Origin of the sequence: Aphanothece sacrum FPU1, assembly GCF_003864295.1 — a bacterium.
Taxonomy (GTDB): Bacteria; Cyanobacteriota; Cyanobacteriia; order Cyanobacteriales; family Microcystaceae; genus Aphanothece_B; species Aphanothece_B sacrum.
On sequence record NZ_BDQK01000005.1, the window covers coordinates 115344 to 170047 of the forward strand.

Genomic DNA, 54704 nt, shown 5'->3' on the forward strand with positions numbered 1-54704 from the left:
GATGAGAAGAAGGAGTTGTAGGATATTTGTTTAAGGAAGTAGTAGGGGCGGGTTTTTTCCATGATTTTTGCTGCTCATAAATAAGTTAAATAAACCCACCGTGCCTTATCATTAAAGAGTAATAATTAAACCTATAATGTCATTGTAAATTGGAATTTAACCCATGAGTCAAGAACCTATTAGCGTCATCTACTCCCTTGATGAAATTTTCACTAGGTTAGAACAAAAAATAGACAAACTAGACAACAAATTAGAACAGAAAATCGACGGACTAGAAAACAAAATCGACAAACTAGAAGACAAAATCGACAGACAATCAGAGGAAATGGCTGGGATAAAAGCTACTTTGCAAGCACAACAGCCATTAATTCAAAAAATCCCTGATTTAGCCGAAAAAGTAGGGGAACTGAAGAACTGGAGACAAATCGTTATTATAGTGCTAACAACAATTATCAGTGGTTCGATCACTTGGGTTATTCGAGGGGGAACCTTTAAACCTTAACCTGATGATAGTATCGTTGGAAAAATTATAACTCCGAACTCTGAAAACCGAACTCAGGTGTATAGTTACATTTATTTTGGATATAATAAAAAACAGAGTTTTGAAGTTACTTTTATTAAAATAATGAAACAAACAATTATTTATTTGCCGGAAGAAACCGAAGCTAATTTACAAGAATTAGTCAATAAAAAAGGTCAATCTATTTCCGAATTAGTCCAAGAACTAATCAACAATTATTTAAGTCAATTTCCCCAAAAAATTCCTAAATCAGTAGGAATGGGTGCTAGTGGGAGAAATGATTTATCCTCTAAAGTAGATGAATTATTAACGTTTGTTTACATTAGAAAGAATTGGGAGGAATAGCAGTTAAAACAAATCGTCCAACTGTTCCTAATAAAGCAGTTCCTAAAATTCCAATTAAAGCGCAAATCTTATTTTTTTGAGAGTTTTCTATTTTTTCAATTCGTTTATCTAAAGTAGTTACTTTCTCATCTAACGATTTAAGATTGCCCCTAACTTCTCCTTGCAAAGTTGCTATTTCAATCTTGATATCAGTGACATCTTTCTGAAGATTATCTAACTTTTGGTTAATGCTGGTTAATACTTCTTTTAAATCTTGTTCTATGGTGATACTCATCTTGTTTCTTAGTTTTTTATCTATTATACAATTTATTTGTGTTTGGGCATGGCAAATATCGAGTTTTCTGGAATTATTAATAGTTTTTTAAGGCCATGCCCCTACAATTTTTATTTGTGGTTTGGGCATGGCAAATATGAGTTTTTCTGGAATTATCAATAGTTTTCTGATGCCATGCCCCTACAATTTTTGATACAATCTATAAAGACTGTAAATAAGTTAAAAATTCTGTCAATTCTGTAGATGTTAATTGAGAACGCGATCGCTTATTATATTTATTAATTAAATATTCTCTACCTTGATCAATTGTCCATTGTAAGCGTTGCATTTCAGCTAAAATTTGGTCATTTTCTGTTAATTCAATAACTCCTGCTATCAACTTCCAACAGGGATCACCTCCTTCCCAACCTGGTGGTATACGGGGCATACTTAAACTAATAGTTACTAAACAAGCACCTTGAATATTTTCGCCTTGATCTAATCTTTCTGTCAACTTAGGATCAGTAATTGAAACATTCTCCAAAATCTGTCCGTTAACAGTTATTACACTGCCTTTCCAATTAGTAATACCCGTCGATCTGGGAATTCCTATAACTTGAAAATCTCTTGTATAAACTAACTGTAAAGTGCGTCTTTCTGCTTTAGGTAAATGTTGTAAAAAAGGAACCGTTACATACTTATTATTATTATGTAGAATGTTCCAATAATATCCACAACAGCAAACAATATCAGACACTTTAGCTTGTCCAACTTTGCGCCATTTTCCCTCACCTATCCAATAATTTTCTGCCTCAAAACCGAAATCATTACCCTCATTTTCTAAAGGTATTTCTATAATATCTAATAAAGCTGGTTCTTGCTCATTTATTAATCTAATGGTGGCAGGAACTCGACCATCTTCAGGATAATCTTTACATATTGGACGTATCCATTGATGTGTAGTAACATCAACACCAGCAAGACACCGTTCCCCTTTTTTCCAAGAGTTCGCTAAACAAATTAATTGAGTTAATTTTGCCATAGAACTTGATCTGATTGATATCTCTTAGTATTCCCAAAATTTTATAAAATATCACACTAAATGCTTACAGACAGACCTTATGTCTGATACTATAAAAACTAAGCCTCCCGAAAGGAGGCTAAATTAAACCCGCGTAGGTGGGTTTTGTCTTTATAGCTGAACCCTTTAAGGTTGAAGTAGTCGATAAAAACTAAGCCTCCCGAAAGGAGGCTAAATTAAACCCGCGCAGGCGGGTTTTGTCTTTATAGCTGAACCCTTTAGGGTTTAAGCCTATAATTCCTAGCTTTAATAACTTATTAATAACACAGGAATCTTGCCTGTAACAAGTCCCGATTCTTATGCTACATAACTCATTGTACTGATAACTCAAACTAAGTGATGTACTTTAATATTACCCCAATGTTGGTTTAAATAGTCTGCAACCAGACGACGATGACAATTATGCGGTTTTGCTTCACTACATAATAAACATCCATCCTCAAGAATATCAGGAGAAATTGTTTTTTCTATTTGGCGATCGCTGATTAATTTGATAAACTTAGTTTCGTATATATTCCAATCTCCTTTTTTCTTTTTATAATCATCTAAAATATCTTGAGTAGGGGCTAATTCTATTAAGTGAATGTAATCAATATTAGCAATTTTACTCAAAAAGTATATGAGATCTTTTTTCTTAGCAAAACCCGCTAATTGAGATACATTATTCAATCTGACATCAATAATTTTTTTGACCCCTGAATTAATTAAAGATTCAAAAAAAGTTTCAGCAGTTTTCTGAGTAAAACCAATCGTATAAAGATTAATCAGATTATTTTGATTGTTCTTCTTTAGGTTGGACATAAGCAATAATTTCACCTTGTTTTTGATATGCTTGTTGCAGACATTGTTCTTTATCTAGAGAAGATGAGGAAGTATTAATAATATCAAATAAAGATAATTGTAACTGACTAAATCCTTGTTTGTCTAATAATCTATTTTCTAAGTCTTCATGAGATTCTAATTTTCCCGTCGGTAAAATATGCTTAATCTCTAAATTATAAGAGTTTAACTGCTGACAAACCAAAATAGTACGATGACAAGTTAAGGGATCTTTTTCCGCACACATTAAAGCTACTCGATACTTTTTAACTCCTTTGAGAACCCGTTGAATTCCTTCTTGAAATAAAGCAGTATTAGCAATTTTTTCATAAACAGCTTTACCATTAATATAACAATTTTCATTATTAGGTCTAGCCCCTAATTCTTGTCCCAAAAAAACATAAGTAATGTTTTCTTTTTCTAACGAAGCTTGTAATTCTGACTTATTAAAATGAGATAAATAACGACTATAAGGATGCGATCGTACATCAGCTACAGCAGTAATATGATGTTGTTTTAATAACTTAATAAAGTCTTCAAGACTATGATCAGAATGTCCAATAGTATAAAGTTCCATTATTCATCAATTATGACTTAACACTAAACTTATTTTAACCTAAATTAACCCCCTTGTAATATACTTTATTAATTTTCTTTAATGTAATGTCCGACAATCTGTTATAATTTTTACTAATAGATGATAAAAAATGTAATCAACCTGCTCATATTTCCATTCCCTATGACAACCCATTCTCTTATTCTTTTTCGACAAATTCGTCTTTTAGATCCAGTCAATGATACTGATATAATCAGAGATATTTTAATAAATAATAATATTATTCAAGCCATTGAACCTCAGATTGATAATATTACTCCAGAAACTCAAATTTTTGAAGCAGAAAATTTAATTATTGGCCCTGGTTTAATGGATTTATATAGTTATAGTGGAGAACCAGGATATGAAGATAGAGAAACCCTAATTTCTTTGACTAATGCTGCTGCTGCTGGAGGATTTACTGATCTTGTTATTCTCCCCCAAACTGTTCCCCCTATTGATAATTGTGCAACGTTAGCATTTTTACAACAACAATCTAAAAGCTTAGATTCTCAAGTAAATCTTCACTTTTGGGGACACCTTACTCATAAAGGAGAAGGAGAAAAAATGACTGAATTAGTTGAATTATCAACCGCAGGAGTTGTCGGATTTACTGATAATAAAAGTATTGAAAATTTAGGATTATTAAGAAGATTTTTAGAGTATATTAACCCCCTTAATAAACCTATTGCTTTAGTTCCTGAAGCTATTTCTCTTAAAGGAAATGGAGTCATGAGAGAAGGAATTTGTTCTATTAATTATGGACTTCCTGGCAACCCAGAAATGACAGAAACAACCGCCATAGCGACAATTTTAGAAATGGTTGCTGTTACCCAAACTCCAGTTCATTTAATGCGAATTTCCACCAGTCGTGGTGTAGAATTAATTGCTACAGGGAAAGCAAGAGGACTTCCTATTACTGCTAGTACCACTTGGTTACATTTATTATTAGATACTGAAAATCTCGCCAATTATGATTCTAATTTAAAAGTAAATCCTCCATTAGGAAATAAAGAAGATCGTCAAGCATTAATTGAGGGAATAAACCAAGGAGTTATTGATGCGATCGCGGTTGATCATCAAGCTTATACTTATGAAGAAAAAACCGTTCCTTTTGCAGAAGCACCTCCTGGAGTAATTGGGTTAGAATTAGCTTTACCTTTATTGTGGCAAGAATTTGTTGTTAGTGGTCAATGGTCTGCGCTACAATTATGGAAGGTTTTAAGTGTTAATTCTCGACAATGTTTAGGACACACTTTAAATCTTATTCAAGTAGGAGAATCATCTAATTTTATTGTATTTGATCCAGAAAAAGTATGGAAAGTTACCCCATCTACGCTAAATTCTTTAGGTAGTAATACATCTTGGTTAGGACAAGAAATAAAAGGAAAAGTCTTGAAAATAAAATAAGCTTAATTCATGGGAGTGTATCAAATTTATGACACTACAGACTGACTTATCAACTCAAATGTTATTGGTTTCCAGAAATCGAATCTTATTGAGTAACTAAAACTTAGTTAAGTTACTTAATTCTTCGATATTAATTTGTTCATACTTTTCAAATGGTTGATAAATCCAAGGATTATCAGATAAATATTCTACATAATAATCCGGTTTAACCACCGAACAACTTTTATACCATAAAACAGCAGTCCGAATTTCTTGAATATCTGCCCCATAATTAGAGTATAACCACTGACTAATCTGTTGTATACTAATACCAGAATCTACTAAATCGTCTACTAATAAAACATGACTGCCTAATTTTGATCCAATCATAGATAGATGTTCATTGATTTTAATTTCTCCTTGAATCTTATTGTCTTTTCCCCCATAAGAAGCAGCAGTAATAATTGCTAAAGGTTGATGATATAGACGACTGAGAATATCCCCAATTCTGAGTCCCCCTTTAGCGATACAAACAATTTGATTAAATTGCCACTGGGAACGATAAATTTGAACCGCTAAAGTTTCAATATGTTGATGATATTGTTCCCAGGAAATATACAAATCTGACATAATTTTTTTAATTATGAATTATGAATTATGAATTATGAATTATGAATTATGAATTATGAATTATGAATTATGAATTATGAATTACGAATTATGAATTACGAATTATGAATTACGAATTATGAATTATGAATTATGAATTATGAATTATGAATTATGAATTATGAATTATGAATTATGAATTATGAATTACGAATTACAAATTATGAATTATAATTCAATAAAAAATTATAACTTATCCAAAAAGGTATCGCTTCAAAAGGCGAGGTTTCAGACCCCATTACTTAATTTTATAATTTATAATTCATAATTCATAATTCATAATTCTTTATGACGTAATTGACCCATTAAACTCGCCATTTCTAAGGCATTCAGACCATAATTCCAACCCAAATTACTCTTAATTCCTGCCCGTTCTAAAGCTTGTTGTAGAGTATCTGTAGTCAAAATACCAAACACCACTGGAACCCCTGTCTGAAAACCAACCGCCGCTATTCCTTTAGCTGCTTCAGCGGCCACATAATCAAAATGGGGAGTTTGTCCACGAATAATAGCCCCAAGACAAATAATTGCATCATAACCCCCTCCTAAAGCTAATTGACGGGCAACTAAGGGAACCTCAAAGCTTCCGGGAACCCATACATAATCAACTTGAGTTCCGTTAGGGTCAACATTAACACCGTGACGCTTGAGACAGTCTTGACACCCAGACAAAAGTTTATCGGTGACTAAATCGTTAAAACGACCGATGACAATGGCAAAACGAAAGGAAGACGGGTCTTGAGTAAAAGTTCCCTCAAAAATTGTCATGATTTTTAGTTAATAAGTATTAGCCAATTCTGTCTATATTCGGGCAAAATCCCCACCTACAGCTTAACCGAAGGCGGGGGATTTTTCAGACCCAACTTAAATCACAAAGAAGTTCAATATGGCCACCACCACGACTAAAATAGCCCAGATAGCAGAACCTAGATAGAGTAAGGGTTTAGACTGATTCCAGTTTTGGGGGGATGCATAAGCAACCGGGACACCGACCACCATAACAAAGGAAAATAAAACAAGGGCCGCTAAAAAAAATTGAAAGATGATAGACATGATACGGTTCTCCTACAGTTCTTCTAAAATAAGGGTGAGCAATAGAGCTAGTTTCTAACTCGAATAAAAGCTTCCTGAATATTGACGCTCCCCGCCGTAAAACGGACGGGGATTCTTGGTTCAACGAGTCCACTTAACCTAGATTCCTTGCGTTATCGTTCGCCAGAGGTGGTTCTCTCCCCAAGCTTTAACTTTGGGTGCGCCCCACCCTAGTTGTATTTCTACAAAATTTGCTTGAATTGAAGTGTTTAACTCCAAATACTGCTTTGTCTAGTTCCTGCAAAAATTTTACCTACCCACAGGTAGAAACTAGCACAATTAGGTAGAACCCCATATCTTCGATTGTCAAGGTAAAGCGTATGCCTCTCGGCTACTGGGTTTTTAAACAGGTTGATTACCCTTGCCTGTTATATTGAGTATAGCAAGAGGGAAGACACCAAAGCGAGCTAATCAGAGAGTTTATTCGAGGGCTTAAATCTCAAATAAAAAGCCGTCCTTCGCTCTGCGTTCATGACGGGACTTTAAACCTAAATTTTCGGTAATCATTCCCCCCGAAGCAATCTCATTAAATTGTAATTTAGATTTATTAGTCAAAAATGCCAAACAATGCCTTTATTTTGCTTATAAGTGGTTTATTTGCTGGATTGTTGGCCGGACTGTTGGGCATTGGTGGGGGAACAGTATTAGTACCTTTATTGGTAGCCCTCAAATATACTCCCTTACAAGCGGTGGCCACCAGTAGTTTAGCCATTGTCATTACTTCTGTCTCAGGAAGTATACAGAATTGGCGTATGGGCTATTTAGATTTTAATCGGGTTATTTTTTTAGCTATTCCTGCTTTAATTACAGCACAATTAGGGGTATTTTTATCAAATCACTTACCTAATTATATCTTATTATTGTCTTTTGGAATATTTCTAATTATTAATATTTTATTAGGAAATTTACGTCAATATCTTATTAGTAGTGATAATTTAACCAATGGGGTCAATATTTCTCCGATTTTGGCTCGTTTAATTACTGGAGGACTGGCAGGAGTTTTAGCCGGTTTATTTGGTATTGGTGGAGGAGTGATTATGGTTCCTCTACAAATGTTATTTTTAGGAGAATCAATTAAAGTAGCAATTCAAACCAGTTTAGGGGTGATTGTTATTACTGCTATTTCTGCTTGTGTGGGTCATGCTTTACATGGGAATGTGTTATTTTCTGTAGGAATAATATTAGGAACTGGAGGATTAATTGGGGCGCAAATTAGTACCCGTTTTTTACCTAAGTTACCTGATAGAATTGTTCGCTTATGTTTCTATGGATTATTAGCAATTTTAGCGGTTTATACTTTTTATCAAGCTTGGGAAAGTTATCAATAAATATGTAGGATGTGTTCCCAACGCATCTCACTATCTATAGCGTATTTAACTATTTTTTGCGTAAGTCCTATTTATTAAGTACCTGCTTGAAAAATCTGGTTAGCTGTTAAAATTAATTCGGGAAAAGTTGGCGATACTATTACTTCATCACCTCTAAACTGTGTAATTTGATATTCTTCATCTATCAGTTCATGAATTAAGATAGTTGGTTGTTTAGGACTACCGATAAATCTTCTACCACCTAATCCTAAATAATCGACAATCCAATATTCAACAATACCTATTTCTTCATAATCTTTTACTTTTGTTAAGTAATCAACTCGCCAATTAGTGCTAACAACTTCAATAACTAAAGGAATAGATACACCTTGAGTTACTGTAGATGATTTTTTCCATAAAGGTTCATTAACTAAGTTGGGACGATTTAATATTAAAATATCTGGTAAATAAGCTGATTCACCATCAGGTACTTTAACAAATGCTTGATTAGGTAGGAAATAAGGCAAATTTAATCGTCTGTATTCAAAAGCTAATTCATTGATTAAAAATCCTTTAACTTCTTCATGTTCTCCTACTGGTTGTGGCATTTCAATAATTACTCCATCATGCAATTCATAGAGTCCCCCTTCTAGTTTCCACTGGGCAAATTCTTCAAAGGTTACTGGTTTAGTTTTAGCGATAACTTGAACCATTTGTTTACCTACTTTATACTGATATTACCTAATTATAACTCAATACTATTAAATCGGGGCTATTTCATTCTCTAAAATACCCTAACCCTAAAGGGTTGGGCTATAGGAACAAAGCCCGCCTGCGCGGGCTATCCTATTAATATTTGAGCCTGCGTAGGCAGGCTTCGTTCCTATAGCTTCAGGCTTCAGCCTGTCGCGAGTATTTCTGCTATTAAATCGGGTCATTATTGAGGTTGACAAAATTATTTAAGTATTCATAAAATTCTCGAAATAAAGGACATCTTTGTTGAACAATATTGGGATGTAAATTTAATAATAATAATGGTGTATGTTCTTTCTTAGAAAAACGATTTTGATCTATATTACTGCTTTACCACCAGGTTTCTGTCGAATAGGTGTTTTTCTGTCAAAGGTATAGTTAGGAAAATTCTTTTTTAAGAAGTTAATAAGTCCTCCATTTTCAAGCATAGAATGATGTCTATTTCGTCGTTTAATTATAATTCAATAAGTGACTAAAAAATCAATTGTGTGTATCTATTTACTATTAAAAATTAATAATTACATTTTAATTTATTTCTTGCTATAATAAGTTCTTGGACATAAATAAACATAACCATCGCAAGATTGCTTCGGGGTGGTGTTAAACCAGTGAACAGTAAACAGTAAACAGTTATCAAAACTTTTAACTGATAACTGATAACTGATAACTGATAACTGAATAACCCCCCTCGCAATGACATTATTTATTTTTGTCCAGCTACTTAGTTGAGTTAGAGTAATATAGTGAAGCAGGAAAAGTTGTTTCCGTTGAAGATGTAAAAGCTAAATTTAGATTACAAAAATGAAAATTCTTTAGACAGAAACAGCGATTAATCATTTGTCTTCTATCTACAATTATATAATTACATAAAATTTGTAGGGGCGGGTTTTTTACATAAATCAATGATTCTAAAAAAAAGTTAAATAAACCCGCCTCCACCTTTGCTAATAAACCATTCCGACTATATCAAAACCCGCCTTTGCTGTGTAATTAATTTTGCGCGCGCTACTTATCATTAATTGTAAACATTGTAACCTGTGACAGCCTAGAATAGTGTGTTACTTTAAAACAAAAAGTAACGCTGTGCCATCGGTAATTTTGCCATAGCTTCAGCCGTTAATAATTTACCATCGGCCCTCACTTCATAAGTTTCTGGATTTACTTCAATATGAGGAGTTGCATTATTATGAATCAGATTTGCTTTCCCAATATTACGAGTATTAGAAACAGCAACAACCCTCGAAGTTAACCCCAAATTTTGCGGAATTTCTAACTCTAAACTTGCTTGAGACATAAAGGTTAAAGAAGTGGCCCCAATAGCCCCCCCAAACGCCCCAAACATCGGACGCATATACACAGGTTCAGGAGTAGGAATACTGGCATTAGGATCACCCATTTGCGCCCAAACTATCATCCCTCCTTTGATAACAACTTCCGGTTTTACCCCAAAAAAAGCAGGTTTCCATAAACATACATCCGCTAATTTTCCAGGTTCAATAGAACCCACATAAGTCGAAATTCCATGAGCGATCGCGGGATTAATTGTATACTTAGCAATATATCGTTTAGCCCGAAAATTATCATTATCTGAAGTGGTAGAAACCGGACTAGGAGACGATAAAAATCCTCGTTGTACCTTCATCTTATGGGCAGTTTGCCAAGTCCTAATAATCACTTCTCCTACTCGTCCCATCGCCTGAGAATCAGAAGACATAATACTAATTACACCTAAATCATGTAAAATATCCTCAGCCGCAATAGTTTCTTTTCTAATTCTTGAATCAGCAAATAAAACATCTTCGTCAATATTTGGGTCAAGATGATGACAAACCATCAACATATCTCGATGTTCTGCAATAGTATTAATCGTATAAGGACGAGTGGGATTAGTAGAAGCAGGTAACACATTCGCATAGCTACAAACCCGCAAAATATCAGGCGCGTGACCCCCTCCGGCCCCTTCCGTATGAAAAGTATGAATTACGCGATTTTTGAAGGCAGCGATGGTATTTTCCACAAATCCCGCCTCATTTAGCGTATCCGTATGAATGGCCACCTGTACATCATATTCATCGGCCACACTCAAACAAGTATCAATGGCCGCAGGAGTAGTTCCCCAGTCCTCATGCAGCTTTAACCCCAATGCCCCCGCTTTTATTTGTTGTACTAATCCATCAGGAACGCTACAATTACCCTTACCAAAAAATCCTAAATTGATGGGGAAAGCATCGGCCGCTTGTAACATCCGGTAAATATGCCAAGGGCCAGGAGTACAAGTAGTGGCAGTAGTTCCGGCGGCCGGCCCCGTTCCCCCTCCGATCATCGTGGTAATACCCGATGCTAGGGCGGTTTCTATCTGTTGGGGACAAATGAAGTGAATGTGGGTATCGATGCCTCCAGGGGTCAAAATTCGCCCCTCTCCGGCGATGATTTCGGTGCCAGGGCCAATAATAATATCAATGTTATCTTGGGTGTAAGGATTCCCCGCTTTGCCAATTTTGTCAATTTTGCCGTTTTTTATGCCTATATCAGCTTTAACAATGCCCCAATGATCAAGTATTAAAGCATTAGTAATGACCGTATCAGCAGCCTGATCGTCCCCTTCTCCGTTAATAATAGGAGATTGTCCCATACCATCCCGGATCACTTTCCCACCGCCAAATTTTACCTCCTCTCCGTATGTAGTATAGTCTGCTTCTACTTCAATCAGTAAATCGGTATCGGCTAGACGAATGCGATCGCCGATAGTGGGGCCAAACATAGCAGCATATTTTTGACGATCCATACGATAACTCATGAGGGTTTCTCCTAACTTTTCAATACTTTTTTTACTAAAGTTTATAATTTGTAGTCGATTGTTTGCTGCTAATTTGGTGTATTAGAATTCGGGTAGGTTGGGTTTCGTGCCTCAACCCAACCTACCATCTATTGCCTTATTTTAACCCACCATCTTAAGTATTGTAGCTCCGACATACATTTCATCTCAATTTAGCTTAATAATATTGTAGGGGTCAACGGCTGTTGACCCCTACAAAACAGGCAAGATGCGGTGTTCCACACGTATAATTTAGTCCACGAAGGTGGACTTTGTTTCTATAGGATAAGGCTTTAGCCTTTTATTAATTATTAGTTTAGCATAGTTTGTCCCGTAGAACCATATTTCTAACTGATAATTCTAAAAAACGTAAATAATAAAATTATTTCTACAAATTACAATAGTTTGATAAACTCATCAATACTTAAATCAGCCCGTTTAATAATTGCGCTTAATGTCCCTTTTGCTACCGTTTTATGATTGGGAATAGTTACTTGACATTGAGGACTTTCTCTTACCATTGTAATATGACTTCCTCTTTGCCTAAAAATCACAAAGCCTATTTTTTCTAATGCTTTAATACATTCTTTTCCAGAAATTATCGGTAATTTACTCATACTGTAACAGAGGTAATTTCTATTTTGTCTTCGGGAATTAATTCACCTCTTTCTTGCAACACTTCTAAATGAAGTGTAATCGCTTCTTGAATATTTTGTAAAGCTTCTTGACGGGTTTCTCCCTGACTAATACATCCTGGAAGACTAGGCACTTCTGCAATAATATAACCATCTTCATCAGGATAAAGAAAAACAATTCTTTCGTTATTAATTTTATTGACTGTCATCTTTTTTAGAAATCGATAAGGCTATTTTTGCAATTATAACACGAAAAGTATCTCAATACTTTTCGTGAGTTAAAAATGTTACGAAATTAGTCTAATATTTTATTAATAGTAGATTTATAACTGTTAATGATCGCCAAACAAGTTCTCGCCATTTTGTTGATCTTAGCTGTAAAATAAATGAAAGCGAATATTGAAGACACGGAACCTATTTTAGAAACCGTTAATCCCAATTAGGGATATCTATTTGCTTTTATTAACATTTGTCTTTCTAAAATCCTTTCAGAATTATTAAATTGAAAAATTCGTGCCGTTACTTCACCAATATCTGTTATAGTTTGAATGATAGCATTGTCAAGATGAAAATGCTCTTTCCATTGATCACGGCGAGGATTAAAAAATCTTATTAATTCTCCTGTTCGCCAAATAATTGATCCTAAATCTGTTCCTTTATTAAGGTTGCAAAAAATACAAGCATAGGCTAAATTTTCCGGGGTTGTTTCTCCCCCATGTTTAAGACTGATGATGTGATCAACGTGACAACCAGAGAGACGATCCCTGGCTAAAATAAGACAATACTCACATCTAAAATTAGCCCTTTGTGCAACTAATCTTCTTAATTCTATCCCTATATAAGTTCGAGACATAATTACCCTTTTAGTGAGATTGCGCTGATTGAGTTTGCATGATAATGTATGCTTTAGCTTTAGCTAATGTAACAATATGTTCCAGCACTAAAAGTTCATCTAGTTCTTTCTGTTCTTCTGGCGTTAATTTTTCCAGTTTTGCTCGATAAATAAGGTCTTCTAACTGTTCTTGGGTACTCTCAGAATACTGGAAGTTGACTAAAGTTTCTGGTGTGACTCCTGCTGCCAGAAAATCGATAAACTCGTCATAAATTTTTCGTTGATTTTGAATTGATATAGTCATTATTGTTTACCTAAAATAAATACTTTGTCTAGTGTATTTTCAACAAAATCTCCTATCCAACCGCCGTAATTTCAATCACATTGCCATCAAAATCTTGAGTGAAACAAGCCCCTCGACCTGAACTACTTTTTTGAATCGGGCAATCATAACTTTCTAAACGTTCGAGCATCTCATCCAAATTATCAACCTCAAAAGCAAGATGATAATTACGTCCCAATTTTTCTTTATTCGCCAAATTAACTATTAAATTAGGATCAACAATCAAGTGAATTTGATAATCTCCTAACTGATACCAAACCCCCGAAAAATTCAAAGTCCGCTCAACCTTTTCTAACCCTAAAATAGTGCCATAAAAATATTCGGCTTTTTCTAGATCAGACACTAAAATAGAACTATGAAGATACCTAATTATTTTCATACTTTAATCCTAATTAAATGCATCAGCCGTCTCAGGAGAAGCCGCTAATTCCGCCAGACGTTCCTGTTGATCTTGACCAATACAAGTTTGAATCATATCCTCAATATTCCCTTCTAATGCCCCCACCAAACTAAAATTTTGCCCCAGACGATGATCCGTCACCCGATTGTCCTTATAGTTATAAGTACGAATTTTTTCTGAACGAGATCCCGTTCCCACCTGCGATCGCCGCATAGAACTAACGGCCTCTTGTTGTTCCCGCAATTTGGCCTCATATAACTTAGCCCGCAAAATTTGCATGGCCCGTTCCCTGTTTTGTAACTGTGAACGTTCCTCAGTACAAAAGATACGAATACCCGTCGGTTTATGAAACAAATCTACTGCCGTTTCCACCTTGTTAACATTTTGTCCACCGGCCCCACCAGAACGCGCTGTCGTCAGTTCAATATCTTTAGGATCAATATGAATTTCCACCTCATCGACTTCAGGCATAATAGCCACCGTCGCAGTTGAAGTATGAACCCGTCCTCCCGCTTCCGTCACCGGAACACGCTGTACCCGATGAACCCCCGCTTCAAATTTAAGCTTACTATAAACCCGTTCTCCTGTAATTTCGAGAATAGCCTCTTTAAAGCCGCCCATATCCGCTAAAGACTCACTAACCAACTTAACTGTCCATTTTTGTTCTTCAGCATAACGAGAATACATTCTCACCAAATCTCCCGCCCAAATACTGGCTTCATCTCCCCCAGTTCCGGCGCGAATTTCTAGCATAATATTCTTATCATCATTAGGATCACGAGGCAGCAAAAGAACTTTAAGATGTTTTTCCAATTCTTGCAACTTCTCGTCTAATTCTGCCACTTCTAAAGCAGCCATTTCTTTTAATTCTAGATCTCCACCAGCATCTTTAACAATTTGTCTAGCTTCGGCCAATTCTTGTGTGGTTTGCTGCCAAATTTCATAAGTATTCACCGTTTCTTCTAAAGAAGAACGAGCCTTAGCTACTCGTTGTAACTCATCAGGGTTACTCGTAATAGCCGGATCAGCCAAACGGCGAGTCAACTCATGAAAAGTTTGCTCAACTGATTGTAATTTTTCTAATAAATAAGATTCAGCCATAAGATGTTAACCAGTTATTTCTACTTCTGATAAATAATGTTAACCCAGCAGAGTTTCTGCTGGGTTAATTAAATAAACCTCTCGGTTATTCTGCTGGGGCATCAGATTTTTTGTCTTCTTTTTTACCCCCTTTGCCAAGCATTCCATAACGTTTTTGGAAACGATCAACCCGTCCTTCAGTATCAATAATTTTTTGAGTTCCTGTGAAAAAGGGATGATTTCCCGACCAGATTTCAACGTTAATTTGAGGTTTAGTCGAACCAACCGTCAGAACGTGTTCGCCATTACAAATGACTTTTGCTTCTGGATACCAAGTAGGATGAATGTCAGGTTTAGCCATAGTCTTGCTTGAGATAATAAACTGTTAACTTATCGTTTAGAGTATTGAGGAGCTTTACGAGCTTTATGTAACCCGTATTTCTTACGCTCTGTCGCACGAGGATCTCTGGTTAAATAGCCTTCCGTTTTTAGAGGTTGACGATTTTCGGGAGCCAGTTGACATAAAGCTCTAGCTACACCTAGTTTAACCGCATCCGCTTGGCCAGTCAGTCCTCCCCCATGAGCATTAACTAGAATATCATAGTCATTTTCCAGTCCCAAAGTTTCTAAAGGAGCTTTCAGAGATTGGATATAGGCGGGAATACGGTTAAAATAGTCCTTTCCTGGTTTCTTATTCACAATAATTTCTCCAGTACCAGGGACTAAACGAACTCTAGCCACCGCCTCTTTACGACGACCTGTTCCCCAATAAACGACTTTATCTTTAGTATCAGTGGCTTGCATTAGTTATCTCCGGCGGGAATAGTATTAAGGATCAATTCTTCAGGTTGTTGAGCATCATGAGGATGACTCGCACCTGGATAGACTTTCATTTTGGTAAACAGTTTACGGCCCAAGGAATTTTTCGGTAACATTCCTTTAACCGCCTGTTCAATAATTCTTTCAGGAATACGGGCTTGCAGTTTCTCAAAATTCTCAACTTTCATCCCTCCTGGTCTACCAGAATGGCGACGGTAGAGTTTTTGACTACTTTTTTTGCCTGTTACCACCACTTTCTCAGCATTGACGACAATGACAAAATCCCCCGTATCTAGATGGGGAGTATAGGTAGGTTTGTTTTTGCCCCGTAAAATTTGAGCAATTTCAGACGCTAACCGGCCTAAACGCTGATCGGCTGCATCTACCACGTACCATTTCGGTTCGAGGTTATTAATATTAGGAATTATGGTTTTGTTCATGAGAATTATCGAAGGTTTGTGTGATTTATTTCATGAGTATTAACTCATAGAACAAGGAATTCGTCCCTGAGTCACCGATAAGGAGCTATCAAGAACTTGATTAAAGATAAACAGGGGTTGAGTATCAAACCAAACATGGGAGGGAAAAGGAAACTCCTCATAACCAACCCGCAACAGACACAGTCCTTGAGGGGGGGCCGAATATTTAACCTCTTCTCGCCGTTCCTTAACCCAAATATCGGTAAAATTGGCTAAGGAACGTTTTCCACTACCGACTTCTACCAACATTCCCATCAACAAACGTACCATCCCGTATAAAAACCCATTGGCTTGAATTTCTACATGAATCAAAGGCCCTTGTTGGTAACATTGAACCGCTTGAATGTCAACCCAAGAATGATCTCGATCAGAACCGGCCCGATGAAAAGCCGACAAGTGGTGCTTTCCCATCAGGGGGATTAAGGCCTCTTGCATCAAAAAAGGGTTTAAAGGCGAATGATAATAGTGCCAACTAAAAGGCTTCACAAACAGATTAGGTCGTTTGTCGGTGTAAAAGGTATAACGATAACGTCGCCATCGGGCCGAGAATCTGGCGTGCCATGTCAGAGGCACTGAGGCTGAGGCACGAATCAGAACGTCATCGGGTAAGCGAGGGTTGAGAATATCGGCCCAGCGCATCGCTGGAATGGGGCTAAAGGTATCAAAATGAGCGACTTGGGCAGCCGCATGAACTCCCGAATCAGTTCGTCCGGCCGCCTTTACATTCAGCCGATGGCCCAATACCTCGGTTATGGCTTTTTCTAACTCTTCTTGAACGGTTCGCTGCTTGGGTTGTCGCTGCCAGCCATGAAAATCGTTGCCTAAGTATTGAATGACTAAGGCAACTCGTTGTTTTTTTGATGAGGCAACATTTTCCATAAGCTTACTCGTTCCTTGAACCCATTAGACAAGCTCAATAATGGCCATTTCAGCATTATCCCCTCGGCGACGCAAAGTACGAACTACTCTAGTATAGCCGCCGTTACGGTTGCCATAGCGTTCTGGAGCTTCGGCAAACAGCTTATGAACTAACTTTTTCTCATAGAGATAGCCTAACGCTTTACGTCTGGCCGACAGAGAACCTTCTTTAGCTAGAGTAATCATTCTGTCCACTTCGGCCCGCACCGCTTTGGCCCGGGTTTGGGTGGTTTGAATTTGACCGTGATGGATTAATTGAGTAGCCAGCGATCGCAGCAACGCTTTCCGTTGGTCGGCTGGTTTGCCTAGTTGAGGCACGCGACACCGATGACGCATAGTGCTTGTTTCTCCTAATGGTAAAATTACCATGATCAATTATTCAAGAACAATGATCATGGGTAATAGGGGTTAAGTTTTGGCTTTTTCCTGGGGTAAGGTAATGCCTAAACGCTTTTGCAGGGCCTCAATAACTTCTTCAGCAGATTTTTGACCGAAATTTTTGATTTCTAGCAGATCTTCTTGGCTATAATCTAATAAATCGGCTACTGTATTGATTTGCGCCCGTTTCAAACAGTTGTAAGCCCGTACCGATAGCTGTAATTCTTCGATGGGAATTTGGCTTTGAGGATTATCATCATCTTGATAATCAGGGGTACTAGTTTCAAGCTGATTGAGATCTTTGAGGGGACTAAATAAATCTACAAGGATCTCGGCCGCTTCAGAAAGTGCTTCTTTGGGGTTAAAACTCCCATTTGTCCAAATTTCCAACATTAGCCGATCTTGAGCTTGTCCCTCATCTCCTCGGATATCCTCGATACTATAGTTAACTTTCGTAACGGGCATGAAAATTGCATCGATTTGTAAAAAATCTAGAGAGCTACCATCATCTTTGCTCCGATTTATCGCCGCGTATCCCGTTCCCTTATCAATACGAAATTCCATCTCTAGTTTAGCCCCTGCTGTAAGAGTGGCTACGTATTGAGTCGGATCGATCACTTCCACTTCTGATGGCATATCAAATTGAGCGGCGGTGATCGTGCCAGGGCCAGTAGCTACTAAACGACCAATCTGAGGTTGATCAGCATAACTTTTGAGAACCATCTCTTTCATGTTGAGCATGATTTCTAATACGTCCTCTCTCACCCCAGGAATGGTGGCAAATTCATGATTGACCCCCGCAATGCGAACAGCAGTCACCGCCGTTCCTTCTAAATTGGCCAATAAAACGCGCCTTAGGGCATTGCCTACGGTTGTTCCCTGACCACGCTCTAAAGGTTCTAAAACAAATTTACTGTATTGACTTTGATTTTTTTGAGTCTTAGATTCTATACACTCAATTTGAAATTGCGCCACGACCATGATCTCCCTTCATTGTCAAATTCCTCCAAGGCGCGGAATTTCGCGCCCGCACCAACGCCAAAAATCCTTGTAATCCAAGATTGAGGACGATTGGCTAAACTCGACGTCGCTTTGGTGGACGACAACCGTTATGAGGAATGGGGGTTACATCCCGAATCAGGGTAATTTCTAATCCTGCCCCTTGTAAGGCCCTGATGGCCGTTTCTCGTCCTGCTCCTGGCCCACTGACCATCACTTCAAGTTGTCTCATTCCTTGATCAACGGCTCGGCGAGCGGCCGCATCTGCTGCTGTCTGAGCCGCAAAGGGTGTTCCTTTTTTTGCCCCTTTAAATCCGCTAGATCCGGCGGATGCCCAAGATACTACGTCACCTCTGGTATCTGCTATGGTAACAATAGTATTGTTAAAGGTGGACTGAATATGAGCCACTCCTGTAGGAATGTTTTTCTTTTGTTTCTTTGGGCCGCTTTTTTTAGTTGGTCGCGCCATAGTTCTTTGCTGAAATCTCTGGTTAATTCAATTGCTAATAACAATGCTTTATTTCTTAGCTGGAGCTTTTTTCTTCCCAGCTACTGTGACTCTTCTTCCTCGACGGGTACGAGCATTAGTTCGAGTTCTTTGTCCTCTCACGGGTAATCCCTGACGGTGTCTACGACCTCGATAAGTGCCAATGTCTACTAACCGCTTGATGTTCATCGCTTCCCAACGTCTCAAATCTCCTTCGATTTGATAATTGGTTTCGATAAAGGCCCGCAAGGCCGCGACTTCTTCATCCGTTAAGTCTCTGACTCGGGTGTCAGCATTGACTCCTGTTTCTGCTAAGATTTCATGAGATCGAGATAAACCGATACCATAGAGATAAGTTAACCCGATTTCCACACGCTTATCCCGAGGCAGGTCTATACCAGCTATCCTCGCCACGTTTGTTCTCCCTGTACGTTGTTTGGTTTTAATGCTAGGTCTTTAAGTTAATCAATTTTGAGATAGGTTGTCGTTCTTAACCTTGGCGTTGTTTATGCTTCGGATTAGAACAAATTACCATTACCCGACCGCGCCTCCTAATGACACGGCATTTCTCACACATTTTTTTGACTGATGCTCTAACTTTCATTGCTTTTTCTACAGCATTACTGCAAGCTTATTATTATAGCAAATTTTACGTTCTAAGTCAGCTTATTATAAGAATTTTTTTTGAGAACTTCCTATTATTCCAACTTATGCCTTTTTATTTTTTGCCTTTGAGTCGATAAGTGATTCTTCCTTTGGTCAAGTCATAAGGGGTTAGTTCCACTTTAACCCGATCTCCCGGTAGAATTTTAATATAATTTCGACGAATTTTCCCGGAAATATGAGCTAATACGTTAAACCCATTATCGAGATCCACCCTAAACATGGCATTAGGAAGAGATTCCATTACCGTTCCCTCCATTTCAATTAAATCTTGTTTAGACAAACTATTTCGCCTCAAATGGTACACGCCAGAAAAATCCCCTCACTAGCCTAACCTGTCTTTTTTAGACAAGCCAATGGTTAGGAGACAGACTCTCCCTTATACATATATTAGCAAACAATAGTCATTTAGTTACTGATTTTTTCTCTCCCGTACCTGTGGTGATAACAAAATCTTATATATCGTAGGGTGTGTTAGGCGCGGGCCATAATTTGTGAATTCTAATCTAGTTTTCCTGTCCGCACCGTAACCCACTTTTCGAGATTTTGTAACATATAATACATTTTCCCCAAGATGCTGGGAAATACCAAATTTTCACTTATAGGGTGATAATATTGCTTAAAGAAGTGGTTACGGCTTCGGGCAGTTGATTTCCATCGACCGAATGAAGACGTTGAAGTTGACGATAATAATCGAGGACTGGTTGAGTTTTTTCGAGGTAAACTTCTAACCGACGGCGGATAGTCTCCTCATTGTCGTCCTTACGCCCTCTAGAGAGTAATCGCTCTACCAGTACGTCTTCTGGCACTTCTAAATTAACAGCTTGTTCAGAAAATTGAGGCAATTTCTCAAGTAACTGATCTAAAAAAGTTGCCTGAGTCACATTGCGAGGAAATCCATCTAAAATCCACCCTTTTTGAGCATCTTCTTGATTTAATCGTTCCTCAATTAAATCTAATAACAACTCATCGGGAACTAATTCTCCGAGATCAACATAACTTTGTGCTTTTTGTCCCAAGACAGTTTTAGCATCAATAGCTTGTCGTAACATTTCTCCAGTAGAAATGTGAGGAATTTGTAATTGTTCTGATAAAACCTCTGCTTGAGTGCCTTTTCCTGAACCAGGAGGCCCCAAAAAAATTAATCCCTTAGCTTGCGTCATTTTTTAATATTTTGATTATGTTGTTCAAAATTTAGGGGTAATTTGTGAATTACCCCTACAAAAAATACAATAACTATTGTTTAATCATCCCTTCATAGCGTTGGGAGATCACATAAGTTTGGATTTGTTTAGCAGTATCGATGGCTACCCCGACTAAAATCAGGAGAGAAGTTGCTCCCAACCCTTGAAAGGTAGTGACCTGAGTTGCCCCTTCAACTAGGGTAGGAATAGTAGCCACAATACTTAAAAACAGGGCCCCCAGGAACGTCAGACGATTGAGTACCCCTTCTAAATACTCTTTAGTTTTCTCTCCTGGACGAATCCCTGGAATACTAGCCCCCATTTTCTTAAGATTTTTAGAGATATCTTCCGGGTTAACAATCAAGGAAGCATAAAAATAGCTAAAAAAGAGAATCAACAAAGAGTAAACCCCAATATAAATCCAACTTCCCGGACGTAAAGCATTAGCTATTTGTACCAGAATCTGACTTACGGGCCCTTGAGTTCCAAAAAATCCGGCTAAAGACTGGGGTAAAATGAGGACGGCTGAAGCAAAAATGATAGGCATAACCCCACCTTGGTTCAGTCGCAAAGGCAAATAACTGGTTCTTTCTCGATATAAACGGCGGCCCACTTGACGACGAGCAGAAATAATCGGAATACGTCGAGTTCCTTCTTGAACAAAGACAATACCGACAATCATCATCAAAAAGACAGACAAGAGAATAACCACTTGAGCAACCGCTTGACGGCCACCCGTTTGAGCATAATCAATGGTATTTCCTAGTGTTCTTGGCAAACTAGCGACAATATTGACAAAAATCAATAAAGAAGCCCCGTTACCAATGCCCCTTTCTGTAATTATCTCTGATATCCACATAACTAACATGGAACCAGCAGTCAAAGCCAAAACCGTTGATGGGACAAACCAGAAATTCTTATCAACGGCATATTGTTGGAGTAACCCAACCGTAATAGCCAAACTTTGAATAACTGCCCAACCCAAAGAAATATAGCGAGTAAATTGGGCAATTTTTCTTCTTCCGGCTTCTCCCTCATTTTTCTGTAAATCTTCCAGATAAGGAATAGCAGCCGTCAAAAGCTGGATAATAATGGAGGCATTAATATAAGGAAGAATTCCCAAGGCAAGAAGCCCCAAAGTGGAAATCCCTCCCCCCGTAAAGATATCGAGAAAGCCTAAAACCGGACTATTACTAATCGCGGCAGCAAAAGCTTGTCTATCAATTCCTGGGATGGGAATAAAAATGCCAAAGCGAATTAAAATTAATAATCCAATGGTAATCAGCAGCCGACCTCGAAGGCCGGCTGCCTGGGCCATTTGTAAAAACGTTTCTTGTGCTGTAGGAGTTTTATCTCGACTGACAACCATTAATGGCGACCTCAGTTATCAATGATCAATTGTTACTTATTAATTATCAATGGTTTTTGCAGTTATAGCAGGAGTCTGCCCTGTGGGAAGGCAAAAAGCAAAAGGCAAAAGGCAAAAGGCAAGAATAAATTAAAATTTATCTAAGTTAAGAAATATGAACCCAAAGGCTAAAAATATTTCCTTGGCCCTTGTGCCTGTTTCCTTAAGTACCGCGCGCAAAATTAATTGCACAGCCTCCGGCGCGGGTTTTGATATAGTCGTAATGGTTGAGTAACAAAGGTAGTAAGGGCGGGTTTATTTAATTTTTTTGTGAGAATCATTGATTTATGTAAAAAACCCGCCCCTACAAATTTTGTGTAATTAATTCTGTCTACCTACTTACTTATGCGCTTTGACAATTGCCGCCAGCTTGTTCAATTTTGGCTTGAGCGGTTTTAGTAAAAGCCGCAGCAGTTACCTCCAGAGCAATGGTTAACTCTCCATCTCCCAAGACTTTAAGAGGGCCATCATTAGTAGTAATAATTCCCAGTTCCATCAAACTTTCTAAGGTAACAGATGAGTTAGGAGAGATTACATTCAGTTGACTAACATTAACGATGGTGTAATGTTTCTGATTAACCAGAGGAAAATGTTTCAGTTTAGGAACGCGGCGATAAAGAGGCATTTGTCCCCCTTCAAACCCTGCTCTTGTCCCTGTACCGGAACGGGATTTTTGCCCCCGCATTCCGAAACCACAACTAGCACCCTGTCCAGCCGCGATACCTCGGCCAACCCGACGGCTACGATGTGTAGAGCCTTCTTTCGGGCTAAGTTCATGAATTCTCATAATTTCTCTTCTGGTGATGTTTAACTTAGGTATACAGATGCTCTAAAGGAACACCTCTTTCTTGTGCCACTTCAGCCAAAGTGCGTAACGCTTCGAGAGCATTAACCACGGCCCTAGCATTATTGAGAGGATTATTAGAACCTAATTGTTTAGCGAGGATATTTTTCACCCCGGCCAATTCTAAAACCGTCCGCACGGCTCCCCCTGCGATTACACCAGTACCAGGAGCGGCAGGTCTTACAATTACTTTAGCCCCGCCAGAGGTTCCATTAACTAGGTGAGTAATAGAATTAGATTTAGTCAAGGCCACATCAATCAACTGTTTTTTGCCATCAGCAACGCCTTTACGCACTGCTCCGATGACATCTCCAGCTTTACCAACACCAACCCCAACTTGGCCATTTTCATTACCAACAACCACAATAGCTCGGAAGCTCAATTTTTTACCGCCCTTAACCACTTTACTAACACGGCGAATTTGAATTACTCGCTCTTGCCAGTTTGTTTCTTTGGCTTTAGTTCGGCCACCTTTACGACGTTTTGCCATATTTTTTACCCTTTAACTATATTGATGAGTGCGGTGTCTAAAACTGTAATCCAGCTTCTCTGGCCGCGTCAGCTAAGGCTTTAACCCGTCCATGATAGAGACTACCACCGCGATCAAAGACCACTTGTTCGATTCCTTTAGCCAAACTTCTTTGAGCTACTAATTTGCCGACGACGGCCGAAGCTTCACAAGTTGCGCCAGAGGAAAGGGCGGTTTTGACTTCTGGTTCTAGGGTTGAGGCCGCAGCTAAAGTATGTTGCCCCAAATCATCAATCACTTGAGCATAAATATGATGATTAGAACGGAAAACCGCTAAGCGAGGACGCTCAGGACTGCCATTAACCTTATTGCGGATACGTTCATGACGACGTTTTACCGACTGTCTACGAGTGAGTTTCATAGTTTATTTCTTACCTGTCTTACCAGCTTTACGTCTGACGGCTTCACCGAGATAGCGAATACCCTTACCTTTATAGACTTCTGGGGGACGAACGGCCCGGATTTGGGCTGCTATATTACCCACAATTTCTTTATCAATGCCACTAATAATCACCAGGGTGTTGTTTTCAACAGCCACTTGAATTTCGTTAGGCATGATTATTTCAACGGGTTTACTATAGCCCACATTAAGGGTTAATTTGCTCCCTTGTGATTGGGCCCGATAGCCCACCCCTTGAATACTCAGGCGTTTTTCAAATCCTTTGGATACGCCTTCGACCATGTTGGACACTAGGGTACGACATAAGCCGTGACGCTCCCTAGCGGGTCTAGAATCATCTGCTCTGCCCACCAATAGGGTAGTACTTTCTTGAATCACGTTGATTTTGTCAGGAAGCTCTCGTTCTAAAGATCCTTTAGGACCAGTTACGAGGACGTGCTGCCCTTTGACCTCAACTGTGACTTTCTGAGGAATGGGGATAGGACGTTTACCAATACGAGACATAATTACAGTTACCAGTTATCAGTTATCAGTTACCAGTTATTAGTTAGCAGTTATCAGTTAGGACATCAATCCACTGTTCAGGCGTTTACTGTTTAATGTTCACGGCAAAAGTTACCAAACATAGCAGAGAATTTCTCCGCCTACTTTTTGTTTTCGCGCTTCTCTATCAGTCATGATCCCTTTGGAAGTGGAAATAATAGCGATACCAATACCACCGAGAACGCGAGGGATATCATTACAATTAGAGTAGACTCGTAAGCCTGGTTTACTGACCCGTTTTAGGGTATTAATAATCGGCTGACGGTTTTTGTCTTTGTATTTGAGAGAAAGAATGAGATGTTTTTGCACTCCAACGCCAACTTCTTCAAAGCCCTCAATAAAGCCTTCTTCTTGTAGAACTTTGGCAATGCTGCGGGTCATTTTGGTGGTCGGTACTTGGGTAGTTGGATGACGTACCGAGCAAGCATTGCGGATGCGAGTGAGCATATCTGAGATAGTGTCGTTAGCTGCCATTATTGCCGATGAATTTCTCCTGTAAGGTTGAGATTGACCACTTTGACCGAATTCATAATTTAAAATTCCCCGCAGGGGTTGACTAACTACGGAAGGGCATTCCCATTTCTTTAAGTAAGGCCCGTCCTTCTTCATCAGTCTGAGCGGTGGTAATGATGGAGACATCCATTCCCCTAATTTGATCGATGGTGTCGTAGTCAATTTCTGGGAAAATAAGCTGTTCTCTGATACCTAAGCTATAGTTACCACGGCCGTCAAAGCTTTTGGGACTGATACCACGAAAATCCCGAATTCGTGGTAGGGCCAGGTTAATTAAACGATCCAAAAATGCGTACATTCGATCTGAACGTAATGTGACCATGACCCCGACTGGCATTCCTTCACGAATTTTGAAGCCAGCGATCGCTTTTTTCGCTCTTGTCACCACGGGTTTTTGTCCGGTGATGGTAGACAGTTCTGCAATGGAGGATTCAAGGGCTTTGGCGTTTTGAGACGCTTCTCCTAATCCTCTGTTCACCGTCACCTTAATAACTTTAGGGACTTGATGAATGTTGGTGTAGCCAAATTGTTCTTTGAGTTTAGGAACAATTGTTTCTGTGTAAACGGTTTTGAGTCGTTGAGTCATAACGTTGATCTTTTTAGATTTCCTGGGCTTGGTCAGGGGGAATTATAAATTATGAATTATGAATTATGAATTATGAATTTAATTTTGGGAAAATTCGGTATTCACTATTCAGCCTTCATAATTTAGTCAATGATTTCTCCTGTTTTTTTTAACATCCGCACTTTACGTCCTTCTTCGGTGAAGGTGTAGCAGATGCGACTGACCACCTTTTCTTTAGTGGAATACAACATGACATTAGAACTGTGAATCGGGCCCTCAACGGTCGTAATTTGTCCTGATTCACCTTCTTGCTGAGGTTTAACGTGCTTAGTTTTGATATTGACCCCTTGAATCACAACTTGGCTAGTTTTGGGGATAGTTTTCAAAATTTCCCCCACTTTGCCTTTATCGCGTCCAGCGATCACTTGAACGGTATCCCCTTTTTTCACGTGCATTTTATAGCGTTTAGGGGTTTCGCTTTTTTTGTTACTCATTAGAGTACCTCCGGTGCCAATGAAACGATTTTCGTATAGTTCTTATCCCGTAATTCACGGGCAACTGGGCCGAAAACGCGAGTTCCTTTGGGGTTGCCATCATTATTAATAATCACGGCGGCGTTATCATCAAAGCGGATAGTCATACCACTAGCTCGTTTTATGGATTTGCGAGTACGGACGATGACAGCTTTAACAATATCTGACCGTTTGACAGGCATATTAGGAATGGCATCTTTGACCACGGCAATGATTTCATCACCAATTTCCCCATAGCGGCAGGTTCCGGTTCCCAGGACTCGCAGACACATTAACTTGCGGGCCCCACTATTATCAGCGACATTGAGATAGGTTTGCTGTTGAATCACGGCGGTAATATAGGTGATTAATGGGAGGTTAAAATTTCGGCGACCACCCAATGTTTGGTTTTACTGAGGGGTCTTGTTTCTTGAATGCGAACACGGTCGCCTTCCTTACACTGATTATCTTCGTCGTGTGCCTTAAATTTCTTGGTTTTAACGACAATTTTGCCATATTTAGGGTGAGGAGAGCGGTTTTCAATGGCAACCACCACGGTTTTATCCATTTTATTGCTAACCACAAGGCCCACTCTTTCTTTAACTGCCATAATCTGTTTACTCCTCCTCTTGGGTTGGGACTGAAGACTCAATCGCTAATTCTCGCTCACGCTCAATGGTCAGCAGTTGGGCTAACCGATGGCGCATATGCTTGAACTGATGAGGCGTTTCTAAGCGGCGAGTGGCTTGTTGAAATCGTAGGTCAAACAATTTTTTCTTGGTGGCCACGATTTCAGAGGACAGTTCCTCATCGCTCAATTCTCTTACTTCTTGTATCTTGGGTAGAGCCATAGTCTATATATACTCCTCCTCATTACTAATAAACTTAGTTTTGATGGGTAATTTTTGAGCCGCAAGTCGCATCGCTTCACGAGCAATAGGTTCAGTTACTCCAGATAATTCAAACAGTAACCGCCCTGGTTTAATAACAGCTACCCAAAATTCGGGGGAACCTTTACCTGAACCCATCCGAGTTTCAGCCGGTCGCATGGTGACAGGTTTATCAGGAAAAACTCGAATCCAGATTTTGCCACCCCGACGGATATAACGGGTCATGGCGCGTCGAGCAGCTTCAATTTGACGGGCGGTGAGCCAACAGGGTTCAGTCGCTTGGAGGGCGTATTCTCCAAAGTTGAGGGTACTACCCCGTTGGGCCAACCCTCTCATCCGTCCGCGCTGTTGTTTTCGGAATTTAGTTCTTCTAGGACTTAACATGATCAGTTGATAGTTAATTGACTATACATTTTTAACTATTCGTCAGAACGATCTTCAAACTGTGGTTTGCGTCGCCCACGACGGGGAGCTTGAGCGGGAACTGGAACCGGAATATCTTCTTGTCCAGGAATAATTTCCCCTTTAAATACCCACACTTTCACCCCTAAAATCCCATAGATTGTTTGGGCGGTGCGGTAAGAATAATCAATGTCGGCCCGTAAAGTATGTAAGGGAACTCGTCCTTCGCGGACCCATTCTGTCCGAGCAATTTCAGCCCCGTTGAGACGGCCACTGACTTGTATTTTAATGCCTTTGACTTCAGCCCTTTGGGCCCGTTGAATGGCTTGGCGTACGACTCGACGGAAGGAAACCCGTCTTTCTAATTGTTGGGTAATATATTCAGCAATTAGAGCCGCATCCGCATCAACTCGTGATACTTCAATGACATTAATGCGGATTTGGCGGTTGCTGCCTAATTCCTTTTGTAAACCGACCCGTAATTGCTCAATGCCGCTTCCACCGCGACCTACCACTACACCGGGGCGAGCGGTATGAATGCTTAAGTCAATCTGATCGGCTTTACGCTCGATCCGAATATCCGCAATTCCGGCGTTACTTAGGTTTTTCTCAACATATTTCCGAATTTTGAGGTCTTCCTGTAATAGCTCAGGATAGCGTCTACCATCGGCATACCAACAAGATTTATGATCTTTGGTAACACCGAGACGAAAACCGACTGGATGTATTTTCTGTCCCATTTGGTTCTTGGGGTAAAGAGGTTAGGAATGTAAATTAATCATCAGTTACCTCAGAGGCAACAGCGATCGTAATATGACAGGTAGGTTTGCGAATTTGATAAGCCCTACCTTGGGCCCGGGGCCGAAAGCGTTTTAAACTGGGGCCGCCATCCGCATAAGCTTGACTCACGACTAAAGTAGTCCTGTCTAGTCCCTGGTTATGTTCAGCATTAGCCGCCGCCGATCGCAATACTTTGACAATCGGTTCACAAGCGCGATAAGGCATGAATTCAAGAATCATCAATGCCTCACGATAGGAACGCCCACGAATCTGATCTAACACTCGTCGCACTTTAAAGGGTGACATCCGAATGTAGCGAGCGATGGCTTTGGCTTCGGTTGTTGTATCAACTGCCATAATTAATCAATTACCCGTAATGACGTAATTCGGTTATCTTCGACCCGATTTTTTATCGCTTTTGGCGTGTCCCCTAAAGGTTCGGGTAGGAGCAAATTCTCCTAATTTATGTCCCACCATTTGTTCGGAAACATAGATAGGGACGTGCTGTTTGCCGTTGTGAACGGCGATGGTATGGCCCACCATATCTGGGAGAATGGTAGAAGACCTAGACCAAGTTTTAATCACCTGTTTATCCCCTCTCTCGTTGAGTTTTTCAATTTTTGAGAGGAGACTGTCCGCAACAAAGGGACCTTTTTTTAACGAGCGAGCCATAAGTAATTCAACAATGAAACGACAAAGGCTAAAATAAAAGCCATTTAGCCTTGATTGCGACGGCGTACAATTAACTTGGAACTGGCTTTTTTCTTGTTCCGAGTTTTGGCTCCTAATGTGGGTTTACCCCAAGGAGTAACGGGGCCGCTTCTGCCAATGGGAGCGCGTCCTTCTCCACCTCCATGGGGGTGATCCACAGGGTTCATGACACTTCCCCTAACATGGGGTCTGCGTCCTAAATGACGAGTTCTTCCGGCTTTTCCTAACGTGATGTTACGATCCTCGATATTGCCGACTTTCCCCAAGGTGGCATAGCACTCTTTTCGTACCATACGCACTTCTTTTGAGGGCAGTCTGAGGGTAACATAATCTCCCTCTTTGGCTACAACTTGAGCCGCCGCACCGGCTGCCCGTACCATTTGGCCCCCTCTACCGGGTACTAATTCAACGTTATGAACTTCGCTTCCTAAAGGAACCCGAAATAAGGGAAGGGCGTTACCCACTTCAAAGGGTGAATTTTCGCCAGAAATGACCGTAGTACCTACTGCTAAACCGGCCGGAGCAAGAATATATCTCTTTTCTCCATCTTGATAGAATAGTAGGGCTAAACGAGCGTTACGGTTGGGATCATATTCGATGGCGGCGACTTTGGCGGGAATATCATATTTATCCCGACGAAAATCTACGATCCGGTACAATCTTTTGTGTCCACCACCGCGATGACGACTGGTGATCACGCCGCGATTATTGCGACCTTTCTGATTGTGTTTGTAGGTGGTTAGCGATTTTTCCGGCTCACTTTTGGTAATCTCCGCAAAGTCTGATACAGATGCTTGTCGGGTTCCAGGAGTGTAGGGCCGATAGGAACGAATACCCATTTTAGTTATTTGTTGTTAGTTATTAGTTGATAGTTTTTAGTTGATAGTTATTCACTATTGACTATTGACTATTCACTGTTACACATCGGGGAATAATACGATGGAGTCTCCTTCTTCTAAGGTCACAATAGCTCGTTTATATAAAGCTTTGTAACCCATAAATTTACCGACACGACGCTTTTTGCGAGGAGGACGCATTGTATTAACTCCTACTACATTGACCTCAAATAGTTGCTCAATGGCCGCTTTAATTTGGGGTTTCGTCGCTTTAGGTACAACGTCAAAGACATATTTATTTTGCTCTAGGAGCAAAGTTGCTTTTTCGGTAATAATTGGCTTGATAATTAAATCTGCCAATTCTCGTAAGGTGGCTTTAGTCACAGTAAACCTCCTGGATTTTTTCTAAAGCTTCGGAGGTGGCTACCAGTTTATCCGCATTCAATATGTCGTATATATTGAGGCTGTCGGCTCGTAACAATGTTACATAAGGAATATTCCGAATCGATAAATAGACGTTTTCGGGAGGAGCAACTAGGATCAAAGCAACTTTTTGCTTCCCGTCAATACCCCATCTATTCAGGGCTGCCACGAATTCTTTGGTTTTGGGTTGAGACAAATGTTCGGCAAAGTTTTCTACTACGACTAGATCCTCAGCGCGACTATTTATCGCCGTTCTCAGGGCTAAACGACGTTCTTTGCGATTCATTTTCAGGTCAAAATCTCGCGGTTTGGGCCCAAAAATTACGCCCCCTCCTCGCCATAGGGGTGAACGAATTGATCCGGCTCTAGCTCGTCCGGTTCCTTTTTGTCGCCAGGGTTTACGTCCTCCTCCTCTCACTTCTGAGCGGGTTTTACTGGAGGCTGTTCCTTGACGAGCGTTAGTCATTTGACGTACTAAGGCTCGGTGAACAATATGGGCGGCGTTTTCTTCTTTGGCCACTTTTAATTCTAAGGTGGCTTCGCCTACTTGTTCCCCTTCCCAGTTTTTAACGATACAGTTAACCATAGTTGTGATCACTCATCAGTTTTCGGTTTTTTTGTCTATCCTAAAAATGGATGACTTTTTATTTACCGACAGTTTTAGTAGGGGTTATATTTAGCAGTGTACCTGGTTTGCCGGGAACGGCTCCTTTGATCAGTATTAGGTTGCGCTCAGCATCAACTCTAACCACTGTTAAATGACGGATGGTGACTTGGGTATTCCCATATTGTCCGGCCATGCGTTTTCCTGGATAAACCCGTCCAGGTGTGGTTCCTGCTCCGGTTGAACCTGGTTGGCGATGGTTTTTTGAGCCGTGGCTCATTGGTCCTCGTTTGAAGTTATGCCGCTTTTGATAGCCGGCAAACCCACGCCCCATCGATTTTCCGGCGACATCTACTAAGTCCCCTGCTTTAAATAGGTCTGCTTTGATGGCGTTTCCTATTTCATAGGGGGTGAGATCTTCGGTTCGATATTCTTTTAAATGGCGTACTGGTGCCGTATCTGTTTTTTTCAAATGCCCTAATTCTGGTTTAGTCAGGGCTTTCTCTTTTACTTCTAAATAGCCAATCTGGATGGCACTATAGCCATCTGTATCACGGGTTTTGACCTGAGTAATGGGACAAGGTCCCGCTTGAACTACAGTTACAGGAATGGCTAGTCCTGTTTCTGCGTCAAAAATCTGGGTCATGCCGAGTTTCGTGCCGAGGAGACCGACAGTCACGGATGTTTTCCTCTACTAAACGACAGGTTTGAGACAATCAAGTCATTTCCCAACAGCCAGGAGGTTATTACCCCTAACTTTCATGGGTTAACTTGAAAGCAGATGTAGGTATATCAAGAAGATGCTTGATGTACATTTAACCAGGTGATGGCTCTGGTTAAGGGTTTATTGCCGTTTTACCTTCGAGACTTAAGGGCTTTTCCCTCAGTATCCCAAAGCGGCGAGCAATTTAAGTCATAGCCGTTTTTTGGCCACAATCAAACATTATAGACTAAATGATTGTATAAGATCAAGTGTTGATTAATCTTTTTTTCTGATGGGGTTCAGGTGCGATCGCCAAAGTCAGTGTATTGATCAGTCAGCTTTAAAGGAAACCTAAGAAAACATGGTACAATGAGTTGTAGGAGTTTGGGTGGGTAATGGAAATTTTCAGTGCAAGTGAGGCAAGGGCTAAATTGTTTAGTCTGGTTGAACAGGTCAATAAAGACCATTTACCACGAATTATCACCAGTCAGCAAGGTGATGCTGTGCTACTGTCTAAAGACGATTGGGAAAGTATTCAAGAAACTCTCTATTTACAGTCAATACCAGGCTTGATGGAGTCTATTAGAGAGGCTGAACAAGCAAAAGATTGGATATCTGAAGAAGAATTTATGCAAGAATTTAATGAACTGGAAGATTGAATTTAGTCGTACTGCTTTAAAAGATGCAAAAAAATTGAAAGGGGCCAACTTAGAGGAAAATTTGAAATCCTTACTGAAAATCATCAAACAAAATCCCTATGAACCGCCCTATGAGAAACTATTAGGTAATCTCAAGGGATATTATTCAAGACGAATCAATCCCCAAAATCCTTTTTCAAGATTTTTGATGTTGTCGAGGGCTTTAATATACCATTCCATATTGCCTTGCTGCGAGTAAAGTTGTGCTGCTTGATTGTAGTCTGCGATCGCACCTTGCTTGTCTCCTAAGGTTTTCTTGGCTATGCCCCGATTGTTGTAGGCATCAGCATAGTATTGAAATAGCTTGATTGTAGTCAGCGATCGCACCTTGCTTGTCTCCTGATTGACTTTTATTATAGGCACGGTTAAACCATTCCTCGGCGGTCAATTGTGCGGTTTCGGGATTCTCAGTCATTTGTCAATTTCCCCTTACTACTTTTCGATTCTAGCAATATCAGCCCTACGTTCGGTGGGATCGGTTTCCCACTCGGTTCCACCAATACCAAAAGGGAGATTTATCGATATTGTTTTTGGTACAAGAGGGTCTTTTTTCATGGCTGAGACTTGTACGGGTAAGATAGAAAGAGCAGGTTTATCAGGACTTCCTCAATGCTCGATTCTTTGCCTAAGCCAGTTTCTCTCAATAACCCAGTGATTCAACGTTTACCTAATGGTTTGACCATTATTGCGGAACAAATGCCTGTAGACGCTGTTAACCTCAATCTCTGGTTCAAGGTAGGTTCTGCCCTCGAATCTGATGAAATCAATGGCATGGCTCATTTTTTAGAGCATATGATCTTTAAGGGAACGCCCCGGTTAGCTAGTGGAGAGTTTGAACGCTTGATTGAAGAACGGGGGGCTGTCACCAATGCGGCCACTTCTCAAGAGTATACCCATTATTATATCACCAGTGCGCCCTCAGATTTTGCTCACTTGACCCCGTTACAGTTGGAAGTTGTCTTAAATGCTAGTATTCCCGATGAAGCCTTTGAACGGGAAAGAATGGTAGTCTTAGAGGAGATTCGTCGCTCTGATGATAACCCCCGTCGTCGCACATTTTATCGGGCTATGGAAACGGGTTTTGAGTCTTTACCTTATCGTCGTCCAGTATTAGGTCCCACTTATGTGATTGAACAGTTAAAATCGCAACAAATGCGGACTTTTCATGATACTTGGTATCAACCTAATTCAATGACGGCGGTGGCTGTTGGCAATCTTCCCACAAAACAGTTAATTGATATTGTAGCAGATAGTTTTGAGCAAACTTATACTGTTAAGAATTATCAAGAAAGTTTGCCAAAAGAAAGTTTAATTGAACTTACTCCAGAAGCCCCGTTTACTGATATTGTAAGACGAGAGTATGAAGATAATACTTTACAACAAGCTCGTTTAATAATGATGTGGCGAGTTCCTGGATTAATTGACTTACATGAAACCTATACTTTAGATGTGTTGTCGGTGATTTTAGGTCAAGGAAAATTGTCTCGTTTATTTCGAGATTTACGAGAAGATAGGGGTTTAGTTACTCGTATTAGTGCTAGTAATATGACTCAAGAAATTCAAGGTGTTTTTTATATTTCAAGTCAGTTAGTGTCTGAAAATATTCCCAAAGTGGAGAGACTTATTATTGAACATTTGCAGCAAATTCAAATAGAATCAGTCACAGAAGCAGAATTAAATCGGATTCGCACTCAAGTATCTAATCGGTTTATTTTTGGCAATGAAAGACCAAGCGATCGCGCTAATCTTTACGGGTATTATTATTCTCAGTTAGGTGATTTAGAACCCGCCTTAACTTATCCTAATACTATTCAATCTTTGACCAAAACTGATATTCAATTAGCTGCTCAAAAGTATCTCAAAACTGATGCTTATGGCATCACAATTGTCAAGCCTAACCATTAGTGATTTTAAATTAATAATTAGGTTGATATAAATTAACATTTCTGTTTTAAGAAGTGTTAAAATAGTTCAAAAACATTATGTTTGCCTATTACTTATGTACGGGCGGGTTTATCTAAGATATTGGTTGAAAACTAGCAATTTTAGGAAAAAACCCTCCCCTACTTGCAATCGCGCCGAAGGAACTTATTACTTATTACTTAATTAGGTTGATGATGTGGACACAAATTACTGAACATATTAGCCAAGTTACGGTCGAAGATTTTAAGCTGAAAAATCAACGGTCTGTGAGTGGTGGTTGTATTAATCAAGGTTACTCCATAACAAATAATAAAGTCACTTATTTTGTTAAAATTAATCAAGCTTCTCAAATAGAAATGTTTGCGGCCGAAGCATTAGGATTAAAACAAATGTCAGAAACTCATACTATTCGAGTTCCTAAACCGATTTGTTGGGGCATGGCCGAAAGAGTGAGTTATATTGTTTTAGAGTGGTTAGAATTTGGTCGTGGGACTAATGATTCTCGGCAAGAAATGGGACGAAAACTTGCTAAAATGCACGCTTATCAAGGTTCTTCTCAGTTTGGTTGGGAACGGAATAATACGATTGGTTCTACACCTCAAGTTAACACTTGGATGGATAATTGGGCTGATTTTTTTGCTGAACAAAGGATTGGTTATCAATTAAAATTAGCTAAGCGCAAGGGTGGTAATTTTGGGGACTATTTACAAATAGTAGAAAAAGTTCGAGGTTTGTTACAAGATAGACAACCTCAACCTTCTTTAGTTCATGGAGATTTATGGTCAGGAAATGTAGCTGTAAGCGAGATAGGAGAACCGGTTATTTTAGACCCTGCAACCTATTATGGTGATCGAGAGGTTGATATTGCTATGACTGAGTTATTTGGTGGGTTTTCTGGGGCATTTTATCGGGGATATAACGAGATTTTACCGTTAGATGAAGGCTATAAAAAGCGTAAAACTATTTATAATCTCTATCATATTCTTAACCATTTTAATCTATTTGGTGGGGGTTATGGTTCTCAGGCTAATTTGATGATTCAAGAAATTTTAAGCTCTCCCGACATCTTGGTATAAAATGTATAATTAGCTACAATACTTTATATGGTGGGTTACGACGCGCCTTAAAAGTTATGCGTTTTTCATCAAAATCATAGCCGCGTCTAACCCACCCTACGAATTATAAGCTTTACTTATCACCACAGATACGGAAGAATCAAAAGTTTTATTTTAATTTTTCTAGAGAAGATCTTTCTATTGGAGTGATTTGTCGCCATTCTCCAGGTTTTAAGTCCCCTAAGCTCAATTTTTCTAAAGTTTTACCGGCCTTAAACCCTATAGACACTCGAATTAATCGTAAGGTAGGATAACCAATAGTGGCCGTCATACGCCTAACTTGTCGGTTTCGCCCTTCGGTTAAACTGATTTCTAGCCAAGCGGTAGGAACGGTTTTCCGATGGCGTATGGGAGGGTTACGGGGTGGTAAATTCGGCGGGGTTGCTAACAGTTGAACTTGGGCCGGACGAGTCCGATAGTCCTGTATTTGTACCCCTTGACGTAATTGTTCAAGTGTGAATTCATCAGGAATTCGTTCTACTTGTACCCAATAAGTACGAGGATGGGCAAATTCTCGATGAGAGAGACGATGTTTTAGGGGGCCATTATTAGTTAATAATAACAATCCTTCACTATCAAGATCGAGTCTTCCCACCGAATAAATATTAGGAATGGGAATATAATCTTTTAGAGTTGGACGAGGAGAATTTGGGTTATCTTTATCAGTAAATTGACATAATACCCCATAAGGTTTATTAAATAGAATGTAGTGATACATACTTAAATTATGAATTATGAATTATGAATTATGAATTATGAATTATAAATTATAAATTATGAATTATGAATTATAAATTATGAATTATGAATTATGAATTATAAATTATAAATTATGAATTATGAATTATAAATTATGAATTATGAATTATGAATTATGAATTTAGGAACTAACCCTGGCTACCCAGGCTTAAAATTAAGCTGTAAAAGTATAAATACCATATTTAAGAGGATTTTTATTTTGAGTAGGGGCGTAATAAGCTGCGGCGATACCTTCTATAACATGAATAATAAGGGCAAAACGTGCCAACAGAAAAATATAATTAAAATAATTGGGGATAGTTTGCCAAATTGGTAAGTCAGACAAATGCCCCAATTCCCAAGCGATCGTAATGCACATCAAACCTGTTGAAATAACTTTAATGAAAGATAACATTTTAAGTATAAATTTAACCATCTTTTTGTTATATTGTAGCTTATTATATATTTTCTACCAAAATGTCGGGAGAAGCCAAAAAATGTTTGTGTAAATCGTTAAAATAGTACCAAAGCTAACCAAGGAGTGATTTCCCATGATTGCCATTAAAGAAAACTTTCCCCAACTTACCCCAGAAGAATACTTTGCTTGGGAAGAAAAGCAACTAGAAAAACACGAATTGATCGACGGTCAAGTGTACGCCATGAGCGGCGGCAGCAAAAACCATAGCCTCATCTCCGTTAGATTTATTACCCTATTTTCCAATCACCTTGAAAGCAGTGGCTGCGAAGTAGGTAACTCAGATCTGAGAATCAACATTGTTGAAACAACTAACTACACTTACCCCGATGTAACCGTAACCTGCGAGGAGCGCGATAAAACCACAACCCAATACATTACTTATCCCTGTCTCATCGTTGAAGTTCTTTCACCTAGCACCGAATCCTATGACAGAGGTGGCAAATTTAGAATGTATCGCAAAAATCTAGTCTTACAAGATTATTTATTAGTGAGTTCCACGAGCATAGAAATGGATTTGTATCACAAAAAAGATACAGGTGAATGGCTTATTATTAACTACCAAGAAGGCGATACCGTAGAACTCAAAAGCATTAATCTAAGTTTTCCAATTGAACAAGTTTATCGCAACCTCGACCTTACCCCAGAAACAACACTTTGAAATTGAAAAAGCTTGTTACAAATAATTTTTGTATTTAACCATCTTTTTGTTATATTTTTTATCAAAGTTCCAATAAAAAGGAATTGACATTTAGAATCCAATTACCCTAATTGTATTACTTCCAAGGTGAATTATGAGCATCATCTGGATCCTAGTTTTCTTGTTGATAGTTTTTTTGTATTTAGCAGTAGCGAAATCTCCCGTACAACCATCTCATTCATCTTCTCTCTCCACGTTTCCCGACCTAGCAACTCAGTTGCTAGAACTTGCGACCCAGGCTTGGACAACGGAGGAATCCTTTCAGCAATCTCAGTTTTTGCTCAATCCAGCAGATTTTGTCAATATTACAGCACCCACCCAAGTGATTGAGGTTTTAATCCGTCATGCAAGGCGGATAGTACCCGGATTTAGCGTGCCTCAGATGATACCACGGGTTCAAGTCGTGTCACTGCCTGCTGCTGCCGGGATGTTCAAAGTTGACGAGGAAGGTTGGGTGACAATTGAGGTAGGAGCCAATTTTTTTCAAGACAAATTAGCAGCACAAGCAATTCTGGTTCATGAAGTCTGTCATTATATTTTAGAGAATTCTGGGATTCGCAAAAGCGATGTGAATTTGAACGAACGCTACACGGATCTGTGTATGTTTATTTGTGGATTTGGAGAAATTTTTTTGGCTGGCTATCGCCGTGATGTGGCTCAACAGAATTACCATCCAGGTCATAGGCTGGGATACTTGACTGATGCTGAGTACCATTTTGCCCAACGATATGTCATGCAGCTTCGGCAGTCGGGCGAAATTTCACCTTCCAAAGAGTTAGATAGATTGAAAAAACGATTGCTTAATCTCTGCTACGGTGATCAGAAAATGTGTAGTAGACTCCTTGAATACGAACGGCAAAAAAAACCGCATCAATCAGATGTAGAACTCTATCAAGATGCTATTGATCACTTGGAGGGCGATAGGAGTAGGTAAGTGCGATCGCGGATCTTGTAGGTTGGGTTGAGGGGACGAAACCCAACAAATATAAATATAACCCTATCATGTATAATCCCATCATGTATAATCCCAGATGTTATTAACTAGATATAAAATCTCGATAAAATGGAGATAGAATGGGACGATGATAAAGCTGCTTCAAACTTGATCAAGCATAACATTGATTTTGAAGATGCAAAAAATATTTTTCTAGATCCCAACCGTCTCGAAAGAGAAGATAAACGTGATTATGGTGAAACTAGAAATCAAGTAATTGGTATAGTTAATCAAGTAGTTTTATTTGTCGTCTATACCAAAAGAAACGACAGATATCGTATTATTTCAGCAAGGAGAGCCAATAAAAATGAACGACGACAATATTACCAGAGTTAAACTTGATCCCAAAAATCCTAGTCATGGCAAGACAGATTGGGAAAAAGTTGAAGCAATGACTGAGGAGGAAATTGACAAAGCAGCCGAAGCAGATTCGGACTGTCTCCCCTTATCTCAACAAGAATTAAATGAGTTTCGCCGTATATCAATACAAGTGCCGATCTTGTAGTGCGATCGCTCTTGTAGGGTGCGAAGCATGAAATGTAATCGTGAAGTTTAGTGCGATCGCCGATCTTGTAAGTTGGGTTGAAGACTCTTACCCAACAATCTACGGGCAAGTTGGATATAACCTAGAGGTCCGCTAGAATGAAGGTCAGACAATGCTCAAAGAGAGATCTAAATTATGGCAGTTCGACAACCCCGCTATAGCAAAGAAGAATTTGCTCAACGAGGTAAAGCAATCTATGAAGATCAAGTGCGATCGCAAGTTGAGGAAGGCAACTACGGCAAAATTGTAGCGATTGATATTGAAACAGGTGCTTTTGAAGTAGCCGACACGCCGATGCTAGCAGTTGATCGACTTTATGAACGTGAACCCGATGCTCAACCTTGGGTGATTCGGATTGGACATAGAGCCGTCTTCCGTTTTAGCAGTCGTAGTCTCAGAAAGCTCCTATGATGTTCGGTGTGGTCAATAATAATTGTGAGGCAATCATCAAAATTGCAGTGGGTCGTATCGGTTTACCTAAAATAACCGTTGATGCAGTCATTGATACGGGATTCACCAGCTTTTTGTCTTTACCGCTTTCTATCATCACAAGTCTTGGCTTGCCTTGGCACTACCGAGACATTGGTACGTTAGGCGACGGGAGCGAAGTAATTTTTGAAGTATACAAAGCTTCTGTGATCTGGGATGGTCAGAACAAAATTATTGATGTGGTGGCTTCTGATGCAGATCCGTTAGTGGGAATGGGTTTGCTGTATGGTTTCAAGCTTCAGATTGAGACAGTTGAGGGCGGTACTGTTACAATTGAAGCCTTGAAGTAGTGCGATCTCGAACTCAGGTCACAAGCAAGATGCTTGTGTTAGTAGAACTGAGATATAATATAGCTCTAACACTGCTGTTTAGCCCATAATGCAACCTACCGACTCAAGCAAATTTACCGAACAAGCCTGGGATGCCATCGTTAAATCCCAAGATGTGGCCCGTCGTTTCAAAAGCCAAACCTTAGAAGTCGAACACGTTGTTTTAGCCCTCTTAGAACAAGAAAAAGGCTTAGCTGTAAGGATTTTAGACAAGGCTAATATAGAAGTCCCCCGCTTGCTGCAGCAGTTAGAAACCTTCGCTAACCGACAAGCTAAGGGTGTGGCCGTTGAATTGTATCTCGGACGTAGTTTAGATGTAATGTTAGATCGGGCCGATGCTTCCCGTGAAAGTTGGCAAGATAAATACATTTCTGTCGAACATTTGCTGATCGGTTTTGCTGAAGATGAACGCATCGGACGGCGTTGTTTACGCAATTTTAACCTCGATCCTCAAGATTTAGAACAACAGATAAAAGCCGTTCGCGGATCACAAAAAGTCACCGAACAAAACCAAGAAGACCGTTATGAAGCGTTAGAAAAATATTCACGGGATCTCACTGAACAGGCAAGAAAAGGCAAGCTAGATCCCGTAATTGGTAGAGATGAGGAGATACGCAGAGTTATTCAAGTATTATCACGGCGTTCTAAAAATAATCCTGTATTAATCGGAGAACCCGGAGTGGGAAAAACCGCGATCGCGGAAGGGTTGGCCCAACGTATTGTTAATGGAGATGTGCCAGAATCTCTCAAAAATCGGCAATTAATGTCATTAGATATGGGAAGTCTCATCGCAGGGGCTAAATATCGCGGAGAATTTGAAGAACGCTTACGCACAGTCATGCGCGAAGTGACCCATTCTGAAGGCCAGATTATCCTATTTATCGATGAAGTACATACGGTGGTCGGGGCCGGTTCACGCGAAGGGGGATCAATGGATGCAGGGAACCTCTTAAAACCCATGTTAGCGCGGGGAGAATTGCGCTGTATCGGTGCGACTACCCTTGATGAGTATCGTAAGCATATTGAGAAAGATCCCGCCTTAGAACGACGTTTTCAGCAGGTATATGTCAAGCAACCGGGTGTTGAGGATACCATCTCAATTTTACGAGGACTCAAAGAACGTTATGAAGTCCATCACGGGGTCAAAATTACAGACTCAGCCTTAGTTGCTGCGGCCACCTTATCTGATCGTTATATCACAGATCGATTTTTACCCGATAAAGCCATCGATTTAGTGGATGAAGCGGCCGCTAAATTAAAGATGGAAATTACATCAAAACCAGTCGAATTAGAAGATGTTGATCGACGCTTAATGCAGTTACAAATGGAAAAATTATCTTTAGAAGGAGAAGAACAACGGGGAATGTTAGTAGTTGATCGATCGTCTAAAGAACGGTTAGAAAAAATTCAACAAGAAATTAAAGAATTAGAAGCAAGTCACGAAAAATTAGCTTCTCAATGGCAAGCTGAAAAGCAAATGTTAGAAGATATTAATTCCCTTAAAGAAGAAGAAGAACAATTAAGGGTACAAATTGAACAAGCAGAACGGGCTTATGATCTTAATAAAGCAGCCCAATTAAAATATGGTAAATTAGAAGTATTACAACGACAATTAATTGCAAAAGAAACTAAATTAATAGAAATTCAATCTCAGGGTCAAACCCTATTAAGAGAACAAGTTACCGAGTCAGATATTGCTGAAATTGTAGCTGGATGGTCAGGTATTCCTATTAACCGTTTATTGGAGTCAGAACGGCAAAAACTCCTGGAATTAGAGGGTCATTTACATCAACGGGTTATCGGTCAAAATGAAGCCGTCGCAGCAGTAGCGGCCGCTATTCGACGGGCCCGGGCCGGTATGAAAGATCCTTCCCGTCCTATTGGTTCATTTTTATTGATGGGGCCAACAGGTGTGGGTAAAACTGAGTTAGCGAGGGCCTTAGCGGCGTTTCTATTTGATTCAGAAGATGCGATGGTACGCATTGATATGTCTGAATACATGGAAAAACACGCAGTTTCGCGGTTAATCGGGGCCCCTCCAGGATATGTGGGGTATGAACAAGGGGGACAATTATCAGAATCTGTGCGTCGTCGTCCTTATTCGGTGGTACTTTTAGATGAGGTAGAAAAGGCCCATATAGATGTCTTTAATATTTTATTACAAGTATTAGATGATGGACGGATTACGGACTCTCAAGGAAGAGTGGTAGATTTTCGTAATACTATTATTGTGATGACCAGTAATATTGGCAGTGAATATATTCTTAATTTGGCGGGAGATGATAATAATTATGAACCGATGCGTAAGGAAGTTTTTCAAGCATTACGCAAACATTTTCGTCCAGAATTTCTCAATCGAATTGATGATTTAATTATTTTTCATACATTGAAAAAAGATGAATTAAGACGCATTGTTACTTTGCAAATTAAGCGTATTGAACGATTATTAGATGAACAAAAAATTAGTTTAGAATTGAGTGATGCGGCCCTTGATTATATTGTGAATTCTGGTTATGATCCGGTATATGGGGCCAGACCTTTAAAACGGGCGATTCAAAGGGAATTAGAAAATCCGATCGCTACTAAGATTTTAGAAACAACGTTTTCTGCTGGAGATACAATTTTAATAGATTGTCAGGATAATCATTTATTATTTGATAAGCGAGGAGAAGAAATTATTCCAACGGTAGAAGTTGAGGTAGTTTCATCTTAATATAAAAATTAATAACCCTTATTAAGTTACACTTAAAGTAGTGGACTGACATATCTAAATTGACACATCTAAAATTAGGTAATAGATTGTAGGTTGGGTTGAGGTACGAAACCCAACAAATCCGAATCCTAATACACCAAATTAGTTTGTGTCAGTCCACTAGAAAATGGTGAAAAAGCAGACAGTGGATTAGTGAAAAAACACCAAAAGAAGTTCCTGCACTGGCAAAATTTGTTGATTTTTTAAAAAATTTATTAGATTTAGACTAAGTAGTAGGAGATAAATAAATGTTGTAGACTGACACAGTTAATTTTTTAAGAATAAAAAAAGGCTTGATGGACTCAAACCTTTAATCTTAACAGTCTAAAGACTGATGCTACCAAAGCTAAGACTGCCTACGCAGCCTTCATATTAGCCTACGAAGGTAGGCTTTGTATTTATAGCTAAACCCTTAAGGGTTTGAGGTATATTTGTGATAAGTTAACCTCCTCAATTAAACACCCCGTTGAACAGAGATTTCTGCTTGTTTAAACTCTTGTTTGAGCCGTGTTTTGAGTTTTTCAGGAATAGGACGAGTTCCGTAAGCGGTATAATAACCCGCGATAGAATTTAATGCGGTTTGCATGGTAGTAAATGAACGCAGTCCCCCGGATTTTCCATTGCGTCGATACAGAGAAATATAATCATTAATCTGCTCTCTTACAAGAGACTGAACTTCCGTTTTATTAGGAGCATCATTGGGTAAATCTAGAGCGGTAGTCAAGGTATTAATCACTTTCAGGGTATCATTGGTATAATCGCCAGAGAGGCCACTAATCGTATTACCACAACCAGCTAAGAAAATCACCCCTACCAGTACCAGTGCCAACAAACGAGATAAGTAAGACTTTAAAAAGATCATTGAGGTTTCTGTGTAATAGCTTTCGTAAAATAATAATAAACCCCTGGACACACTAAGTCTAGGTGAGGAGGCCACAATATAGCTTTTATCCAATCACCAACGCAACAAACTTTTTCAGTGATGTTAGTTTAGCCGATTTTTGGGGAACTCTAAGCATGATTAGTAACTGCCATAAGTTACCCCCTATGCTAAAAATTAAACTGTTTAATTCTAAACACCCCATTGAGCATCAAGAACTAGAAATTAGTGATCATCGCTTGAAAGGAGACGGATGTTCAATTGGTAGTTCTCCTGCTTGTGGGTTAGTCCTTCCGAGTATGAAAGTTCAGGAAATTCACGGTAAGCTATTTATCGATAACGGACAATACTATTTTAGGGACATGACTAAGGTAGGACACTCCCAAGTCAACGATGAAGAAATCACCCTTGAACATCCTTATTCCCTAGAAACCGATGATATTATCCGTATTGGGGAATTTGTCCTCATTATTGATGGCCTCCCCCTAAAAGGAAAATCTAAGTATAGTAAAAGTAAATCTAGAAGAAAAAACGCTGATTCTCGCCAAACATCAAATCAACGACCGAGAAAATCTTTGCAGGCCATGAAATCTTTGGCCTTGAAAAATCGTCGTTCTTCTTCTACCACTTCTGAGAATCCAAAAACTTCCCTAAATAAAGAAACTTCTGTATCTGTTAATACTCCTTCGGCCACGGTTTCCCAAATTATCACCCCTATTGCTGTTTCTTCTTCTCCTATTCCCAAAGTAGACACCCCTACTGTATTAGAAACACCCCCTCTTGATGGAATTAATTGGTGGACAAAAGGAGATTTAACCGTTCGTTGTTTGAGTGTTATTGAAGAAACTCAGGATGTAAAAACTTTCCGGTTTGTAGGGACTTCTCCGGTTTTATTCAACTATAAACCAGGTCAATTTGTTACCTTAAAGCTTAATATTGTCGGCAAAACTATTAAACGGGCCTATTCAATTTCTTCCACTCCTTCTCGTCCCCATACCTTAGAAATTACCGTCAAACGAGTCCCACCCCCATCAGATGTCCCTGATGCACCACCAGGACTAGTTTCTAATTGGTTACATGATAATATTTCTGTTGGAAGTGAAATTAGTTTAAGTGGCCCTTCTGGAAAATTTACCTGTGTGGATAATAATCATCCTAAACTGTTATTTATTTCGGCAGGTAGTGGTATTACTCCCATGATGTCTATGTCTCGCTGGGCCTTGGATACGGGAGCGCAACGGGATATAATCTTTTTCCATAGTGCGCGTAGTCCTCAAGATATTATTTTTCGACGAGAGTTGGAAGTAATGACAGCACAACACCCCAATTTTCATCTGGCCTTAACTATGACTCGTGCTAGTCTGGGAGAACCTTGGTGGGGATTTACCGGACGGTTAACTGATAAATTATTAGAGATAATTGCCCCAGATTTTCAAGAGAGAATGATCTATGTTTGTGGCCCAGATACCTTTATGAAAGGGGTTAAAACTTTAGTAGAGGGAATGGGTTTTCCGATGGTCAATTATCATCAAGAAAGTTTCGGAGGAAGCAAAAAAGCCTCATCAACTCCCACTGCTTCTACTACTGTGCTGACCCCTCCTACTTCTGTCAAAACTACTCCTGTTTCTCCAGGGGTTCCTAAGTCCTCAAATGAGACTCATACGGTTGTATTTGCCCAGTCTAAAAAAGAAGTTAAAATTAATGCTAATACTTCTATTTTAGAAACAGCAGAAGAAGCCATGATTGAGGTTAATTCCAGTTGTCGTAGTGGAGGATGTGGCACTTGCAAAATCAAAAAGTTAGAAGGAGAAATTCGCTATGAGGGAGAACCTGACGGACTTGATCCTAGTGAACGAAATCAGGGTTATATTTTAGGTTGTATTGCTTATCCTACCGGACGAGTTATCATTGATATTTAGGAGAGGGTAAGCTTGATTTTGAGCCTAAGTTTCATGATCACAAATCGCGCGAGTACATGACCAATTACTCGGAAGAGAAGAAGGCCAACCCATGCGTATTGCTTCTGGACAAATGGTCATAACAGTTAATTGACAATCAATTAATTGAAAGCCTTCTTTCTCTGATTGTTTTAAACTATGTTTCAGGATGGAATCATTTTTAAATTCAATGGTTTTGTTACATTGAATGCAAACCATGTGATGATGATGGTTAGGATAAGGATGATTCAGTTCGTAGTGTTTATGACCTTCAGCGAGTTCTAATTCTCGTAAAATCCCCATCCGTGACATTAATTTCACGCTACGATAAATGGTTGATAAGCTAATAGACTCCTCTCTTTGTTCTAAGAGTTCATAGAGTTCTTCAGCACTCAAATGGTTTCCTGTGGGGAGGTTCTGGAAGATGTGGAGAATTTTCTCTCGTTGGGGGGTTAAACGCCACCCTCTGGCATTCAATTCGGCTTTTAGGGAATTGGCGGTGTAAGGAGGCATAATAAATTGCTCTTAACTAATGCTCTTTAATTGACAATGATAGTCTGTATCAAGAGCTATTTGCAACAATATCATCTTATTGAGAAACTTTAGCAACTCTAAAATTTTCTTCCATAATAAGCGATCGCTTGTTTGGTTTCCCAGGCCCACATTTGATCTCCCAAGGAAAAATGCCACCATTCCCCCGGATGTCGAGAAAATCCAGCGTTTATCATAATTTGCTTTAATAGTTCTCGTTTTTGATGATAATTTTGTTTGATTACATCTATACTCTGAGCATAATAATTAGGTTGCGATCGCTCGGACATTTCGTCAATTTGCCCTCCCATGTCTATTATAGCTCCTGTTTCATCGATTAGGGTAATATCGACTGCAGCCCCCGTACTATGAGGAGGAGGAGTAGCAGGATTTTCACTAGGAACAGCCCAAATTTGATAAACTTGTTGCCAAATAGCTTGTTTTTCTGCCTCTGATAACTGTTCAGGGGTTAAACCTTGTTGTTTAACCACCGAAGCAAAGGTATAATCTACCATAAATTGTTGTACTGCCACAGGCCGATAAGCATCAAAAATTAAAATGTTCGTCCCTGGATAATTTTGCTGTAAGAAAGTTTGAGCTTGTAATAAGGCATTTACAACCCTTTTACGCAAATAATAAGGAGATTTCCCTTGATAATTAGCTCCTAATTTCTCATAGGGATGGGGAGACATTACAGCAAATTTTTCTAAGGGAATAGAAACTAAAGGTTCCCCACACTCAGAGATGGGAATTTGTTGATAAGGCTTCATCTTTCTATGATTCATTATTTATCATTTTATCATGTAGAGGCATAATACTATTAATCGATAAAACCCATTCCCTCAAAGGATAGACAAAAAGACTATTATAAGTAGGTAGACAAAATTAATTACACAAAATTTGTAGGGGCGGGTTTAGCCAAAACCTTTGTTACTCTCATATTAACGGGGAATAAACAAGTGAAGCTTTGACTAAATTTATAATTTATAATTTATAATTTATAATTTATAATTTTTCTCCATTTTTTAACGGCATTTTGTAACGGGACAGATAACCAATTATCATAGCTCGGATAGATAGGTAAACGAGGAATTAATTGCCATTGAGATGAGCTTAAAAGGGCTGATAATTTGCTATAAATAAGATGAGGGTAATCAGGATTTACTTCATCTTTTGGGCTAATTCCTCCTAAATCTCTTGCTCCTGCTGCCAAACAATCTAATAAACAATAAGGGTCTGAAATTAAATTAGGAGGGATTTGTAAACTAATAGTATCTGGTAAAATAGTTCGAGCTTTTGCTATTATTTTTGGTAATTGAGAAATATTAAAACCAGCCATTATTAAACTTTGTTTTTGTCCAGGACAATAGGGTTGTAAAATAACTTCTTGAATATGACCCCATTGTTGATGACTGTGAGTGATCGCGTCTAAAGTGTCCCAACAATCTTGATTATTTTCCCCAATTCCTAATAAAATACCTGTAGTAAAAGGAATTTTTAATTGTCCGGCAAAATCTAACTGTTGTAAGCGTATTTCAGGGATTTTACTAGGTGCATGACGATGAACAGTGGTTAAAAGTTTTGGTGTAATTTGTTCTAACATTAAACCCATAGAAACATTAACTTCTTTAAGCTTTTCCATTTCAATGAAACTTAAAGGGCCGACATTAGTATGAGGTAAAAATCCCATCGATAAAGTTAATTCACACAGATCATAAATACGCTGTAACCATGATTTTCGCCTGGGAGACTGGGGGTGTACCTCCCCACTCAAAATCAAAATTTCACAGAGATTAGTTCCTTGAAATGGTTGTAAAATTTGTTCGGCTTGAGTTAAGGTTAACCAAGAATCTTGAAGTGGATTAACCCGAAAATTACAATAAGTACAACGATTGAAACATTCATAAGTAGGTACTAAAGTATAGGCAGAACTATAAGTAATAGAATGATACATTAATATAATTTTAATTGACGAGGATTTCACTTAAATGTTATCATTAATGTTAATGAATAGTTTAAATTAAAGATTTATGAAAAAAGTTAAGCTTGGTTTCTTTTCTCAAAAAAATTATATGAATCGGAATACTTTTTCCGGAACTCTTTACTATATGCACCAAGCATTAATGTCTAAAAAAGAATTTGAATTAGTAAATTTAGGTGATCCTTATCCTCCCTCACAGTGGAATAATATAAAAGAAAAAATCAAAAAAACTTGGGGATCTTTTCAAGATACTGAGAAGCAAAAAAAAGAGAATAATGAAAATTTTGCTAAGCTCATTAAAAAACAATTAGAACAGAATAATTTTGATGTAATATTTGCCCCCGTTGCCTCCAAAGAATTACCCTTCCTAGAAACAGATTTACCAATTATCTATTTATCGGATACAACTCCAAGACTAATTCTTCAAACTTACGGAAAAAAAATATTATTGGATGAGGAAGAAAAACAACAAATTGTCAGGGCAAGCAAGATAGTATATTCTTCAAAATGGGCAGCAAATTCTGCTATTAACGACTATGAAGCTGACCCCAACAAAATAGAAATTGTTCCCTTTGGTGCTAATATAGAGCAGGTTCCTGAGATAGACAAAATCTTGACTAAATGTCAAAGTTCTGCTTGTCGTTTATTATTTATTGGTAAAGATTGGCAAAGAAAAGGGGGAAAAATTGCCTGGGAAACTTTATTGAGCTTACTAAAACTAAATTTAGAAGTAGAATTAGTGATACTTGGCTGTATTCCTCCCCCAGAATTTCAACACGAAAAATTTAAAATTATTCCTTTTTTAGACAAAAATATTCCCCAAGAGCAAGAACAGTTTATAGAACTTTTATTAAGCTCACATTTTCTGATTTTCCCTACTCGTGCCGACTGTTCCCCCATTGTTATTTGTGAAGCAAATGCTTATGGTATTCCCGTAATGACAACCGATGTAGGAGGAATTCCCGATATTATTGAAAATGGAAAAAATGGTTTTATGTTATCCCTAAATGATTCGGGTGATCAATATGCTAATTTGATTGCTACTTACTTTTCTGATAAAAATATTTATGAACAATTAGTGCGTTCATCGAGAGAAGAATATGAAAAAAGATTAAATTGGGATCAATGGGCTAATTCTGTGTATCGGATAGCCTCAGAACTTGTGTCAAACTAGCTGATAAGCTGTGACGCATCTAAATTAGTCCTATTCGACTGATGGGATGATGAAGTGATGGTTTGTTTCCTAATATGCTAATATACAATTTAAATAGGTCTTAGCTTACAATAATAATCATTACCAACCAATTGACAATTGATAATTGATAGTTGACAATGTAAGGAGCCATTCATTGTTCATTGTTCAAATAGATTTTGATAGACATTAAACCAAATTAAAGGATAACTATCATGTCAATGCTTAAAAAACCTGTAATTGCCATTGGACTAGATGCGGCTGAACCTTCTTTAGTCGAAAAATGGATGGAACAAGGATATTTAAAAAATTTATCTAAATTACGAGAAAAAGGAATTTACGGCAGACTGCAGAATTTTGATGATTCCAATGTAGAAACCGCTTGGACTACCTTTGCTACAGGTTGTTCCCCGCAAAAAACAGGGTTTTGGGCGCATATGGGACTGTGTGAAGGCACTTATAACTTTGAAACCATTGCCGCTTATAAATTTGAAGAATATCCCGCTTTTTACTCATTAGGGCCAGATTATCGAGTCGCTACCTTTGATGTACCTCAAGTTAGGTTAACTGATAAAATTAATGGAGTGCAAGTTGCTGCTTGGGGGGCCCATTCTCCTCAAGTTGACAGTGGATCTTTACCTGAAACCCTATGGCAAGAATTAATTGACAAACATGGTGCAAGTCCGTCCCTACATAAAGATTATGCCGTTTGTTTGGATCTCAAATCCACTTTAAAAATAGTAGAACGATTAAAAACCAGTATTCTGCGACAATCGGCCAATTGTCAAGATTTATTGCAACGAGAAGATTGGGACTTATTTTTAACCGTTTTTAATACGCCTCATGCTGGGGGCCATTTATTATGGCAACTAAGTCAACCGGATCATCCTTTATACGAAGCGTTGCATTCTCAGGTAGGATATGACCCCTTATTGATGCTATTCCAACTCATGGACGAAGCTATTGGGGAGATTGTAGCCAAAGCCCCTGATAATGCTCATGTGGTGATATTTTCGGCTCATGGGATGGGGCCAGCGACCATTGATTTACCAACATTTGTGGCATTGCCTGAGTTTCTTTATCGCTTCAATTTTCCTGGCCAATACGCCCTTGGTTATAGTAAGATTTCCGACCCCTTACCCCCTCCTGTAACTAAGATGAAATGTAATTACTGGGAACGGCATATTTGGGGGACAAAATATGATACTAATCCTTTGAGACGGTTTCTGCGACGAGAATTACACAACCGAATTTTTAAGATCATAGAACCCTGGCTCGAAAAAAGTGACGAACCTGATTTAATTTCCCCTTGGGAACTGATGCGACGAGGAGAAAGGGTGATCCCTTGGAATCCGACCCAATGGTACAAACTTTTATGGCCATCGATGAAAGCCTTTGCTTTACCAAGTTTTGCCGAAGGGTATATCCGCATTAACCTCAAAGGAAGAGAACCGCAAGGAATTGTAGAACCCTCAGAATATCATGCCTTGTGTGATGAGCTATGTGAGAAGCTATATGCTCTTAAAGATGCTCGAAAAGGCATTCCTATGGTCAAAAAGATTGTCCGTACGCGAGAAAATCCCTGTGAGCGTCATCCTAAGCTACCTGATCCAGATTTAATTGTAGTTTGGCAAGATGATTATGCCACAGATGTGATAGATAGTCCTGATTATGGTCGATGTGGCCCCTTACCTCCCTATCGAGCAGGGAGTCATCGTCCTGAAGGAATGATTCTGGCCTATGGACCAGAAATTGAGCCAGGAACAAGTTTATCTCAAGGTCACGTTCTCGATCTGGCTCCAACTATCCTATCTTTAATGGATGCTCCTATTCCTGAGTATTTAGAGGGTAAACCCCTAGCTATTAGGAAGAATTTGGCACTAAGTAAGTAGTTTGTAGTAAGCCTTTTAGGGCGGGTTGATCTGACTTTTTTGTGAGCATCAGGGAATTTTGTCAAAAACCCGCCCCTACGTACTACATACTTCACAAACCCGCTCTTACCCCTACCTTCTTTTGCTCAACAACTTTTTCTTGAGTGGATAGCTCAGAATCAACTCCAATAGGTTCTAAGGGAATGGTACTAGGAACTTCTAGATTTTCAACTCCATTAATCACCGCCCCCAAGACAGGAACCTCTGCTTCTGATAGCTGATCGATCGCTTCATTTAATAAGCTCGAACGAGTCAGCCCTGGCCGTGTTACTAACAGTAACCCATCCGTTAGAGATTCAATTAAGAGGGCATCATTACAACGAGAAAGGGAGGGACTATCAACAATCACCATATCAAAGCGTCCCCGCGCGTCTTTGAGTAATAATTGGAGTTCGCTAGACTCTATAATAGCCGCCGCTTGTCTTTGGGGGCCAGGACTCGGTAACACATATAAATTGGCGATCGCCGGGACTAAACTAATGGCATCAGTACGAGCCGCATAATAACGTAAAGGTTCGATACTAGCTTCAGGATCTGGGGTAATTTGGAGCCATTGGACTTTAGATGGGGAGCGCAGATCAGCTTCTACGAGTAAAGTCCGTTTTCCGGCCTGAGCAGAGGCGATTGCTAAATTATAAGCGGTGACGCTTTTGCCTTCCTCATTGGTAATACTGGTGATCAAAATAACCTTAGAGGTATCTGAGACAAGACGACGTAAATTACTGCGTAAGCGTTCGTAAAAACTGAGATCTCCTGATTCTCCTTCGAGTAAAATCGGGCTTTGGTCTTCCTGCACTAAAGAACGATAGATAAAGGGCAATTGTCCCAATATCGGCACTTCCCGATCTGCGAGCGCATCTCGTAATTCTTGAGGGCTATGTAAACGATCGTCAAGTAAAGCTAATAAGAGGATGACTCCAGCACCGCCCACAATACCAATACCAGCACCTGCCAAAATAATCAAAGTCCGGCTTCTGTTCTCTGGTTGCCAAGGAGGTGCTGGCTGATAGGTTGCCGGAAAAGCCACAGTTAAACTGCCGACAGTTTCGGCTTCTGCTGCTTGAGCATCCACCAGGGCCGTTAAAATATTCTGATAAACGATCCGTTGAAATTCAACCGCTTGTACTAAACCTGCTTGTTGTAATTGCTTATCAGGGAATTTTTCATATTGCTGACGTAATTGTTGTTCTGTTTTAACAATAGATTGGAGTTGTTTAATTAACCCTGCTCGTTCTGTTTGTAACACTAATAGCTGACTAGCTAACTGTTGTCTTCCAGGATCAAGACTACTATCTTGACGAATTTGACTAAGAGGAATGGGAGTTAAATCTCTGCTCCCTATCAATTCTTTAGCCCGTTGTTGTAGAAGACTTTCATTAGCTTTTTTTTCTTTGAGCAACTTAACAATGACAGGGTGTTCTGGCCGCAAATCTATTTGTCTACGTTCAAATTCGATTTCTGTTTGCAGAATTCTGGCCCGTAAATTCGCCAAAATCGGATCAGCACTCAGAGCAACAGAGGTATAAGCTTGTTCAGGAGTCAATCCCAATTGATTAATTAAACTATTAATACGACCTTCAATTTCTTGTAGACTTAATTGAAGTTCTCTTTGCCGTTGTTGGGAACCCGTAATACCACTAAATAAACTGCCATCTTGAATAGCTAATAAGTCTGAGCCTTGTTGAGAAATATAACGATAGAATTTATTTTCGGCTGCTCTTAACTCTTTTTGAACTTGGGAAAGACGTTTACTAAGAGCCTCAATTTTTCCCCTTAATTCTGAAGTATTTACCCAGCGACTGTAATCCACCATTTCCTTCATAAAGGTTTCTAAAATTAAGGTGGCTTTTGTGGGAGATTGTTTGTCCGTATATTCGAGTACAATTACTTGAGATTGGGGAGTTTCGGTTTTTTTGTCTTTATTTTCTTCTTGTCCTGGAAAAGTTATCTGGAGTGTTTTCTGACGAATCTCGTAGATTTCTTCTTGGGTTAGTTGTAATTTTTCCATGACCCCCTTAAGAACTCGCTCAGATAAAAGCGTATTCTTACTCACGGCCCGTCCTTCTTGTTGTAACTGGCTACCAGTGCTAGTAAAGGCCGGTGGTGGTTCACTAAAAGTTAATTGACCGATAGCTTTATAAGTGGGTTTAGGAGGTTGGGCAGGAGGCTGAAAGGCAACTACTCCAGCGATCGCAGAAGAAGCGATAAAGGTTAAAAAACCGAGCCAGTAATTTTGCCCAAAAGAAATAAGAAATCGTTTAACAATAGGGGGAACCATAAGTTTAATAATACAATTATCAATATTATTATTTTAGACGGTTGCCGAACAAAAACTGGAAAATAGGGGGACAGTTGCTCTTATGTTCACCTAGACAAAACAGAGTCTTCCACTTAGTTATTGTTATTATTATTATTATTACCACCAAAACCATCACCAGGGCTAAAATCAGCCAGATTAGAAACAAAGTTAGTAAACCCTAAAAGATCCCGAATAGGCCGAGTAATAACATTGAAAGCAGCTAATACCTTGCCTAATAGGGTACGACTGACAATAATCACATCTTCGTTACGTAAAGTAACATATTGAGTCGAGTCCAAATTTTCCACCGTCTTAATAGGATTAAGTCCCTGACTGACTACTTTACCCTGTTCAGGATCAAATCGCAGTAAGGTAACTTCTTCTTTGCTATATAAGGGAATAATTGGCGGTAAATTAGCCACTGCATCGAGGAAGGTACTACCATTAGGAAGTGTTAGATTACGAATGGCTAATCCGGCCGGTTCACTAGGTACTAATACCCGAATGGTAATAGATGGTTGAGCTAGGGTTGTACGAGCAATTAAAGTCTGATCATAATCTTTTTGATCAATTTGTAGTTTAGAAACAATGATGGTATCCCCTCCCTGTAAGCGAAAATCTGGTAGGCGTTTCCCTTGAATTAGAGGGGTATATAAGTCAACTCTTTCTTCGAGAACAGTTCCATCTACCAAACGACGACGGATGATGACTGAACGTAAATCAGCTAGGGGGGTACTGCCTCCGACTCCGACTAAAACGTTATTTAAGCTGACTCCTGGGCCAAAGAAATAGTAACCCGGACGATTAATTTCCCCTAATATCGTCAGTTGTACAGGACGAGGTTCAGTCAATACGGCGATCACTTCAGGATCTTCTTGAAGATAACGTTGTCCTAATTCATAAGCAACCTTGGTTTCTACTTCATCAAGAGTTAGTCCCACAATCGAAATTTTCCCTAAGAAGGGGACTCGAATTTGACCTTCAGGATCAATCAGGGTACCAAAGCTAAATTCAGGAAAATCACGCACACTGACACTAATACTATCCCCAATTGCTAACCGATACAAATTAAACTGTTCGGAAGTATCCACATCAAACAGAGGAGGGGCAGAGTTTTCAGGTGGTATATCTGACTCTCTAAAGGTTTGGGGTACAGACTGAGAAATTAACCTTTCAACCCCTAAGCTAGGATTTGCTGAAATCCCCTCTAATACACTCCATAAACCTATCCCCGTCGAAAACCCATACAACAGAGAAATCATTAAGGGCAGTTTAAATACATTTTTTATCTTATGTTCAAAAAAATCACTCACTCTCACCATCATCATTCCTCAATTATCGTTGGAAGATATTTTTATCTAGGGTAGCTTGTATTGTTTGAGCTAGGGATTTTGCTAAGGGTTCTACGTCTTTTAATTCACTAAGCGGTTCAATAGGAATTTTCACCGAAACCCCTACCCAAGGAACTCTTTGTCTCTTTAGTTGGGCCTTTTGATCCACCCAAAACCATTGAGCAGGTGCAAAATTTCCCCCATTCGGCCAAGCGTACCACTGGACTACAGCAAAGGTCTGATTATTCCAACCTTTAAAAAAATGAGCCGTTACTTCATTATTTTCTTTCTCTCCTGTCTTAAATTTTAAAGTTGTATGGGAGTCTGTTTTCCATTTTTCTAGTCCC

At 39.3% G+C, this 54704-nt stretch carries 73 protein-coding genes (1 of these 73 only partly in view); 17 read left to right on the forward strand and 56 right to left on the reverse strand.

The annotated features are described in order from the left end of the window. Positions 1-163 precede the first annotated feature (163 nt). Both AsFPU1_RS22520 and AsFPU1_RS06470 read left to right on the forward strand, forming a co-directional pair. Positions 164-502, forward strand: coding sequence for a hypothetical protein (locus AsFPU1_RS22520; RefSeq protein ID WP_172957446.1), 339 nt, complete (start codon positions 164-166; stop codon positions 500-502). A 123-nt stretch (positions 503-625) separates the two neighbouring features. Then, complete coding sequence (locus AsFPU1_RS06470) at positions 626-865, forward strand: ribbon-helix-helix domain-containing protein (protein WP_124972157.1); 240 nt, start codon at positions 626-628, stop codon at positions 863-865. Here AsFPU1_RS06470 and AsFPU1_RS06475 read toward each other — a convergent pair. The 4 genes from AsFPU1_RS06475 to AsFPU1_RS06490 all read right to left on the reverse strand — a co-directional run bounded on the left by AsFPU1_RS06475 (position 843) and on the right by AsFPU1_RS06490 (position 3595). Next, entirely contained in the window at positions 843-1139 is a 297-nt protein-coding gene (locus tag AsFPU1_RS06475) for a hypothetical protein (protein WP_124972155.1), read from the reverse strand. The two genes, AsFPU1_RS06470 and AsFPU1_RS06475, sit on opposite strands and share 23 nt — an antisense overlap. Before the next feature lie 199 nt (positions 1140-1338). Next, the gene (locus AsFPU1_RS06480; protein ID WP_124972153.1) at positions 1339-2160 is read right to left on the reverse strand and encodes a dual OB domain-containing protein; all 822 of its coding nucleotides are present in this window, start codon (positions 2158-2160) and stop codon (positions 1339-1341) included. A gap of 366 nt (positions 2161-2526) precedes the next feature. Next, a complete protein-coding gene (locus tag AsFPU1_RS06485; RefSeq protein WP_124972151.1) occupies positions 2527-3000 on the reverse strand; it encodes a DUF488 domain-containing protein in 474 nt (157 codons plus the stop codon). Continuing rightward, complete coding sequence (locus tag AsFPU1_RS06490; protein WP_124972149.1) at positions 2969-3595, reverse strand: DUF488 domain-containing protein; 627 nt, start codon at positions 3593-3595, stop codon at positions 2969-2971. The genes AsFPU1_RS06485 and AsFPU1_RS06490 overlap by 32 nt, the downstream gene beginning before the upstream one ends. A gap of 162 nt (positions 3596-3757) precedes the next feature. Here AsFPU1_RS06490 and AsFPU1_RS06495 point away from each other — a divergent pair, with 162 nt between their 5' ends. Beyond that, on the forward strand, positions 3758-5023 hold the full coding sequence (locus AsFPU1_RS06495; RefSeq protein WP_124972147.1) for a dihydroorotase: 1266 nt from the start codon (positions 3758-3760) through the stop codon (positions 5021-5023). Positions 5024-5119: 96 nt separating this feature from the next. Here AsFPU1_RS06495 and AsFPU1_RS06500 read toward each other — a convergent pair whose 3' ends face one another. From AsFPU1_RS06500 to psbZ, 3 genes are all read right to left on the reverse strand, one after another. After that, on the reverse strand, positions 5120-5632 hold the full coding sequence (locus AsFPU1_RS06500) for a phosphoribosyltransferase (RefSeq protein ID WP_124972146.1): 513 nt from the start codon (positions 5630-5632) through the stop codon (positions 5120-5122). Between the two features lie 315 nt (positions 5633-5947). Next, positions 5948-6439, reverse strand: coding sequence for a 6,7-dimethyl-8-ribityllumazine synthase (gene ribH / locus AsFPU1_RS06505; protein WP_124972144.1), 492 nt, complete (start codon positions 6437-6439; stop codon positions 5948-5950). 96 nt (positions 6440-6535) lie between these two features. Then, positions 6536-6724, reverse strand: coding sequence for a photosystem II reaction center protein PsbZ (gene psbZ / locus AsFPU1_RS06510; protein ID WP_124972142.1), 189 nt, complete (start codon positions 6722-6724; stop codon positions 6536-6538). 596 nt (positions 6725-7320) lie between these two features. Between psbZ and AsFPU1_RS06515 the strand changes: the two genes are divergently transcribed. Further along, on the forward strand, positions 7321-8091 hold the full coding sequence (locus AsFPU1_RS06515) for a sulfite exporter TauE/SafE family protein (protein ID WP_124972140.1): 771 nt from the start codon (positions 7321-7323) through the stop codon (positions 8089-8091). Between the two features lie 74 nt (positions 8092-8165). On the opposite strand, the gene AsFPU1_RS06520 is transcribed toward AsFPU1_RS06515, so the two are convergent. From AsFPU1_RS06520 to rplC, 38 genes are all read right to left on the reverse strand, one after another. After that, the gene (locus tag AsFPU1_RS06520; RefSeq protein ID WP_124972138.1) at positions 8166-8783 is read right to left on the reverse strand and encodes a Uma2 family endonuclease; all 618 of its coding nucleotides are present in this window, start codon (positions 8781-8783) and stop codon (positions 8166-8168) included. 1103 nt (positions 8784-9886) lie between these two features. Beyond that, complete coding sequence (ureC, locus tag AsFPU1_RS06525; protein WP_172957445.1) at positions 9887-11620, reverse strand: urease subunit alpha; 1734 nt, start codon at positions 11618-11620, stop codon at positions 9887-9889. 413 nt (positions 11621-12033) lie between these two features. After that, a complete protein-coding gene (locus tag AsFPU1_RS06530) occupies positions 12034-12255 on the reverse strand; it encodes a type II toxin-antitoxin system HicA family toxin (RefSeq protein WP_124972136.1) in 222 nt (73 codons plus the stop codon). Then, complete coding sequence (locus AsFPU1_RS06535) at positions 12252-12482, reverse strand: type II toxin-antitoxin system HicB family antitoxin (RefSeq protein WP_124972133.1); 231 nt, start codon at positions 12480-12482, stop codon at positions 12252-12254. The genes AsFPU1_RS06530 and AsFPU1_RS06535 overlap by 4 nt, the downstream gene beginning before the upstream one ends. Before the next feature lie 230 nt (positions 12483-12712). Next, the gene (locus AsFPU1_RS06540; RefSeq protein ID WP_124972131.1) at positions 12713-13126 is read right to left on the reverse strand and encodes an HNH endonuclease; all 414 of its coding nucleotides are present in this window, start codon (positions 13124-13126) and stop codon (positions 12713-12715) included. 10 nt (positions 13127-13136) lie between these two features. Next, the gene (locus AsFPU1_RS06545) at positions 13137-13409 is read right to left on the reverse strand and encodes a hypothetical protein (RefSeq protein ID WP_124972129.1); all 273 of its coding nucleotides are present in this window, start codon (positions 13407-13409) and stop codon (positions 13137-13139) included. Between the two features lie 52 nt (positions 13410-13461). Next, positions 13462-13827, reverse strand: coding sequence for a VOC family protein (locus tag AsFPU1_RS06550; RefSeq protein WP_124972127.1), 366 nt, complete (start codon positions 13825-13827; stop codon positions 13462-13464). Between the two features lie 9 nt (positions 13828-13836). Further along, entirely contained in the window at positions 13837-14949 is a 1113-nt protein-coding gene (gene prfA / locus AsFPU1_RS06555) for a peptide chain release factor 1 (RefSeq protein ID WP_124972125.1), read from the reverse strand. A gap of 85 nt (positions 14950-15034) precedes the next feature. Next, positions 15035-15289 (reverse strand): 50S ribosomal protein L31, encoded by a 255-nt coding sequence (gene rpmE, locus AsFPU1_RS06560; protein ID WP_124972123.1) that lies wholly within the window; start codon positions 15287-15289, stop codon positions 15035-15037. Positions 15290-15318: 29 nt separating this feature from the next. Further along, positions 15319-15732 (reverse strand): 30S ribosomal protein S9, encoded by a 414-nt coding sequence (gene rpsI / locus AsFPU1_RS06565; RefSeq protein ID WP_124972121.1) that lies wholly within the window; start codon positions 15730-15732, stop codon positions 15319-15321. Beyond that, complete coding sequence (gene rplM, locus AsFPU1_RS06570; RefSeq protein WP_124972119.1) at positions 15732-16187, reverse strand: 50S ribosomal protein L13; 456 nt, start codon at positions 16185-16187, stop codon at positions 15732-15734. The genes rpsI and rplM overlap by 1 nt, the downstream gene beginning before the upstream one ends. Positions 16188-16226: 39 nt before the next feature. Further along, positions 16227-17105 carry a tRNA pseudouridine(38-40) synthase TruA gene (gene truA, locus AsFPU1_RS06575; protein WP_124972117.1) on the reverse strand — a complete coding sequence of 293 codons (879 nt, stop codon included), beginning with the start codon at positions 17103-17105 and terminating at the stop codon, positions 16227-16229. 24 nt (positions 17106-17129) lie between these two features. Beyond that, a complete protein-coding gene (rplQ, locus tag AsFPU1_RS06580; protein WP_124972189.1) occupies positions 17130-17480 on the reverse strand; it encodes a 50S ribosomal protein L17 in 351 nt (116 codons plus the stop codon). 72 nt (positions 17481-17552) lie between these two features. Beyond that, complete coding sequence (locus tag AsFPU1_RS06585) at positions 17553-18497, reverse strand: DNA-directed RNA polymerase subunit alpha (protein WP_124972115.1); 945 nt, start codon at positions 18495-18497, stop codon at positions 17553-17555. 100 nt (positions 18498-18597) lie between these two features. Beyond that, positions 18598-18990, reverse strand: coding sequence for a 30S ribosomal protein S11 (rpsK, locus tag AsFPU1_RS06590; protein WP_124972113.1), 393 nt, complete (start codon positions 18988-18990; stop codon positions 18598-18600). A gap of 48 nt (positions 18991-19038) precedes the next feature. Then, positions 19039-19422, reverse strand: coding sequence for a 30S ribosomal protein S13 (gene rpsM, locus AsFPU1_RS06595; RefSeq protein WP_124972111.1), 384 nt, complete (start codon positions 19420-19422; stop codon positions 19039-19041). A 76-nt stretch (positions 19423-19498) separates the two neighbouring features. Continuing rightward, positions 19499-19612 carry a 50S ribosomal protein L36 gene (gene rpmJ / locus AsFPU1_RS06600; RefSeq protein WP_012593611.1) on the reverse strand — a complete coding sequence of 38 codons (114 nt, stop codon included), beginning with the start codon at positions 19610-19612 and terminating at the stop codon, positions 19499-19501. A gap of 114 nt (positions 19613-19726) precedes the next feature. Then, positions 19727-19954 carry a translation initiation factor IF-1 gene (gene infA, locus AsFPU1_RS06605; protein WP_124972109.1) on the reverse strand — a complete coding sequence of 76 codons (228 nt, stop codon included), beginning with the start codon at positions 19952-19954 and terminating at the stop codon, positions 19727-19729. A gap of 316 nt (positions 19955-20270) precedes the next feature. Then, complete coding sequence (locus tag AsFPU1_RS06610) at positions 20271-20834, reverse strand: adenylate kinase (RefSeq protein ID WP_124972107.1); 564 nt, start codon at positions 20832-20834, stop codon at positions 20271-20273. 73 nt (positions 20835-20907) lie between these two features. Continuing rightward, complete coding sequence (gene secY, locus AsFPU1_RS06615) at positions 20908-22224, reverse strand: preprotein translocase subunit SecY (protein ID WP_124972105.1); 1317 nt, start codon at positions 22222-22224, stop codon at positions 20908-20910. 382 nt (positions 22225-22606) lie between these two features. Beyond that, entirely contained in the window at positions 22607-23050 is a 444-nt protein-coding gene (gene rplO / locus AsFPU1_RS06620; protein ID WP_124972103.1) for a 50S ribosomal protein L15, read from the reverse strand. Positions 23051-23075: 25 nt separating this feature from the next. Next, entirely contained in the window at positions 23076-23597 is a 522-nt protein-coding gene (gene rpsE, locus AsFPU1_RS06625) for a 30S ribosomal protein S5 (RefSeq protein WP_124972101.1), read from the reverse strand. A gap of 37 nt (positions 23598-23634) precedes the next feature. Beyond that, entirely contained in the window at positions 23635-23997 is a 363-nt protein-coding gene (gene rplR / locus AsFPU1_RS06630) for a 50S ribosomal protein L18 (protein ID WP_124972099.1), read from the reverse strand. A 3-nt stretch (positions 23998-24000) separates the two neighbouring features. Then, positions 24001-24540, reverse strand: a complete 540-nt coding sequence (rplF, locus tag AsFPU1_RS06635; protein WP_124972097.1) for a 50S ribosomal protein L6 — start codon at positions 24538-24540, stop codon at positions 24001-24003. Between the two features lie 111 nt (positions 24541-24651). Further along, entirely contained in the window at positions 24652-25053 is a 402-nt protein-coding gene (gene rpsH, locus AsFPU1_RS06640; protein ID WP_124972095.1) for a 30S ribosomal protein S8, read from the reverse strand. An 82-nt stretch (positions 25054-25135) separates the two neighbouring features. Beyond that, positions 25136-25678 carry a 50S ribosomal protein L5 gene (rplE, locus tag AsFPU1_RS06645; protein WP_124972093.1) on the reverse strand — a complete coding sequence of 181 codons (543 nt, stop codon included), beginning with the start codon at positions 25676-25678 and terminating at the stop codon, positions 25136-25138. Between the two features lie 122 nt (positions 25679-25800). After that, positions 25801-26151, reverse strand: a complete 351-nt coding sequence (rplX, locus tag AsFPU1_RS06650) for a 50S ribosomal protein L24 (protein ID WP_124972091.1) — start codon at positions 26149-26151, stop codon at positions 25801-25803. Further along, the gene (rplN, locus tag AsFPU1_RS06655) at positions 26151-26519 is read right to left on the reverse strand and encodes a 50S ribosomal protein L14 (RefSeq protein ID WP_124972089.1); all 369 of its coding nucleotides are present in this window, start codon (positions 26517-26519) and stop codon (positions 26151-26153) included. Before rplN ends, rplX begins: the two co-directional genes overlap by 1 nt. 17 nt (positions 26520-26536) lie before the next feature. Continuing rightward, a complete protein-coding gene (rpsQ, locus tag AsFPU1_RS06660; RefSeq protein ID WP_124972087.1) occupies positions 26537-26779 on the reverse strand; it encodes a 30S ribosomal protein S17 in 243 nt (80 codons plus the stop codon). A 7-nt stretch (positions 26780-26786) separates the two neighbouring features. Beyond that, on the reverse strand, positions 26787-27020 hold the full coding sequence (gene rpmC, locus AsFPU1_RS06665; RefSeq protein WP_124972085.1) for a 50S ribosomal protein L29: 234 nt from the start codon (positions 27018-27020) through the stop codon (positions 26787-26789). Between the two features lie 3 nt (positions 27021-27023). Then, the gene (rplP, locus tag AsFPU1_RS06670) at positions 27024-27443 is read right to left on the reverse strand and encodes a 50S ribosomal protein L16 (RefSeq protein WP_124972083.1); all 420 of its coding nucleotides are present in this window, start codon (positions 27441-27443) and stop codon (positions 27024-27026) included. A 35-nt stretch (positions 27444-27478) separates the two neighbouring features. Next, a complete protein-coding gene (rpsC, locus tag AsFPU1_RS06675; RefSeq protein ID WP_124972081.1) occupies positions 27479-28201 on the reverse strand; it encodes a 30S ribosomal protein S3 in 723 nt (240 codons plus the stop codon). Positions 28202-28235: 34 nt separating this feature from the next. Then, positions 28236-28598 carry a 50S ribosomal protein L22 gene (gene rplV, locus AsFPU1_RS06680; protein WP_124972079.1) on the reverse strand — a complete coding sequence of 121 codons (363 nt, stop codon included), beginning with the start codon at positions 28596-28598 and terminating at the stop codon, positions 28236-28238. A gap of 33 nt (positions 28599-28631) precedes the next feature. Further along, a complete protein-coding gene (gene rpsS / locus AsFPU1_RS06685; protein WP_124972077.1) occupies positions 28632-28913 on the reverse strand; it encodes a 30S ribosomal protein S19 in 282 nt (93 codons plus the stop codon). Positions 28914-28957: 44 nt separating this feature from the next. Beyond that, entirely contained in the window at positions 28958-29791 is an 834-nt protein-coding gene (gene rplB / locus AsFPU1_RS06690) for a 50S ribosomal protein L2 (RefSeq protein WP_124972075.1), read from the reverse strand. A gap of 78 nt (positions 29792-29869) precedes the next feature. Beyond that, positions 29870-30172: a 50S ribosomal protein L23 gene (locus AsFPU1_RS06695; protein WP_124972073.1), complete on the reverse strand. Its 303-nt coding sequence runs from the start codon at positions 30170-30172 to the stop codon at positions 29870-29872. Continuing rightward, a complete protein-coding gene (rplD, locus tag AsFPU1_RS06700) occupies positions 30165-30797 on the reverse strand; it encodes a 50S ribosomal protein L4 (RefSeq protein WP_124972071.1) in 633 nt (210 codons plus the stop codon). Before rplD ends, AsFPU1_RS06695 begins: the two co-directional genes overlap by 8 nt. A gap of 58 nt (positions 30798-30855) precedes the next feature. After that, entirely contained in the window at positions 30856-31494 is a 639-nt protein-coding gene (gene rplC, locus AsFPU1_RS06705; protein WP_124972069.1) for a 50S ribosomal protein L3, read from the reverse strand. Positions 31495-31913: 419 nt separating this feature from the next. Here rplC and AsFPU1_RS06710 point away from each other — a divergent pair, with 419 nt between their 5' ends. Further along, a complete protein-coding gene (locus tag AsFPU1_RS06710; RefSeq protein ID WP_124972067.1) occupies positions 31914-32177 on the forward strand; it encodes a type II toxin-antitoxin system Phd/YefM family antitoxin in 264 nt (87 codons plus the stop codon). 141 nt (positions 32178-32318) lie between these two features. On the opposite strand, the gene AsFPU1_RS06720 is transcribed toward AsFPU1_RS06710, so the two are convergent. Continuing rightward, the gene (locus AsFPU1_RS06720) at positions 32319-32543 is read right to left on the reverse strand and encodes a tetratricopeptide repeat protein (RefSeq protein WP_227873381.1); all 225 of its coding nucleotides are present in this window, start codon (positions 32541-32543) and stop codon (positions 32319-32321) included. After that, positions 32500-32631, reverse strand: a complete 132-nt coding sequence (locus tag AsFPU1_RS23300; protein ID WP_265415798.1) for a hypothetical protein — start codon at positions 32629-32631, stop codon at positions 32500-32502. Before AsFPU1_RS23300 ends, AsFPU1_RS06720 begins: the two co-directional genes overlap by 44 nt. A 194-nt stretch (positions 32632-32825) precedes the next feature. Here AsFPU1_RS23300 and AsFPU1_RS06725 point away from each other — a divergent pair, with 194 nt between their 5' ends. Together AsFPU1_RS06725 and AsFPU1_RS06730 are read left to right on the forward strand one after the other, a co-directional pair. After that, positions 32826-34121, forward strand: a complete 1296-nt coding sequence (locus AsFPU1_RS06725) for a M16 family metallopeptidase (RefSeq protein ID WP_124972065.1) — start codon at positions 32826-32828, stop codon at positions 34119-34121. A gap of 212 nt (positions 34122-34333) precedes the next feature. Continuing rightward, a complete protein-coding gene (locus AsFPU1_RS06730) occupies positions 34334-35215 on the forward strand; it encodes a fructosamine kinase family protein (RefSeq protein ID WP_124972187.1) in 882 nt (293 codons plus the stop codon). 148 nt (positions 35216-35363) lie between these two features. Here AsFPU1_RS06730 and AsFPU1_RS06735 read toward each other — a convergent pair whose 3' ends face one another. Both AsFPU1_RS06735 and AsFPU1_RS06740 read right to left on the reverse strand, forming a co-directional pair. Further along, positions 35364-35972, reverse strand: a complete 609-nt coding sequence (locus tag AsFPU1_RS06735; RefSeq protein WP_124972063.1) for a pseudouridine synthase — start codon at positions 35970-35972, stop codon at positions 35364-35366. Positions 35973-36167: 195 nt separating this feature from the next. Further along, positions 36168-36407, reverse strand: a complete 240-nt coding sequence (locus tag AsFPU1_RS06740) for a hypothetical protein (protein ID WP_124972061.1) — start codon at positions 36405-36407, stop codon at positions 36168-36170. Positions 36408-36543: 136 nt separating this feature from the next. Here AsFPU1_RS06740 and AsFPU1_RS06745 point away from each other — a divergent pair, with 136 nt between their 5' ends. From AsFPU1_RS06745 to clpB, 7 genes are all read left to right on the forward strand, one after another. Continuing rightward, positions 36544-37128, forward strand: a complete 585-nt coding sequence (locus AsFPU1_RS06745) for a Uma2 family endonuclease (RefSeq protein WP_124972059.1) — start codon at positions 36544-36546, stop codon at positions 37126-37128. A gap of 133 nt (positions 37129-37261) precedes the next feature. Beyond that, a complete protein-coding gene (locus AsFPU1_RS06750) occupies positions 37262-38101 on the forward strand; it encodes a hypothetical protein (RefSeq protein WP_124972057.1) in 840 nt (279 codons plus the stop codon). Between the two features lie 129 nt (positions 38102-38230). Further along, complete coding sequence (locus AsFPU1_RS06755; RefSeq protein ID WP_124972055.1) at positions 38231-38497, forward strand: BrnT family toxin; 267 nt, start codon at positions 38231-38233, stop codon at positions 38495-38497. After that, on the forward strand, positions 38469-38666 hold the full coding sequence (locus tag AsFPU1_RS06760) for a hypothetical protein (RefSeq protein WP_124972053.1): 198 nt from the start codon (positions 38469-38471) through the stop codon (positions 38664-38666). The genes AsFPU1_RS06755 and AsFPU1_RS06760 overlap by 29 nt, the downstream gene beginning before the upstream one ends. Positions 38667-38840: 174 nt before the next feature. Then, positions 38841-39116, forward strand: a complete 276-nt coding sequence (locus AsFPU1_RS06765) for a hypothetical protein (RefSeq protein ID WP_124972051.1) — start codon at positions 38841-38843, stop codon at positions 39114-39116. Continuing rightward, positions 39113-39484: a clan AA aspartic protease gene (locus AsFPU1_RS06770; RefSeq protein WP_124972049.1), complete on the forward strand. Its 372-nt coding sequence runs from the start codon at positions 39113-39115 to the stop codon at positions 39482-39484. Before AsFPU1_RS06765 ends, AsFPU1_RS06770 begins: the two co-directional genes overlap by 4 nt. An 88-nt stretch (positions 39485-39572) precedes the next feature. Then, positions 39573-42236: an ATP-dependent chaperone ClpB gene (gene clpB, locus AsFPU1_RS06775; RefSeq protein ID WP_124972047.1), complete on the forward strand. Its 2664-nt coding sequence runs from the start codon at positions 39573-39575 to the stop codon at positions 42234-42236. Positions 42237-42729: 493 nt separating this feature from the next. On the opposite strand, the gene psb27 is transcribed toward clpB, so the two are convergent. Next, positions 42730-43134, reverse strand: a complete 405-nt coding sequence (gene psb27 / locus AsFPU1_RS06780; RefSeq protein WP_124972185.1) for a photosystem II protein Psb27 — start codon at positions 43132-43134, stop codon at positions 42730-42732. Positions 43135-43322: 188 nt separating this feature from the next. On the opposite strand from psb27, the gene AsFPU1_RS06785 reads away from it, so the two are divergent. Continuing rightward, positions 43323-45074 (forward strand): 2Fe-2S iron-sulfur cluster-binding protein, encoded by a 1752-nt coding sequence (locus AsFPU1_RS06785; protein ID WP_124972045.1) that lies wholly within the window; start codon positions 43323-43325, stop codon positions 45072-45074. 24 nt (positions 45075-45098) lie between these two features. On the opposite strand, the gene AsFPU1_RS06790 is transcribed toward AsFPU1_RS06785, so the two are convergent. The 3 genes from AsFPU1_RS06790 to cofG all read right to left on the reverse strand — a co-directional run bounded on the left by AsFPU1_RS06790 (position 45099) and on the right by cofG (position 47577). Continuing rightward, on the reverse strand, positions 45099-45605 hold the full coding sequence (locus AsFPU1_RS06790) for a ferric uptake regulation protein (protein WP_124972043.1): 507 nt from the start codon (positions 45603-45605) through the stop codon (positions 45099-45101). Between the two features lie 98 nt (positions 45606-45703). Beyond that, positions 45704-46393: a M15 family metallopeptidase gene (locus tag AsFPU1_RS06795; protein ID WP_124972041.1), complete on the reverse strand. Its 690-nt coding sequence runs from the start codon at positions 46391-46393 to the stop codon at positions 45704-45706. 221 nt (positions 46394-46614) lie between these two features. Further along, entirely contained in the window at positions 46615-47577 is a 963-nt protein-coding gene (gene cofG, locus AsFPU1_RS06800; protein ID WP_124972039.1) for a 7,8-didemethyl-8-hydroxy-5-deazariboflavin synthase subunit CofG, read from the reverse strand. A 76-nt stretch (positions 47578-47653) separates the two neighbouring features. Here cofG and AsFPU1_RS06805 point away from each other — a divergent pair, with 76 nt between their 5' ends. Together AsFPU1_RS06805 and AsFPU1_RS06810 are read left to right on the forward strand one after the other, a co-directional pair. Beyond that, positions 47654-48778 carry a glycosyltransferase family 4 protein gene (locus AsFPU1_RS06805; protein WP_172957444.1) on the forward strand — a complete coding sequence of 375 codons (1125 nt, stop codon included), beginning with the start codon at positions 47654-47656 and terminating at the stop codon, positions 48776-48778. 233 nt (positions 48779-49011) lie between these two features. Further along, on the forward strand, positions 49012-50688 hold the full coding sequence (locus AsFPU1_RS06810) for an alkaline phosphatase family protein (protein WP_124972037.1): 1677 nt from the start codon (positions 49012-49014) through the stop codon (positions 50686-50688). Between the two features lie 91 nt (positions 50689-50779). Here the strand turns inward: AsFPU1_RS06810 and AsFPU1_RS06815 are convergent, their stop codons facing one another. From AsFPU1_RS06815 to AsFPU1_RS06825, 3 genes are all read right to left on the reverse strand, one after another. Continuing rightward, positions 50780-53005: an exopolysaccharide transport family protein gene (locus AsFPU1_RS06815; protein WP_124972035.1), complete on the reverse strand. Its 2226-nt coding sequence runs from the start codon at positions 53003-53005 to the stop codon at positions 50780-50782. Between the two features lie 113 nt (positions 53006-53118). Then, complete coding sequence (locus AsFPU1_RS06820; RefSeq protein WP_124972181.1) at positions 53119-54288, reverse strand: polysaccharide biosynthesis/export family protein; 1170 nt, start codon at positions 54286-54288, stop codon at positions 53119-53121. 73 nt (positions 54289-54361) lie between these two features. Then, positions 54362-54704 carry the 3' portion of a cyanoexosortase B system-associated protein gene (locus tag AsFPU1_RS06825; protein ID WP_124972033.1) on the reverse strand. Its footprint extends 377 nt past the window's final position, so only the last 343 of its 720 coding nucleotides appear in the window; the start codon falls outside the window, past its right edge; it ends in the stop codon at positions 54362-54364.

Coding starts and splice junctions, on each gene's coding strand:
- ureC (WP_172957445.1), bottom strand. CDS start 11,620: ATGAGTTATCGTATGGATCGTCAAAAATATGCTGCTATGTTTGGCCCC.
- AsFPU1_RS06490 (WP_124972149.1), bottom strand. CDS start 3,595: ATGGAACTTTATACTATTGGACATTCTGATCATAGTCTTGAAGACTTT.
- rplX (WP_124972091.1), bottom strand. CDS start 26,151: ATGAGTAACAAAAAAAGCGAAACCCCTAAACGCTATAAAATGCACGTG.
- AsFPU1_RS06760 (WP_124972053.1), top strand. CDS start 38,469: ATGAACGACGACAATATTACCAGAGTTAAACTTGATCCCAAAAATCCT.
- AsFPU1_RS06795 (WP_124972041.1), bottom strand. CDS start 46,393: ATGAAGCCTTATCAACAAATTCCCATCTCTGAGTGTGGGGAACCTTTA.
- AsFPU1_RS06710 (WP_124972067.1), top strand. CDS start 31,914: ATGGAAATTTTCAGTGCAAGTGAGGCAAGGGCTAAATTGTTTAGTCTG.
- rpsC (WP_124972081.1), bottom strand. CDS start 28,201: ATGGGACAGAAAATACATCCAGTCGGTTTTCGTCTCGGTGTTACCAAA.
- rplM (WP_124972119.1), bottom strand. CDS start 16,187: ATGAACAAAACCATAATTCCTAATATTAATAACCTCGAACCGAAATGG.
- rpsQ (WP_124972087.1), bottom strand. CDS start 26,779: ATGGCAGTTAAAGAAAGAGTGGGCCTTGTGGTTAGCAATAAAATGGAT.
- rplB (WP_124972075.1), bottom strand. CDS start 29,791: ATGGGTATTCGTTCCTATCGGCCCTACACTCCTGGAACCCGACAAGCA.
- AsFPU1_RS06770 (WP_124972049.1), top strand. CDS start 39,113: ATGATGTTCGGTGTGGTCAATAATAATTGTGAGGCAATCATCAAAATT.
- AsFPU1_RS23300 (WP_265415798.1), bottom strand. CDS start 32,631: ATGACTGAGAATCCCGAAACCGCACAATTGACCGCCGAGGAATGGTTT.
- AsFPU1_RS06740 (WP_124972061.1), bottom strand. CDS start 36,407: ATGTTATCTTTCATTAAAGTTATTTCAACAGGTTTGATGTGCATTACG.
- AsFPU1_RS06480 (WP_124972153.1), bottom strand. CDS start 2,160: ATGGCAAAATTAACTCAATTAATTTGTTTAGCGAACTCTTGGAAAAAA.
- AsFPU1_RS06815 (WP_124972035.1), bottom strand. CDS start 53,005: ATGGTTCCCCCTATTGTTAAACGATTTCTTATTTCTTTTGGGCAAAAT.
- clpB (WP_124972047.1), top strand. CDS start 39,573: ATGCAACCTACCGACTCAAGCAAATTTACCGAACAAGCCTGGGATGCC.
- rplR (WP_124972099.1), bottom strand. CDS start 23,997: ATGAAACTCACTCGTAGACAGTCGGTAAAACGTCGTCATGAACGTATC.
- prfA (WP_124972125.1), bottom strand. CDS start 14,949: ATGGCTGAATCTTATTTATTAGAAAAATTACAATCAGTTGAGCAAACT.
- rpmE (WP_124972123.1), bottom strand. CDS start 15,289: ATGGCTAAACCTGACATTCATCCTACTTGGTATCCAGAAGCAAAAGTC.
- rplP (WP_124972083.1), bottom strand. CDS start 27,443: ATGTTAAGTCCTAGAAGAACTAAATTCCGAAAACAACAGCGCGGACGG.
- rplV (WP_124972079.1), bottom strand. CDS start 28,598: ATGGCAGTTGATACAACAACCGAAGCCAAAGCCATCGCTCGCTACATT.
- AsFPU1_RS06805 (WP_172957444.1), top strand. CDS start 47,654: ATGAAAAAAGTTAAGCTTGGTTTCTTTTCTCAAAAAAATTATATGAAT.
- AsFPU1_RS22520 (WP_172957446.1), top strand. CDS start 164: ATGAGTCAAGAACCTATTAGCGTCATCTACTCCCTTGATGAAATTTTC.
- AsFPU1_RS06785 (WP_124972045.1), top strand. CDS start 43,323: ATGCTAAAAATTAAACTGTTTAATTCTAAACACCCCATTGAGCATCAA.
- AsFPU1_RS06485 (WP_124972151.1), bottom strand. CDS start 3,000: ATGTCCAACCTAAAGAAGAACAATCAAAATAATCTGATTAATCTTTAT.
- rpsH (WP_124972095.1), bottom strand. CDS start 25,053: ATGGCAGCTAACGACACTATCTCAGATATGCTCACTCGCATCCGCAAT.
- AsFPU1_RS06495 (WP_124972147.1), top strand. CDS start 3,758: ATGACAACCCATTCTCTTATTCTTTTTCGACAAATTCGTCTTTTAGAT.
- AsFPU1_RS06735 (WP_124972063.1), bottom strand. CDS start 35,972: ATGTATCACTACATTCTATTTAATAAACCTTATGGGGTATTATGTCAA.
- AsFPU1_RS06530 (WP_124972136.1), bottom strand. CDS start 12,255: ATGAGTAAATTACCGATAATTTCTGGAAAAGAATGTATTAAAGCATTA.
- secY (WP_124972105.1), bottom strand. CDS start 22,224: ATGGTTGTCAGTCGAGATAAAACTCCTACAGCACAAGAAACGTTTTTA.
- rplO (WP_124972103.1), bottom strand. CDS start 23,050: ATGAGAATTCATGAACTTAGCCCGAAAGAAGGCTCTACACATCGTAGC.
- truA (WP_124972117.1), bottom strand. CDS start 17,105: ATGGAAAATGTTGCCTCATCAAAAAAACAACGAGTTGCCTTAGTCATT.
- rplE (WP_124972093.1), bottom strand. CDS start 25,678: ATGACTCAACGACTCAAAACCGTTTACACAGAAACAATTGTTCCTAAA.
- rpsE (WP_124972101.1), bottom strand. CDS start 23,597: ATGGCAAAACGTCGTAAAGGTGGCCGAACTAAAGCCAAAGAAACAAAC.
- AsFPU1_RS06810 (WP_124972037.1), top strand. CDS start 49,012: ATGTCAATGCTTAAAAAACCTGTAATTGCCATTGGACTAGATGCGGCT.
- ribH (WP_124972144.1), bottom strand. CDS start 6,439: ATGACAATTTTTGAGGGAACTTTTACTCAAGACCCGTCTTCCTTTCGT.
- rpmJ (WP_012593611.1), bottom strand. CDS start 19,612: ATGAAAGTTAGAGCATCAGTCAAAAAAATGTGTGAGAAATGCCGTGTC.
- AsFPU1_RS06545 (WP_124972129.1), bottom strand. CDS start 13,409: ATGACTATATCAATTCAAAATCAACGAAAAATTTATGACGAGTTTATC.
- AsFPU1_RS06535 (WP_124972133.1), bottom strand. CDS start 12,482: ATGACAGTCAATAAAATTAATAACGAAAGAATTGTTTTTCTTTATCCT.
- AsFPU1_RS06550 (WP_124972127.1), bottom strand. CDS start 13,827: ATGAAAATAATTAGGTATCTTCATAGTTCTATTTTAGTGTCTGATCTA.
- rplF (WP_124972097.1), bottom strand. CDS start 24,540: ATGTCTCGTATTGGTAAACGTCCTATCCCCATTCCTCAGAAAGTCACA.
- AsFPU1_RS06610 (WP_124972107.1), bottom strand. CDS start 20,834: ATGACGCAAGCTAAGGGATTAATTTTTTTGGGGCCTCCTGGTTCAGGA.
- rpsK (WP_124972113.1), bottom strand. CDS start 18,990: ATGGCGCGACCAACTAAAAAAAGCGGCCCAAAGAAACAAAAGAAAAAC.
- AsFPU1_RS06540 (WP_124972131.1), bottom strand. CDS start 13,126: ATGTCTCGAACTTATATAGGGATAGAATTAAGAAGATTAGTTGCACAA.
- AsFPU1_RS06515 (WP_124972140.1), top strand. CDS start 7,321: ATGCCAAACAATGCCTTTATTTTGCTTATAAGTGGTTTATTTGCTGGA.
- rplQ (WP_124972189.1), bottom strand. CDS start 17,480: ATGCGTCATCGGTGTCGCGTGCCTCAACTAGGCAAACCAGCCGACCAA.
- rpmC (WP_124972085.1), bottom strand. CDS start 27,020: ATGGCTCTACCCAAGATACAAGAAGTAAGAGAATTGAGCGATGAGGAA.
- rplD (WP_124972071.1), bottom strand. CDS start 30,797: ATGGTTAACTGTATCGTTAAAAACTGGGAAGGGGAACAAGTAGGCGAA.
- rpsS (WP_124972077.1), bottom strand. CDS start 28,913: ATGGCTCGCTCGTTAAAAAAAGGTCCCTTTGTTGCGGACAGTCTCCTC.
- AsFPU1_RS06470 (WP_124972157.1), top strand. CDS start 626: ATGAAACAAACAATTATTTATTTGCCGGAAGAAACCGAAGCTAATTTA.
- AsFPU1_RS06730 (WP_124972187.1), top strand. CDS start 34,334: ATGTGGACACAAATTACTGAACATATTAGCCAAGTTACGGTCGAAGAT.
- AsFPU1_RS06790 (WP_124972043.1), bottom strand. CDS start 45,605: ATGCCTCCTTACACCGCCAATTCCCTAAAAGCCGAATTGAATGCCAGA.
- AsFPU1_RS06750 (WP_124972057.1), top strand. CDS start 37,262: ATGAGCATCATCTGGATCCTAGTTTTCTTGTTGATAGTTTTTTTGTAT.
- AsFPU1_RS06725 (WP_124972065.1), top strand. CDS start 32,826: ATGCTCGATTCTTTGCCTAAGCCAGTTTCTCTCAATAACCCAGTGATT.
- AsFPU1_RS06765 (WP_124972051.1), top strand. CDS start 38,841: ATGGCAGTTCGACAACCCCGCTATAGCAAAGAAGAATTTGCTCAACGA.
- cofG (WP_124972039.1), bottom strand. CDS start 47,577: ATGTATCATTCTATTACTTATAGTTCTGCCTATACTTTAGTACCTACT.
- AsFPU1_RS06500 (WP_124972146.1), bottom strand. CDS start 5,632: ATGTCAGATTTGTATATTTCCTGGGAACAATATCATCAACATATTGAA.
- AsFPU1_RS06520 (WP_124972138.1), bottom strand. CDS start 8,783: ATGGTTCAAGTTATCGCTAAAACTAAACCAGTAACCTTTGAAGAATTT.
- AsFPU1_RS06820 (WP_124972181.1), bottom strand. CDS start 54,288: ATGATTTCTCTGTTGTATGGGTTTTCGACGGGGATAGGTTTATGGAGT.
- psbZ (WP_124972142.1), bottom strand. CDS start 6,724: ATGTCTATCATCTTTCAATTTTTTTTAGCGGCCCTTGTTTTATTTTCC.
- rpsI (WP_124972121.1), bottom strand. CDS start 15,732: ATGCAAGCCACTGATACTAAAGATAAAGTCGTTTATTGGGGAACAGGT.
- AsFPU1_RS06475 (WP_124972155.1), bottom strand. CDS start 1,139: ATGAGTATCACCATAGAACAAGATTTAAAAGAAGTATTAACCAGCATT.
- AsFPU1_RS06755 (WP_124972055.1), top strand. CDS start 38,231: ATGGAGATAGAATGGGACGATGATAAAGCTGCTTCAAACTTGATCAAG.
- AsFPU1_RS06745 (WP_124972059.1), top strand. CDS start 36,544: ATGATTGCCATTAAAGAAAACTTTCCCCAACTTACCCCAGAAGAATAC.